We start from the raw sequence: 57671 nt of genomic DNA, 5'->3' as shown, positions 1-57671 counted from the left end.
GCCTCGCCGGCGAGGCCGATCCCCCGGGCGAGGTCGACGCTCACCGCCTCGTCTGCGATCGCGTAGTCCGCGATGTCGAAGCCGGCGCGGCCGTCGAGCAGGTCCGCGCCGATCCGCCCTCGCAGGATGTTGTCGCTCGCGTCGCCGCGGATCGCGTCGTCGTGGAACGAGCCCTGGACGATCTCGATGCCCGAGAACGTGTCGCCCGCCGCGTCGCCGCCGCCTGAGGCGCCGCTCGCCATGTCGACCACGACGCCCTCGAGCGAGAGCCCGTAGTCGGCGATGTCGATGCCGGCCCCGCCGACGATCGTGTCCGCGCCGCGCCCGCCGACGAGCACGTCGTCGCCGCCGCCGCCCTCGAGCCGGTCGTCGCCGCGTCCGCCGACGAGCCGGTTCGCACCGCCGTCGCCGATGAGGGCGTCGTCGAAGTCGGTGCCGATCAGGTTCTCGATCGAGACGAGCGTGTCGCCTTCGGCGTCGCCGCCCGTCGCCGTGCCGGCGGCGAGGTCGATCGCCACCGCGGCCCCGGAGAGGAAGTAGTCCGCCGTGTCGGACCCTTCGTCGCCATCGAGCAGGTCCGCGCCCGCGCCGCCCTCGAGCGTGTCGTCGCCGGCGCCGCCGACGAGCGCGTCGTCGCCATCGCGACCCTCCAGCCGGTCGGCTCCGGCGTGTCCATCGAGCCGGTTCGCGCGGTCGTCGCCACCGAGGATGTCGGCGAAGCCCGTGCCGGAGAGGGCCTCGACGTTCAGGTAGACGTCGCCGTTCGCGGTCCCGCCCTGGCCGACGCGCGAGGCGAGGTCGGCGCGCACGCCGGTGTTCGATTCCGCGAAGTCGACCGTGTCGAAGCCGGCGCCTCCGTCGATCGTGTCGGCGCCCGGGCCGCCGAGGATGAGATCGTCGCCGGCGCCGGCGTCGATCGTGTCGTTGCCCGCGCCGCCCTCGATCGTGTCGTTCCCGTCGCGGGCGCGGATCAGGTCGTCGCCGCCCAGGCCCCGGATCGTCTCGCCGATCAAAGCGCCGACGAGGAGCTCGCCCCGTGCATCGCCGGTGAGCACGCCGGAATAGGCGTTGGCCACCGCGGCCGTGACGAAGCCGGTGTCCTCCACGCCCTCCGCGTCGCGGATGCGGTAGGTGATCGTGAGCTCGCCCGTGAAGCCGAGCGGCGTCTCGAGCGCGACGAAGCGGTCGCCCGCGGTCTCGACGATCTCGAACGTCCCGATGCTGACGGCGTCGATCCCGACGAAGGCGATGCCCGCGCCCGCCGGCCCGACGTCGACGTCGAAGTCGTTGCCGATCAGCTCGGAGACGCGCAGCACGAGCGGCACGTCGAGCGGCGTGGTGCCGCCGTCGTCGCCGACCACCGTCGGCTCGTCGTTGACCGGGATGATGACGATGTCGACGATGCCCTCGGACGTGCCGTCCTGCCCGTCGCTGACGCCGTAGAAGAAGCCGCCGGAGCGCGTCGCGTTCAGGTCCGGCGTGAACAGGAGGTCACCGTCCGGCGTGTACTCGAGCGTGCCGTTGAGCGGCCCGCCTACGAGCAGGCTCTCCAGCCCGCTGGCGTAGCGCGCATAGGCGAAGGTGATCGTGTCGCGGTCGATGTCGGTGTCGTTGGCGAGGAGCGCCGCGATCGGGATGATCGTCGGCACGTCCTCGAACACCTGGATCGTGTCGGTGACGGCCTCGGGAGGCGCGTCCCCGACGTTCTCGAACCAGAGCGTGACCTTGGCGTCGTCGACGCCGCCCTCCGGGTCGGAGACGAGGTAGTCGAAGCTCGCCTCGCCCCAGAAGTCCGGGTCGGGGGTGAAGATGATGGTGCCGCGATCGGTGATCACGACGTCTCCGTTGAGCGCGTTCGACGCGCTCTCGAAAAGGAGCGCCAGCCCCTCGACGTCGGTGTCGTTCTTCAGGAGATCGCTGATCGGGATCTCGAGCGGCGTGTCCTCGATGCCGGAGAGGAAGGTGTAGCCGTCCCGGGTCCAGAGGTCGTCGCGCGCCACCGGCATGTCGTTGACCGGCTGGTAGACGATCGTCGCGCGGGCCGTGCCCGTGCCGCCTTGGCCGTCGTCGACGACGTAGTCGAAGCCCGCATCGCCGTTGAAGTTCGCCCACGGCGTGAACAGCACCGTGGCGTTGTCGAGGAGGCGCGCGCTGCCGCCGAAGGCCCGCAGGACCGCGGTGACGGTCATCGCGTCGCCGTCGCGCTCGATGTCGTTGGCGATCAGCTCGTCCGTGCCCACGACGATCGGCACGTCCTCGCGGATCGGCTCGCCGGCGCGGGTCTCGATGCGGTCGTCCTGCGCCTCGGGCGCGTTGTTCACGGGCGCGACGGTCAGCTCGACGCGACCGATCGACGTGGCGCCGGAGGAGTCGGCGACGACGTACTCGAAGGAGGCGTTCCCGAAGAAATAGTCGCGCGGGTCCACGAGCACGAACCCGTCGGCCGTGAGCGAGACCTGGACGTCGACGCCGGAGGTGACGGACACGACGCGAAGTCGATCGCCGTCGATGTCGGTGTCGTTCGCGACCAGCGTGCGCGCGTCGATTTCGACGGGCGCGTCCTCCAGCGTGGCGAAGCCGCGGTCGATGCGCGCCACCGGTGCGTCGTTCACGGGCGTGACGTCGATGATCACCTGCGCCTCGGCGCGGCCGCCTTCCGGCGTGTTGGCGACGTAGACGAAGCGCGCCGTGCCGTTGAAGTCGGGTGTGGGCGTGAAGGTGATCTCGCCGTTGGAGGCCAGCGACGCTGTGCCGTTCTCGGCACCGAAGACGGAGGCAACGATCATCCGGTCGCCGTCGACGTCGTTGGAAAGCAGCCGCTCGGTTCGGATGCCGAGGACGCCGTCCTCGGCGACCGTGAAGCCGCGGTCCTCGCGCGCCTCGGCCACCGGCCGCACGCGGATGTCGACGGTGCCCTGCGAGATGCCGTTGCGGCCGTCCGAGACGCTGTAGGTGAGGCGGGTCGGGCCGGTGAAGCCGTCCACCGGCGCGAACACCACGTTCCCGTCGGCGTCGAGCTCGGCCGTGCCGTGCGGGCCGCCGTCGACGGCGATGATGCGAAGCCCGTCCTCGTCCGTGTCGAAGTCGTTGCGCAGCAGCGTGGCGGCGAGGATCGTCGCGGTCTCGCCGGTCACGACGGTGAAGTAGCCGTCCTCGCCGGCCACCGGCGCATTGTTGTCGAGGAGCGCAAGGAGAGCCGCCTTGTCCCAGGCGACGCCGTCGCTGAACAAGATCTGCTCGACGCCGCGCCCGTCGGCGGCCAGCGCGTCGACGATGCTGACGCTCGCCGGGCGCCGAGGCAAAGCGCAGCACGATCGAGTCCGAGCCGCGGAACAGGCGCTCGGCATAGACCTCGGAGGAGACGAAGCTGTCGAAGACGAGCGTGTCCTGAGCCGAGCCGGTGTCGTCGTCGTCGACCGTATCGTCGCCGAAGCCGCGGCCGAAGCGGTAGGTGTCCGCGCCGCCGCCGCCGGCCATCAGGTCGTCGCCGGCGCCGGCCACGAGCACGTCGTCTCCTGTGAAGCCGACGATCGTGTCGTCGTTGGGCGTCGAGACGTCCACGAGCGCGCGCTCGCGCATGTCGTCACGGGTCCAGACGGTCCCGTCCGCGAAGGCGATCTCCTCCACGCCCGCGCCCGATCCGAGCACGTTCTCCAGGATCAGGCGATCGCGCGTACCCGAGAAGCGGACCACGAGGTCGAGGCTCTCGGGTCCGCCGCGCAAGGCGTAGAGCACGTCTGCGACGTCGTAGTCGACGAGCTCGACCCGGTCGGTGCCGCTCGAGTCGCCGATCCGGTCGTCGCCGTCCCCGGCGGCGTAGCGGAAGACGTCGTTACCGGACCCGCCCACGATCAGGTCGTTGCCCTGGCCGCCCACGATCGTATCGTCGCCGTCCGTGCCGACGACGAGGTCGTCGGCGGTCGTCGCGAGGCCGAGCACGAGCTGCGCGCGGACGTCGGCGAGCGAAAGGGTGACGCCCGCATCGACGAGGACCACGCTCTCGATCTCGTCGTCGCCGGAGCGCGACAGCCCGCCGATTACGAGGATCTCGTCGCCCGCATCCGCCAGGCGGATGATCAGGTCGCTCGATCCCGAACCACGCCGATCGAAGCTGACCTCGTCGAGCGCGTAGCCGTGGATCTCGATGCGGTCGCCGGATGTGCCGCCCTCGTCGCGAATCGTGTCGGTGCCGTCGCCGCGGCGGTAGACGTAGACGTCGTCGCCGCCGAGGCCGCGGATCGTGTCGTCGCCACCGCCGCCTTCGATCACGTCGCCGGCGCCGGCGCCGATGATGACGTCCGGCCCGTCCGTCTGGCGCGTCGAGACGAGCAGCGCACCGTAGTCCGCCTGGGTCCAGACCGTGCCGTCGTCGAAGGCGATCTCCTCGACGCCACCCTCGCGGACGGCGTCGATCGTGCCCTCGAGCGTGATGCGCCCGCCGTCCCCGGCGCCGGGCGTGCTGTCGGGAACGATGACGACGAGGTCCGAGCCGAGCCCGCGACCGAGGATCACCGCGCTCGGATCGACGCCCTCGAGCCGCAGCCGGTCGTAGTCCTGCCACTGCGCCTCGCGGACCACGTCGTCGCCGTCGCCGTAGCGCCAGACGAAGACGTCGTCGCCGGTCTCGCCGACGAGCAGGTCGTCGCCGGGGCCGCCGGCGATGACATCGCCCCACCAGTCGCTGGCGATCGTGTCCTCGCCCGGGCGGTCGAGGCGCGCGAGATAGGCGGCGCGCAGATCCTGGAATGACCAGGTCGTCCCGTCACCGAAGACGATGGTCTCGATGCCGGCTTCGCGCCCGGACACGAACTGGTCGGCGAGGCGCAGGCGTCCGCCATCGCCGGCGCCCGGCGCGCTCTCGGCGATCACGAGGATCGCGTCGCTTCCGTCGCGCAGGACCGACACGTCCGCGACCGCGACGCCGGTGAACTCGAGGCGATCGCCGGCACCCTGGTTCGAGCGGTCGACGACGGTGTCGTCGCCGTCCCCGCGGCTCCACAGATAGGTGTCGTTGCCGTCCTCGCCCAGCAGCCGGTCGTCGCCGAGCCCGCCCGCCAGCGTGTCGGCCGAGGCCCAGCCGTCGATCGTGTCGTTCCCGTCGCTCGCCTCCGACGCCAGCAGGCTCGTGCGCAGGTCGGGCATCGTCCAGGCCGTGCTGTCGTCGAACCGGATCTCCTCGATGCCGCGCTCGAGATAGGGATCGAGCCCGTTGGCGACGAGCACGCGCCCGCCGTCGCCCGCGTCGGGAGCGCTCTCGGCGATCTCGAGCAGGAGCATGTCGCCGTAGCGCACGAGAGAGACCGCGGCCGGCTCGACGCCGCGCAGCGCCAGCGCATCCTTGCCGTTCCACGTCGAGTTGTCGCTGACGCGCACGTCCGGATCGCCGCGCGTCCACGTGAACACGTCGTCGGCACCGAAGCCGACCAGCGTTTGGCCATCGGTCGCGTTCGCGGCGTCCATCAGGCGCGCGCGCATGTTCGCCGCGGTCCAGACGGCGCCGTCCGCGAAGACGATCTCCTCGATGCCGATCTCGTTCCCGACGTCCGCCTGGTTCTCGATGATCAGGCGCGCGCCGTCCGCCGTGCCGGGCGCGCTCTCCGCGATCGTCACGACGATGTCGGACCCGTCGCGCAGGAGCGTCACCTGCGCCTCGGTCACGCCCTCGAGCACGAGGCGGTCCCGCGCTCCGTGGAACGTCGCCTCGCGGATGCGCGCGTCGCCGTCGCCGTGGCCCCAGGTGTAGATGTCGTCGGCGTCGAAGCCGATCAGCCCCGCCTTGGTCTCGTGGCGCGAGGCGTCGAGGACGGCGGTTCGCAGATCAGAGGGGAGCCAGATCGTCCCGTCGGCGAAGGCGATCTCGTCGACGCCGGCGCCATCGGTGTTCTCGAAGCTGTCGCGCAGGACGATGCGGCCGCCGTCGCCGGCGCCGGGGGCGCTCTCGGCGATGGTGAGCACGACATGGTCGCCCGTGCGCCAGATCGAGACATCCTCGGGCCCGAGGCCCTCGAGCACGAGCCGGTCGCGGCCGTTGAAGGTGGTCTCCCCGACGACGAGGTCGCCGTCCCCGCGCGCCCAGACGTAGGTGTCGTTGCCGGCCCTGCCGTCGACGAGGACGTCGTCCGCCTCGATTGCGAAGGTCTCGGCCGCGCTCGTTCCGACGATCCCCGAGACCGCGTAGGTGACGGCCCACCCCCGCACCTGGCTCCCGGTCCACACGGTCCCGTCGTCGAAGCGGATCTGCTCGATGTCGTTCGCGAGCGTATCGAAGGGGTTGAGGATGGTGATGCGATCGTCCGTCCCTGCGAACCGCAGCTCGACGTCCGACCACTCGTCCGCGGAGCGGAAGATGGAGACCTCGCCCGGCGCGTAGCCGGAGATGCGTAGGACGTCGGTGTCGCCGAAGCCGGCGTCGCTGATGCGGTCCCGCCCGTCGCCGCGGGCGAACAGGTAGGTGTCCGAGCCGTCGCGCCCGTAGAGGATGTCGTCGCCGAGCCCGCCTCGGAGCGTGTCGTTGGCGGGGTAGCCGACGACGCGGTCGTTGCCGTCGGTCACCATCTCCGCGTCGAGGCGCGCGCGCAGGGTCGCCGTCGTCCAGATCGTCCCGTCGTCGAAGACGATCTGCTCGATCTCGGTGGCGCTCGTGTTGTCGAGCGTGATGTGGATCTCGACCTGATCGTCGGTCCCGGCGAAGTCGAGGACGAGGCTCGCGAAATACCAGGGATGCAGGCTCGGCGTGACCTCGTCGGGCGAATACCCGACGATGCGCAGCACGTCGGTGTCCCGGTTGCCGTCGTCGCGGATGAGATCGCTCCCGTCCCCGCGCGTGAAGACGTAGGTGTCGGACCCGTCACCGCCGACGAGGAGGTCGTCGCCCGGCCCGCCGGTCAGCGTATCGCCCGTGACGAGGCCCTCGATCCTGTCCGCCCCGTCGGTCGTCTGAACCTTGAGGAGGCGCCGGCTCATCTCGGCGGCGGTCCAGACGGTGCCGTCCTCGAAGCGGACCTGCTCGATCTCGTTCGTGCTGCTCTGATCGGCGCTGTCGAGCAGGGTGAGGCGGTCGTCGGTCCCGGCGAAGACGAGGTCGATCGCGTCCGGGCCGAAGATGCTGCGTGCCACCGCGACCTCGGCGGGCGCGTAGCCGCGGATCAGGACGACGTCGGTGTCGCGGTTGCCCCCATCCTCGACAACGTCGCGCCCGTCGCCGCGCGCGAAGACATAGGTGTCGGAGCCGTCGCCGCCGCTGAGCCAATCGTCGCCCGGGCCGCCGGCGAGGGTCTCGTCGTACCAGAAGCCGCGCAGCTCATCGCGGCCCGCCGTCGCCTCCTGCGCGAGGAGTCGCGCGCGGACGTCCGCCATCGTCCAGGTGACGCCCTCGTCGGCGAAGCGGATCTGCTCGATCTCGTCGGCGATGCTGCCATCCAGCGTGTTGGCGATCGTGATGCGATCGCTCGATCCCGGGAATAAGATGTCCAGCCATTCCGAGGAGACGGGGCTGCGGGCGATCCGCACCTCGCCCGAGAGCCAGCCGCGGATCTCGACGACGTCCGTGTCCCGGGCGCCGTCGTCGTCGATCGTGTCGTGCCCGTCGCCGCGGGCGAAGACGTAGATGTCCGACCCGTCTCCGCCCTTGAGGAGATCGGCCCCGCGCCCGCCCTGCAGAACCTCGTTGCCGGCGAAGCCGAGGACGACGTCGTCGCCCGACGTCATCTGCTCCAGGAAGACGCGGTTGCGCACCGCCGCCAAGGTCCACAGCGTCCCGTCCTCGAAGCGGAACTCCTCGATCTCGTCGCGGCTGGCGCCGTCGAGGCCGCCGACGATGCGGATCTCGTCGTCGCTCGTGGTGAAGCGGATGAGGAGGTCGCTCGTCTGGTCGACTGGCCGAGAGAGCAGGACCTCCTCGGGGGCGTAGCCGACGAAGCGCAGCACGTCGGTGTCCAGCCAGCCGTTCTCGTCGATGATGTCGACGCCGTCGCCGCGCGTGAAGACATAGGTGTCCGAGCCGTCGAGGCCGCTGAGCACGTCGTCGCCCGCCCCGCCGACCAGCGTGTCCACGCCCGTCGTCCCGGCGAGATTGTCGTCCGCGTCGGTGCCCTCGGTCCGCACGGCGTCGACGAGGAAGGCGCGGTTCCATTCCGTACCGTCACCGAAGACGATGCGCTCGAGGCCGCGCCCGGCGGCGGTCCCGAACTGGTCGAACAGCACGATCTCGTCCTCGGTCCCGGCGAACCGGAGGACGAGCTCGTTGCGGTCGGCGATGGGGCGCACCACGCGCACGTCCTGCGGCAGGTAGCCGAGGAGGCGCAAGGTGTCGGTCCCGCTCGTGTCGACGATGACGTCGCGGCCGTCGCCGCGGGTGAAGACGTAGGTGTCGTTGCCCACGTCGCCGCGCATCTCGTCGTCGCCGCGCCCGCCCTCGAGCGTGTCGGCACCGTCGCTGCCGAGCAGGTAGTCCGCTTCGGCGCCGGCCTGGTCCGAGATCGACCGCGCGACGAGCGTCGCCCGGTCCCAGGTCGTGCCGTCGGAGAAGACGAGCTCCGGGGTCGTCGAGAAGTCGAGCGCGCGCACGAGCAGGAGCTGGTCGCCCGTCTCGGGGAAGGCGACGATCAGGTCGCGGCTGTTCGGCCCCGCCGGGCGCACGACGGCCTCTGACGCGCTGAAGCCGTCGAGAACGATCTGCGCCGTGTTCACCAGGTGGGACGCCGGCAGCACGATCCGGTCGACGCCGCCGCCGCGCTCGATCACGACGGTCGTGTCGCCGCCCATGATCACCGTGTCGAAGCCGATGCCCGGGCGCACGACGAGACTCGGGTCGAGGCCGCGCGCGTCGATCAGGTCCTGCCCGGTGTTCGCAGTCTCGGCGCGGATCTGCGCGAGGACCTCGGCGCGGGTGAGCGTCTCGCCATCGGCGAAGACGTAGGTTTCGACGCTCGCGGCGGTGCTCGTGGAGCCGGCCCCGCCGAGAACCACGAGGCGCTCGCCGGTCTCGGCGAGGGTGATCAGCAGATCGCCGTCGATGTCGCGGAAGCGGACGACGTCGCGCGTGACGCCGACGCCGAACGCGATGCGGTCGACGCCGCCCGTCTCGGTGATGCTGTCGCTGCCGTCGCCGAAGCCGAAGCGGTAGACGTCGTCGCCGGTGCCGCCCTCGAGCGCGTCCGAGCCGCCGCCGCCGGCGAGCACGTCGGCGCGGCCGTCGAAGCCGACGATCCGCTCGTCCCCGCCCGTGCCGATCAGGAGCCGATCGAGCAGCGCCTCGATACCGATGATCGTGCCGTCGGCGAAGTGGAACTCCTCGACGCGCGTCGAAGCGAGGCCGCCCACGATGGTGACGACGTCCGCACCGCTGCCCAGGTCGATCAGCAGGTCGTCGCCGTCCCGGCGCAGGGCGAGCGCATCGAGCGAGACCGTCGCGCCGAAGACGATGCGGTCGATCACGCCCGCCGCGTCGGACCGCTCGACGATGCGGTCGAAGTCGTAGCCGGCGCCGAAGGCATAGGTGTCGCCCGCCGTCCCGCCGATCAGCGTATCGTCCCCCTGGCGGCCGTCCAGCGTCGAGGGCTGGCTCTCCGAGCCCTCGATGACGTTGTCGCCGCGGTTGCCGCCGACGATCTGCAGGATCGCCTCGACGTCGGTGATCGACAGCCAGGTCCCGTCCGCGAACTCGAAGCGCTCGACCCCGTCGGTCGTCTCGCGGAACTGGTTCTTGATCCGCAGCGTGTCGCTGCGCCCGGTCACCGTGACGAGGAGGTCGAGCCCGTCCTTCGAGAAGACGGCGTTGTCGCGGGTGACGTCGTCGCCGAAGACGACGACATCGTCCACCGGCACTACGACGCCGGCGCGGTCCTGCCACGAGGCGCGGCTGCGCGCGTCGATGATCGTGTCCTGGCCGTAGCCGACGTCGAACCTGTAGCGGTCGCCGCCGTCGCCGCCGATCAAAGTGTCGTCGCCGCCGCGCCCATCGATCGTCTCTGCGAAGTCGGAGCCCGTGATCGTCTCCCCGGCGCTGGTGCCGACGAGATCGAGATCTTCCGGGTTCAGGTCGGTGAAGACCAGGCTGCGATCGGCGAAGTCGAGGAACTCGATCGCGTTGATCTGCCCGCGATCGCGGACGTACTGGTTCTCGAGCACGATCCGGTCGCCGGTGTCGTCGACCGTGATGATCAGGTCGAGCGCCGTGCGCGAGAAGGTGACGTCGGTGGTGAGGATGCCTTCCAGCAGGAGCCGCTCGCCGCCGCTCGCGTCGAGGATCGTGTCCGAGCCGTAGCCGCGCGCGAAGACGTAGGTGTCGTTGCCGCCGAGCCCCTCGAGCCGGTCGTCGCCGGCTCCGCCGTCGAGCGTGTCGGAGATGTCGAAGCCGTAGATCACGTCGTCGCCGGCCGTCTTGGCGATGGCGACGTAGTGCTGCAGGAGCTTCAGCCAGGACCAGCTCGTGCCGTCGCCGTACTCGATCGTCTCGATGCGGTTGATATAGCCGATGAAGGGCAGCGACTCGAGGAAGTCGACGAGGATGACCTCGTCCGTCGTGCCGGCAATGCGCAGGCCGAGCGTGTCCGAGGGGCCCTCGCGCAGGAAGTCGATGTCCGTCCAGCGCACGTCGTCGGCGAAGCGCAGCGTGTCCGGATCCTCGCCGAACAGCTTCACCGAGTAGTCTTCGTCCTCGACCACATCGCGCCCGTAGCCGCGCCCGAAGACGTAGGTGTCGCCGCCCTCGCGGCCCGACAGGTAGTCGTCGCCCGCGCCGCCGTCGAGGGTGTTGGCGTTGAGCAGGCCGTAGATCGCGTCGTCGCCGTCCGTGCGTGCGTTCTCCAGAACCCGCTCGACGATCTCCTCGAAGTCGATCGAGGTGCCGTCGGTGAAGATGAAGCGCTCGATCAGGTCGGGGGCGACGTAGTCGACCGCCAGGCTCGGGTCGAAGGCCGCGAAGGCGTTGAGGTTGAGCCGCACGCCGCCGAACTGGCCCTTGATCAGGATCGTGTCGTCGGTCTCCGCACCGGTCTCGTCGAGGAGCACGATCAGCAGGTCGTCGGAGGGGCCGTCGCGGACGAGCTTGAGGTCGTCGGAGGTGATGTCGTCGCCGCGGAACTTCAGGAAGTCGATGCCCGCCTTGATCGGCCCGAAGGAGAAGCCGCCGGTATCGTGGATCACGTCCTGGCCGTCGCCGCGGGCGAAGACGTAGATGTCGCCGCCGACGAGGCCACGCTTGGCGTCGTTGCCCGGCCCGCCCCAGAGCACGTCCGCCTCGCCCGAGCCGATGTAGACGTCGTTCGTCTCGCGCGGGTCGGCGACCTCGAGCGCCATGCGGAAGCGGTCCCAGATCGCTCCGTTCTCGAAGACGATGGCGTCGACGCCGCTCGCGATCCGCTCGCCGCGGGTGGTGAAGGCGTTCATCTCGCCGAGGAACTGGTCGACGAGGCGCACCGAATCCGGGCGCCCGGCGATGGTCAGGATCAAGTCCCGCCCGTCGCGCACCGCGGTCACCCGGTCGGGCGTCACATCGATGAAGCGCAGCTCGTCGTGGCTGCCGCCGACGTCCTTCTCGTCGATCACGTCCGCGCCGGAGACGCTGGAGACGAAGTAGTAGTCCGAGCCGAGGCCGCCCGTGTAGGTCTGGTCGCCCGCGGTCATGTAGAAGAAGTCCGGCCGCGAGGTGCCGGCGACCTCGGTGGCGTCCGCGTCGTGCGCGCGCAGCTTGCCCTCGTCGATGCCGAGCGCGTTCATCACGGCCGCGAGGTCGAGGTCGATCCCCACCGTCTCGAAGGCCGGCAGCATCTGCTGCATGACGAAGGCCTGGTCGATCGGCACCGCATTGCCGAGCGGGTTCATCGACGTGTCGGGGATGTAGTCCGAGTAGACCTGGTTGAGGATCTCGTTCCAGTCCTGCAGCCAGGCATAGGCCGGCTCGAAACCCGCCGGGGCACCGGCGAAGATCGCCTCGAACATGTCCATGAGGCCGCGCTCGCCCGTCGGGCGCCAGGCGTCGGCGGAGATGTCGTAGGCGATCCCTTCCGCATAGCCCGACAGCCCGCCCTGCAGGGCGAGCCGCGCGGCGAAGGCGCGTGAGACGAGGATGTACTGGTCGACGGCGACCTCGAGCAGCTCGATCGCCGCCTTGATGCCGGAGACATAGCCGTCCTGCGACAGGCTCGCCTCGCCGCTCTCGTTGACCGAGTAGGAGATCACCCCGGTCGTCTCGTCGATCGTCGCCGAGAGCATCTCGGGCCGGAAGTCGAGGCCGCCGAGCGAGAGGGCGAAGTGGAACAGCGCCGGGGTCAGCATCTCGACCCGGAAGCTGCTGTCGTCGGTGGAGCCGACCTCGTCGAGCGAGTCGAAATCCACTTCGTAGTTGCGCAGCGCGAATTCCCGCGCCGTGCCGACCTTGTGCTGCAGCTCCAGCGCCCGGTCGAGGTTGCGCGCCCAGACGTAGAACGTCCCGTCGCGGTCCGTCACCTCCACGGTGTAGTCGACGGCGATGCCGTCGATCATGTAGACGCCGACCCGCTCCACGGGGATCGCGGCGTACGGGTTGTAGCCCAGCGCCTCGACCCGCCATTCCCGGCCCGCCGCGGCGACGCCGGCGACGATGTCCTCGCGCGTCGGCGCCGCGATCGCGACGCCGTCCGCGTCGAGCACCGGCGCGCCCGAGGCGAGCCGCCAGGAGCCGTCGGGGTTCTCGATTCCCCAGTCGTGCACCACGACCCGGCCGTCCACCACCTCCGCGAGGTAGGGGGCCGCCTCCCGATGGGCGAGGGGGGCCGCGCGCGTGGCCGGGGACCAGACCTGCTCGAGCCGCCAGCCGGCGCCCGCGTCGGTCGCCTGCGCCAGCACGTCCTGGAGCGTCGGGCGCGCGATCGCGACGCTGTCTGCGTCCACGACCGCGGCGCCCGAGGCGAGCGTCCAGTAGCCGCCGTCGGCGTCCTCCACCCACACTCCGCGGTCGCGCAGCACGACGGCGCCCTCGGCGTCCGTCTCGAGCAGCACGGGCGTGAGCTCGCGCGTCAGGTCGAGCGACCAGCCCCATTCGCCGAGCGCCGTGCCGGCCTGCTCGACGAGGGTCTTCATCTTCGGCGTGGTCATGGCGGCGGCGGTCGCCGCCACCGTCGCGCCGAGCTCGAAGTCGTTCGAGATCGCCACCGACAGGTCGGTGACGCGCCCAAAGCCCTTGGCGTCGATGCCGAGCCCGGCGAGCCAGGGCGCGAGGCCGCTCTCGCCGCGGTAGACGGTGTCGACGTCGTCGGACTCGAAGATCGCCTCGAGCACGTCCCCGGTCGAGCCGTCGTCGCGGGTGAAGCGGCTCTCGGCGAGGAGCTGGACGCCCTGCGGCGTGGTCACGCCGATGTCGACGGCGCTGCCGAAGTCGATCGAGACGATGCCGTGATCGGCGAGATCCGTGATCTCGCCCGCCTCGCTCACCCCGTCGGAATCCCGGTCCTGCCAGACCAGCAGGCGCGCGAATACCGCATCGTTCGCGTCGATCACGCCGTCCGCGTTGTCGTCGTGCTCCGAGAGCGCCGCGAAGCCGCGCTCGCCCACGCCGCCGAACAATTCGGAGATGTCGTCGACGACGCCGTTGCCGTTCAGGTCCAGCGCCAGGAATCCATCGTCGGCGTCGAGCCAGCCGGTGCGCTCGCGGAAGAAATCTGCGTCGTCGTCGAAGTAGACCCGCGTGCCGGCGTCGTCGAAGTCGATCGTCTCGAGGCCGTCGCCGTCGAGGTCGAGCACCAGCGGGTCCTTGCCGGCGGCCCATTGCATCGACTTGGCGATGCGCAGCGTCGCCGCCGCGAGGTTGGTGATCTCGTCGACGAGGCCGAGCACCTTGCCGAGCGCACCGAAGGCGCCCGGAAGCGGCAGGATCTGGAGCAGCGCGAGCGCGGGGTTGGCGTTCTTGAACACCATGCCGAGGTCGCCGAGCGTGCCGCCGCCGGCGCGGATGTCGTTGATCGTCGCGTCGAGGATCGCCACGCCCCAGGCGGAGGCCGCCTCGTCGTAGTCGACGATGCGCATGGCGCCGCGGATGCCGACCTCGGTCGCGTTGCCGTCCTCGTCGACGCCCGCCGCCTTGCCGAACTCGAAGTCGCCGAACAGAGACGCAAGACCGTCGAACATGTTGACGACGTAGAGATCATCCCCCTTCTTGATGTAGTTCATGAAGACGAGGATGTTGTCGAAGTAGAGCGGGCTCTTCGCCAGCGCCAGCCCCGGCGCCGACGACCACAGCGCCCCGCCGAGCGCCGCCGAGACCACGAACGGGATGTTGTTCGTTCCGCCGACCAACGGGAAGCCGAAGAACTTCAGCACGTCGTTGGGCTTGGCGTCCATGATGGTGGTGCTGGGAAACCACCAGAAGTTATCCGAATTCTCTCGACCGTTCAGGTCGGTCCCGTCGGGGCTGCGCCCGTCGATCGTGTCGCCGTAGAGCTCGGCGCCCGGCGTCTTGACGAAGATCCAATCGCGCCCGTTGCCGCCGATGAACGCGCCGCCTTCGCCGTCGCGCGACAGGATCCAGTCGTCTCCGGCCCCGCCGTCGGCGACGATGTCCACAGTGCCGGACAGAAGCAGCTGGTCGTCGCCATCCCCGCCGCGGACCTCCCCGTAGCCGTTGTGATGGATCTCGTCGTCGCCGCCGCGGCCGTCGATGATGGCGCCGTTGCGCCCGAAGAAGATCTCGCCGTCGTCCGTGCCTTCGATCGCGTCGGGGAAGCGGTCGTCCTCGTCGTCGATGACGTAGACGAAGTCGTGCGGGCCGATGGTGATCGGCGGCTCCTTGCCGACGCCGTAGCGCGCCAGGATGCCGTCGGCGATCGCCGCGAACAAGTTCGTCGCGGCCTCGCCGGCCGGGAGGAGGCCTTGACCGGCAATGATCGGCGCAAGGTCCGCGGTAATCTTGCCGGTGAGTTCGGAGCCGTTGGCGAAGGCGTCGGCCACTCCGTAGGCTGCCCAACCGGCCGACACGATCCGACCGAGAACGGGGTGAATGGCGTAAGCGGCCGCGGTCGTCACTGTGATCATGATGGCGCTGAAGACGACGCCGATCCCGAATTGACCAACTGTGGTCCAGAGAGGGGTCCAATCGCCGTCGCGGAAGCCGGTCTTGATGTCGTCGTAGGCGACATTGAGGAATTCGGCGACGTCGCCGGCCGTACCGCCGGCGACGCCGACGGTAAGCTGGATGTGCGAACGCTTCGAGTCGTCGATAACGCCGTTGGGTAGGCCGAGGTACTGAAGGCTGGCATCGATACGATTCGACCAGCTGTCGAAGAGCGTGCGCGCATCCGACAAGATGTTGGCCAGACCGTACTGATCACCCAGGACTGTGTGCATTCCAGCCGAAAAGCGCTCGATGACGGCTTCGATCCTGTTGTCGGGCGCACCGACTCCATTCTGCATGTCGTAGATCAGCGCTGCCGCGGCAGAGGACGTGAAGCTGCGGAACTCCGACGAGCCGCCGTCACCGGCCTTGGCGAGCTTTTCCTGGATGTTCGCGTACTGGTCCGCGGTGATGTACCCGCGGGCGAAGGCAGTTTCCGCAAGGGACTTCACAAGGCGTTACGAGCTTCGTAGTTGTTGCCCGATTCTACATCACTGAGCGTCGTATCGAGCCGACTCGCATACGTTTCGATGGCGCTCACCTGAGCGGCGCTCGGATTGGCGTAGTCAATTTGGCGGCTGTTGAAGGCCTGCAGCAAGGCCGCCTCGCTGCTGTAGACGTCAACTCCACTAGAAAGAGAGGCGCTGCCATTCGAAACTTCGGTCGCGAAGCGGTGAAGGTCCAATATTGCGAGGCGTTTGGCCTCGTCGGAATAGTTCGATCTGAGAACCAGGTCGATTCGGTCTCCGATAAACTTGTTGTACTCCGCGTGAAAGCCCCCGTGACGAGCGAAGCCCCACCCCGCATCGTGAAGGGCGTTTCGAGCGTTCTGGTCGGCGTCCCTGAAATTCGTCGCGACCGCCGCGTCCTCGACCAACGCGACCTTGTTCCCGTTCATGTCCTCGGCAATGCCGAGCGCCTCCAGCTGCGTCAGTCTCTCCGGGGTGAAAATCTCACGCGGGAAGATGTGATGGACCTGGAAGCGCAGGACAGCGTAAGACATCACGAAGGCCTTCCTAGATTGAGACTATGCGGCAACGCTTGAGCTTCAACCGCGCGGCGAGCTTCTGCCTCTTCAGCGCCGTCGCGAGGCGATCGCTGAAAAAGAGACACTTGAATAGGCCGGGGTCAGTCCAGAGATCGGCACCGAGAAGCGCATCTTCCGTCACCGCGATGTCGTCGTCATGGTGATCGGCTGGCACTGCCGGCGGAACGCCGGCTCCGAGAATTTGTAACCTGGAACGGGCTTCTGATATGCAGCGCTTCTGAGATCCCAGGTCCAGGCCGAAGTAACTCCCTTCGACGGGGGTCTCCCTGTCGTACTGCTGCAGGCGGACCGGGTAGAGCCCCCCGCCTCCGAGATCGAAATCGCGCAGAACGTCGGCGAAACGAGAGCTGACGCACCAGAAGCTGCCGGCGGCAAAGAAGTCTGGCTGCCGTCCCATTTTCTTGTCGCGGTACTTGCAGACGAAAGTTTTCGGAAAATCGTTCGAGCCCAGCGTCTCGCCACGGGTGTGGCGGATCGCGAGATCGGTGACTGCGCCTTTGTCACGGGCGAAGTTTTCAGGATTGAACGGCTTCACGAGTGACGTGTCGCTGTAGGCGTTGCTGACCCAGACGGCTTCGCTCATGGCTTCTCTCCTGGTCGCGGGGGTGGACCAAGCATCTTTGCCATCTGAGAGGAGCTTACAAGCACTGAACGCGCGGCGAAGCGGCGGCATGACATCCGCAACGGCCTTGCCGCCTTTCGCGCGCCCCCCGCCATCGCCCAACTCCGAACAACCAACCCGTATTCACCACTACCAAGCCCATGGTTGTGCAGCCAAGCGACAAATTCGTAATTCTACGCAATTTTTAGGCTTGACAGCGGCACCACCCCACGTCCCACGAACCGCCGGCTCAGGCGCAGCGCGCGAGCAAGGACAGGTTGTCGTTGGCCGCCCGCGCGGCCGCCGCCAGGAAGCCGTCGTCTGCGTCGAGCCAGCCGGTGCGCTCGCGGAAGAAGTCGCCGTCGTCGTCGAAGTAGACGCGGGTGTCGGCGTCGTCGAAATCGATGGTCTCGATGCCGTCGCCGTCGAGGTCGAGCACCAGCGGGTCCTTGCCCGCGGCCCAGGCCATGGACTTGGCGATGCGCAGCAGCGCCGCCTGGAGGTTGGTGATCTCGTCGACGAGGCCCAGCACCTTGCCGAGCGCGCCCAGCCCGCCGGGCAGCGGCAGGATCTGGAGGATGGCGAGGAACGGGTTGGCGTTCTTGAACACCATGCCGAGATCGCCGAGCGTGCCGCCCTTCTGCGCGATGTCGTTGATCGTCGCGTTGAGGATGGCCACGCCCCAGGCGGAGGCCGCCTCGTCGTAGTCGACGATGCGCATGGCGCCGCGGATGCCGACCTCGGTCGCGTTGCCGTCCTCGTCGACGCCCGCCGCGGTGCCGAACTCGAAATTGCCGAACAGCGACGCCAGGCCGTCGAACATGTTGACGACGTAGAGATCGTCGCCCTTCTTGATGTAGTTGATGAAGACGAGGATGTTGTCGAAGTAGAGCGGGCTCTTCGCCAGCGCCAGCCCCGGCGCCGACGACCACAGCGCCCCGCCCACCGCCGCGGAGACGAGGAAGGGGATGTTGTTCGTGCCGCCGACGAGCGTGAAGCCGAAGAACTTCAGCACGTCGTTGGGCTTGGCGTCCATGATGGTGGTGCTCGGCCACCACCAGAAATTGTCGGAATTCTCCTTCTCGGTCAGGCTCGTGCCGTCCGGGCTGCGCCCGTCGATCGTGTCGCCGTAGAGGATGCCGCCCTTCGACGTGTTGAAGATCCAGTCGCGGCCGTTGCCGCCGATGGTGACGGCTTTTTCGCCGCCGATGGTGACGATGAAGTCGTTGCCGGCTCCACCGTCGAGCGTGAGTACGTACTCTCGTTCCGCGATGGCGCTGTTCGGGTTCTGAGGATCGAAGGGTTCTCCCGCCTCCACGGCCTCCGGCGCGAAACCGACCAGGAAGTCGTCCCCACCATTCCCAGCGCGATCGCCCCACTTCTGCCCGACGAGCCAATCCTCCCCTTCGCTGCCCTCGACACGCGTGAGATCGAAGCCGAGCGCGGAGAAGACCGCATTGGCATAGGCTTCGGACGGGGATTCCCCGGCAGCTGCTCTGGCCTCGATCTCGTCGTAGACGCGCTCGAAGAAGGGGTCGAAAAGCTCCTTGTACGTCTTGTAGGCGGCCTCGCCGAGCTCGGCGCCGACCTTCGACCCGAACAGTCCGCCGACGACGGCGCCGAGGATCGGCGCGAGCGGCCCGCCGACGCCCTTGGTGAACGCCTGCACCGCGCCGAGGCCGAGCGCGCCTCCGATGAAGCCGCCGATCGTCTCGAAAACGTACTTGACCCAAGTCTCGTTGGCGGCGTCCTCGTCGCCCTGCTCGCGAAGGTCGGCCGCGTACGCGGCGGTGATCCCGAACGAGAGGACGTCCCCGACGATGCCGAGCTTGTCGGCGATGACCGCCGCGACACCGACGAAGCCGCCCTTCAGGACGATCGGATCGTCGATCAGCCCGGTGACCTTCTGCCAGAGGCTCGGCTGATACAGCGTCTTGATCTTGGCATCGTCGATCAGCTGCGAGCGGAAGTCGCTTTTTGCGTTCGTGCTGTAGGAGCTGAGGCGATCAGGGTCTGCCTCGATGTTCTGTCGGATCAGAATGTAATCGTCAGCCGAGAGGTGACCGTTGGCCACACGCTCGTTCAGGAACTCGAAGGTGCCCTTGTAGGGCTCGGTATGCATCCCGAGCCGATCGAGCGCGCCCGGCTTGAACGCTCCGTCGGCGAGAAGGCGGCGATAGAAGGCGCCGTCGTCGGTCAGCAGCCGGAACTTCGCACCCTGGCCGTTGGTGATCGCGTCGAGAGCTGCTTGCGCCTCCGGCATGGAGCCGGCCATGAAGCGCTTGATCGCCTCGTCGCCGCGGTCGGTGCTGGGAACTGACGAATCGAGCGTCGAAAGATCAAAGTCCGGCTTAACGACTCTCGGGCTGCTCTCGATCAGCGCTTCGACGGCTAAAAGCGTGCGTCGTCTTTCCGGCCGATCTCGGCCAAAACATCTGGTAGAATTACAACCCGACTACCTTCGCGGGTCAATTGCGCCAAGCCTTGTATTCCACCGCCCTTAAACAGGTTGATGAGGGATCCCGCATCGACAATGATCATCTTCTCAGACATTGCTTGGACCCCCGAAGCGAACCCACTGCATAACCCTAGAATCCGCACGCTGTTTCAAAAATACGTACAGAACAGGATCATCAAAATCAGCATACTTGCCATTCAATAGCCCCTGACATACGGCAAGGGATGTGCTGAAATTGCTCCGATACAAGAAGCCATGCTTCTTGCACAGCTGTTGGACGAAATCGCCCCAGCGATTGATGTCTTTTCCTTTAGGAAATTCAGTGGCTGTGATGCGTCGAACGACCGAATTCATATACCGGTCGTCGAGCATCGCTTTCGTCACGAAGAGCAGTTCCCTCACGTGCGGCGCGGGTGCTCTGCCCATCGTCGAGCGAATGATGTTGAAATCCACGAACGCCCGCACCGCGGCGGCGTCGTTCGGGTCGATCCACCCGTCGGCCATCCGGCGAAGCAACGCCGGCGGCACCGCCAGCGTAAAGGGGTGCGCCGGCGAAAGATTGCGCTCGTCGGCGAGCCCGGCGAGATAGGCGTCGATCGCCTTCTCGTCCGCCGCGGAAATGTCGCCGTGGACACCCGCTTGCGCGAGCATCGGCCCGAAGGTCGGGTGGGCTCGCACCTGCTCCGTGAACCAGAGCGTATCGTCGACGCTCGGGAATTTCCAAGCGGTGTAGGTCGTTTCCGATTGCATCGTACTCACTCCTGCCCGCCTGCATTTACGTGGCGCACCCCTCCCGACAGGATCGAGCGACGTTGGCTTCGGGGCAAGCATCGGGCGTGCAGCCCCGAGCGATCGATCGGACGCCTCACCCACTGACCGCAACTTCTCGCCAGTCTAAGCTCCCCACTGCTACCAAGCCGGCGGTTATGCCGCCAAGCAATTAATTCGTGCTTTTACCGACATTTCACGCTTGAAAGCTGCACTACCTTCGGTAGGTGCTTTCGTCGGATCACCCAGCTGCCGCGCGCAACGCGAAATCGTCGTTGGCCGCGTCCGGGAGTGGCAGCGGCGTGGCGGAGAGGGTCGGGGAGCGGCGGGTCGTCGGGTCCACCGGGGGTGCGCGGCCGTTGCCGTTCAGGTCCAGCGCCAGGAAGCCGTCGTCCGCGTCGAGCCAGCCGGTGCGCTCGCGGAAGAAATCTGCGTCGTCGTCGAAGTAGACCCGCGTGCCGGCGTCGTCGAAGTCGATCGTCTCGAGGCCGTCGCCGCGAGGTCCGGCAGCCCGACGGCGAGGGCCGCGTTATCCAGGCGACGTTGTTGTGGGACGTGCTCGACCAGATGCCACAGGCGGGCGTCTGGCCGCTCGCGCCGCCGCTCGGCAGCCCGGAGGCGTGGCCGGCGCCAGTCACCGCCGAGGGCATGCGGCTCGAGCCTGCCGACCCGGAGATCTCCTGGCGCGGCTGCGCGAGATGCTGCGCCGCGGCCGAGCGTGATCAGTCCCCCTCGGCCACGCCCGCCTTGCGCAGCCGGGCGCGGCGGGCGCGCCAGCTCGGCAGGACGATCAGGACGGCTGCGAAGACCAACAGCCCGAGCGTCATCGGCCGCTCCAGGATGAAGCTCGGCCCGCCGTAGAGCTGCATCGCCCGCGCGAAGTTGTTCTCGAGCATCGGCCCGAGGATGAAGCCGATGAGCAGCGGCGCGAGCGGGTAGTCGGCGAAGCGCAGGATCGTCGCCATGACGCCGAGCCCCACGAGCAGCAGCAGCTCGGTGGTGTTGTTCTGGCCGATATAGGCGCCCATCAGGGTGAAGAACAGGATGAACGGGATGAGGTAGGTGCGCGGCACCGCGAGCAGCTTGGCGATGTAGGGGATCAGCGGCAGGTTGAGCACGAGCAGCACGACGTTGCCGATGTACATCGACATGATCACGCCCCAGAAGATGTCCGGCTGGTCGGTCATCAGCCGCGGGCCGGGCGTGACGTTGAGCGCGATCAGCGCGCCGAGCAGGATCGCCGTCGTGCCCGATCCGGGGATGCCGAGCGTCAGCAGCGGCACGAAGGAGCCCGTGCAGGCGGCGTTGTTCGCCGCCTCCGGCGCGGCGAGGCCCTTGAGCGAGCCGTTGCCGAACTCGGCCTGGTCCGCGCCCTTGGCGATGTTGCGCTCGACCGCGTAGCCGAGGAAGGAGGCGATCGTCGCGCCAGCGCCGGGCAGGACCCCGATGAGGAATCCCTGGATCGACTGGCGCCCGATCACCGGCGCGATCTGCCGCGCCTCCGCGCGGGTGATGCGCAGGCCCTTGATCTCGCTCGAGCCGCCGCCCTCGCCACGCTTCGAGCGCTTGGGATCGAGCACGAGGTAGAGCGCCTCGGGCAGCGCGAACATGGCCATCGCCAGGGTGATGAAGCCGATGCCGGATTGCAGCTCGAGGATGCCGCCGGTGAAGCGCGTCGAGTTGAACAACGCGCCCTGGCCGACGGTGGCGATCATCAGGCCGAGCACCGTCATCGTCAGCGCCTTGGCGACCTGGCCCGTGCCGGCGAAGGCGGCGATCGCCGAGAGGCCGACCACCATCATCGCGAAATATTCCGCGGAGTGGAACAAGAGCGCCACCGAGGCCAGCATCGGCGCGAAGATCATCAGGAGCACGGCGCCGACCGTGCCGCCGACGAAGGAGGCGATCGCGGCCACCGTGAGCGCCTTGCCCGCCTCGCCGCGGCGCGCCAGCGGGAAGCCGTCGAAGCTCGTCGCGACCGTGGAGGCGACGCCCGGCGCGTTGATCAGGATGGACGAGGTCGAGCCGCCGAAGATCGCGCCGTAATAGACCGCGGCGAGCAGGATCAGCGCCGCCGACGGGTCGCCGATCGAGATCGCGATCGGGATCATGATGGCGATGATCGACATCGGCCCCAGGCCGGGGAGCATGCCGATCAGCGTGCCGATGACGCAGCCGCCCACGACCATCAGGAGGATGCGCGGCTGGAGGACGATCTGCAGGGCGTCGAGCATCGGGTCGAGCATGGCGCGCGCCTTCAGAGGAAGCCGGGGAAGGGCCGCAGGTAGATGCCGAGCACCTCCTGCACGAGGTACCAGATCACCACCGTCGCGACGAGGGCGACCGGGAGGAGCACGTGCCAGCGCCGCTCGCCGAGCAGCGCCCCGCCGACCGCCAGGAACAGGACCGTCGCGGCCACGAAGCCGACCTCGTGCAGCCCGAAGGCGTAGAGCACCATCAGCCCGACGAGCGCCAGCGCCCGCCCGAGCTCGTACTCGCCGAGCCGGCGATAGTCGATCTCGCCCTCCTTCGGCGCGCTCTCCTTCGACGTGACGAGAACGACGAGCGCGAGCGCGGCGCCGGCGACGGCGAGGATCTTCGGGAAGGAGCTCGGCCAGACGGGGTTGCGCTGCATGAACGGCGGAACCGCCTGATCCATGAGGAAGAAGGCCGTGTAGCCGTAGGCGCAGCAGATCGTCAGGAAGACGACGGCCACCCAGCGGTCGAGCGCCATGACGGTGGCTCCCGGAAGCGACGAGGACGGGGGAGGGCGGCCCGCCACCCGGCGGGCCGCCCTCGGCGGTCGGGTGCGATCAGAGGAAGCCCATGCGCTTCATCAGGTCGCCCATCTCCTTCTCCTGCGCCTCGAGGAAGGCGGTGAACTCGTCGCCGCGGTTGAAGATGTTCACCCAGCCGTTGCGGGCGCGAACCTCCTCCCACTCGGGCGTGTCGTACATCGCCTCGAGCACGTCCTGGTAGGCGGTGAGCTGCTCCTCCGGCAGGCCCGGCGCCGCGAAGAAGCCGCGCCAGTTGATGAAGGTCGAATCGATCCCCTGCTCGCGCAGCGTCGGCACGTCGGGCGCCGCCGGCACCCGCTCGGGCGCGGTCACGGCGAGAATCTTGATCTCGCCGGCCTCGGCGAGCGGCACGGCCTCCGAGAAGCCGGTGGAGAGCGCCTGGATCTCGCCCGACAGGAGCGCCGCCATCGCTTCGCCGCCCGCATCGTAGGGGATGTAGTTGACCGTCAGCGGGTCGATGCCCGCCGCCTGCATGGCGATCGCCGCGACGAGGTGGTCCATCCCTCCGGGCACCGAGCCGCCGCCGAAGGAGACGGACGCCGGGTTCGCCTCGAAGGCCTCGAGCAGCTCCGTCATGTCGTCGAGCTCGCTGTCGGCGCGCACGACGAAGGCCGCGTAGTCGCCGATCGTGCCGGCGACGGGGGTGAGATCACGGAAGGTGGTGTCGATCTCGCCGTTGAGGCCGCGGATGATCAGCGGCGTCGAGTTGACGAGGAGCGTGCCGTAGTTCGATTCGGCGTTCTCGATCAGGTAGTTCATCGCCACGCCGCTGCCGCCGCCGGACATGTTCTCGTAGGTCGCGGTGCCGACGAGGCCGGCGTTGGTCAGCGCCTCGCCGGTGCCGCGGGCCGTGCCGTCCCAGCCGCCGCCGGCGCCGCCGGGAACGATGAAGTGGATCTTGTCGATCTGCGGCGCGCTCTCCTGCGCGCTCGCACCGAGCGCGAGCGCCGCGAGCGAGACGCCGAGCGCGGCGGACAGCGCGGTGCGGCGGGTGAGAGTGATGGATGCCATGGTCGTTCTCCCGTCTTCATGTCGATTATCGTTGGCGCGGCGCGCCTTCGGCGGCCGCAGCGAAGGGGCAGGCTCGCATTCCTACCGCCGTCTTGTCCATCAATCCTGCGGTGCACCTCCTTCCCGGGGGCCCGTGTAGGTCCAGCGATAGCCCGGCGGCGTCGGGCCTTTGTTGCGCCCGCCCTGCTCCATCTGCTCCCAGGCGTGGGCGAGGCAGCCCACCGCGCGCGAGAGGCAGAACAGCCCCCGTGCCAGCGGCGGCGGGAAGCCGAGCTCGCAGAAGATCACCGCCGTCGCACCGTCGATGTTCATCGGCACCGGCTTTCCGGCGCCGCGCGCGAGATGCGCCTCGACCGCGCGGGCGATCGCCGCGAAGGCGCCCTCCACCACGCCTGCCGCGGCGGCCTCGTCGACGAGGGCGAGGAGGCGCGGCGCGCGCGGGTCGACGGGCTTGTGGAAGCGGTGGCCGAAGCCGGGCACGTAGCGGCTCGTCTCGGCGCGGAAGTGATCGACGACGGCCGGCGCGGCGTCGGGTCCGCCCGCTGCGCGGATCGCGCCGTAGAGCGCCGCCGCCTGCTCGCCGGCGCCGCCGTGGACGTCGTCGAGCATGTTCACCGCCGAGGCCAGCGCGCCGTTGAGGCCGAGGCCGCAGGTCACGGCCATGCGTGCCGTGGCGATCGAGGGCGCCTGCGGGCCGTGGTCGACGGCCGCCACGAGGGCCGCCTCGAGCAGCCGCGCCTGCGCCTCGCTCGGGAGGTCGCCCCGCAGCATCAGCCAGATCATCTGGGGGAAGGTGGCGGCCCCGATCAGGCCCTCGATCGGCCGGCCGCGGATGGCGATGCGGCCGGGCTCCATGTCGATGATGGCGGTCGACCACCAGTCGGCGACGTCGTTGCGCACTTCGCTCATGCCGCACCCTCCCGCGCCAGCCGCTCGATCTCGTCGGGTCCGTAGCCCAGCTCGCCGAGGATCGCCTCCCTGTGCTCGCCGAGCCGCGGTGGCGGCGCCTCGACCGACGGCGTCTCCCCGTCGATCCGCACCGCCGTGCGCATCAGCCGGATGTCGCGCCCGACGCCCGGCGGGTCGGCGAAGCTGCCGAGCAGCCCGCGCGCCGCCACCAGCGGATGGGCGAGGATCTCCGGCACGGTGAACACCGCCCCCGCGGGCACGCCGAGCCCGTTCAGCTCGCGTGCCCAGTCCCGCGCCGGGCGCGTCGCGAGGACGCGCTCGAGCTCGTCCTTGAGCGCGGCGCGGTTGGCCTTGCGGTCCTCGCGGGTGCGGAAGCGCGGGTCGTCGAGCAGGTCCTCGCGGCCGAGATGGCGGGCCAGCGCGCGCCACTGCGCGTCCTTGTTCGCGGCGATGTTGAGCGGCGCGTCCGCGGCCTGGAACGTCCCGGACGGCGCCGAGGTGACGTTCTCGTTGCCGACCGGCGCCGGCGCGACACCCGCGACGAGCCAGTTCGAGACGACCCAGCCCATGGAGGCGAGGACGCTCTCCACCATGGAGACGTCGAGGAAGGCGCCGCGCGGCTTCGCCTGGAGCGCGGCGGCGACCGCGAAGGCCGCCGTGAGCCCGCCGATCGTGTCCGCCACGGGGAAGCCGACGCGCAAGGGGGCGCTCTCGGCATCGCCCGTGATCGACATCACGCCGGCGACGCCCTGGACGATCTGGTCGTAGGCCGGCCGGTCGGTCCACGGCCCGTCCTGGCCGAAGCCGGAGATGGCGCAGTAGACGAGGTGCGGGTTCACCGCCTTCAGGGCCTCGTAGCCGACGCCGAGCCGGTCCATCACGCCCGGGCGGAAGTTCTCGACGAGCACGTCCGCGCCCGCCACCAGCCGGCGCAGCACCTCGCGGCCGGCCTCCTGCTTGAGGTCGACCGCGATCGAGCGCTTGCCGGCGTTCTGCGCCAGGAAGGACACCCCCATCAGCGCGGCGTTGAGCGTCGGGTCGGCCCCGAGCTGGCGCGCGAGGTCGCCGGTGCCCGGCGCCTCGACCTTGATCACGTCGGCGCCGAGATGGGCGAGCTGATGGCAGCAGAACGGCCCGGCCAGCACGTTGGTCAGGTCGAGAACGCGGATGCCTGCGAGCGGCTTCATGCCGTCTTCCTCCCTGCCTCCACGCTAGACGCGGCGCCCGCGATGCCACAAGACGTCACGGCCGGCATTCCGCCAGGCGGAACGGAGGGCGCGATGCGCGAGGAGCGGGTGGAAAGCGTCGAGCGGGCGCTGTCGATCCTCGAGGCCTTCGGCTCGGAGCGCCGGGCGATGAGCCTCGCGCGGCTCGCCGAGGAGACCGGCCTGCCCAAGCCGACGATCCTGCGCCTGTCCGCTTCGCTGATCCGCTTCGGCCACCTGCGCCGGGACGGCGACGGCACGTTCCGGCTCGGTCCGTCGCTGTGGCGGCTCGGCACGCTCTACCGGCGCACCTTCGGCATGGGGGACGCCGTGCGCCCCGTGCTGCGCGCCCTCGTCGCCGAGACGGGGGAGAGCGCGTCCTACTACGTGCGCGAGGGCGACGAGCGCATCTGCCTCTATCGCGAGCTCTCCCCGCGCGGCGGCGGGCAGCGGCTCGACGAGGGCCAGCGGCTGACGCTCGGCCCGGGCGCCTCGTCCTGGGTTCTGCTGAGCTGGGCCGAGCCGCACGCGCGCCACGGGCTCGACCGCGTGCGGGTCTCCCGCGGCGAGCGCAATCCGGGCCTCGTCGCAGTGGCGACGCCGGTGCTCGCGGAGGATGGCCGGCTGCTGGGTGCGCTCACGCTGTCGGGCCCGCGGGAGCGGATGGACGAGACGGCGCAGGCCCGCGCGGCGGCGCTGCTGCCGGAGGCGGCGGCGCGGATCCGGATGGGATAGGGGAGACGGCGGCGCGTGCGGCCCGCCAGGCGCTGGGGCTCGCGCCGGTGACGCGCAGGAACTCGCGGTTGAAGTTCGACTTCGTGCCGAAGCCGCTCTCCAGCATCGCCCGGGTGACGTCCGCGCCGTCCGTGAGCAGCGCGCAGGCGCGCGCGACGCGATGGCCGTTGACGAAGCGCGAGACGTTCTCGCCGCGCACCCGGTTGACGGCGCCCGACAGCGCCTTCGCCGGCACGCCGAGCCGGCGGGCGAGGCGTGCGAGCGTGAGGTCCGGGTCGAGATGCGGCGCGTCGCGCGCCATCAGCGCCTCGAGCCGCGCGACGAGGGCGGCGTCCTGCTCCTCCTCCCGCGGACCGCGCGACGGGGGAGGGGCCTCGCGCGCCGCCGGCTCCGCTTCGCCCGGGGCCGGGCGCAGGTCGCGCGACAGGGCGAGCCCGCCGATGGCGACGAGCGCCAGCGCCGTGAAGACACTGATGATCGGGTCGCGCCAGGCGCCGGCGAGCAGCACCTGGTCCGCCGCGATCAGCGCGTCGCTCGCCGCCGAGCCGAGAAGCAGGACGCCGATCGTGCGCCAGGTGAGCCGTGGGACCTCGCCGCTCTCGAGCCGTGTGCCCGGGAGCGCGGCGCCGGGGCGCGCGGCGCGGAGGAGGGCGAGCCCGTAGCCGGCGAAGGTCGCCACGACCACGACGTCGACGGCCGCCGGCGCCAGCACCACGCTCGCCGCGGCGAGCAGCGGAACCGCGCCGTGCGCCGCGTCCCGCGGGCCGAGCGGGCGCAGCGCGGCGGCGACGAAGGCGAGCCAGGCGAGGGGCGGCAGGAGGGTCGCCGTCATCGGCTGGAGCGGGCGCAGGGAGGCGGCGCCGTAGTGCTGGACGAGGGCGACGAGCGTGCCCTGCGCCGCGCCGGCGGCGATGAGCGCGAGGAGGAGCGGCGTGCCCTCGCCGCGCGCGAGCGCCCGCACCAGCAGGAAGAGAAGCACCAGCGAGGCGACGAGGGGGACGGGCAGGACGAGCATCGGGGCGGCGGAACTCCGGACGGACGCGCCACCCTAGACCGAGAACCGGTTCGCGGACGACCTCGAACCGGTTCTCGGACGCGCCCGTCCGCGCTCCGCGGCATGCCGGAAGGGTCACGAACACACCTTCGGAGCTTCGCCCCATGCCCCTTCCCACTATGCCCCTTCCCACCATGCGCCTCGCCGCCGCCGTCGCGCTCCTCGCCCTCGGCACCACCGCCGCCGCCCAGCCCGTCGGAACCTCGCCCTTCACCGCCCCCGCCGCCCACCACGGCGCGCCGCTCGTCGGCGACGTGTTCTATCCGGCGGGCGCCGGTGGCAGGCGCGCCCGCGTCGCCGAGAACGCCGTCTTCGTCGGCCTCGATGCGCGCGTGGGCGGCGCGCCGGCGGACGGCCGGCACCCCGTGATCCTGCTCTCCCACGGGATCGGCGGGCACGTGCGCTCGCTCGCCTGGCTCGCGGCGGGGCTGGCCGAGCGCGGCGCCATCGTCGTGGGCGTGAACCATCCGGGCAGCACCTTCGGCGACTTCGAGCACGCGCGCGCCCTCGATCATTGGACCCGCGCTCAGGACCTCTCCGCCACGCTCGACGCGCTCCTGGCGCACCCGACCTTCGGGCCGCATGCCGATCCCGCCCGGATCTATGCGGCGGGCTTCTCGTTCGGCGGCTTCACCGCGCTGTCCATCGGCGGGCTGCGCGGCGACCTCGGCGCCTACACCGCCTTCTGCGGGAGCGCCGCGCCACACGTCGCCCATTGCCGCGAGCTGCGCGCCGCCGGCGTCGACCTCTCCGCCCGCGAGGCGGCGCTGTGGGACGCGTCGTACCGGGACCCGCGCGTCGTCGGCGTCGCCGCCATCGATCCGGGCCTCCACGCCGGGCTCGGCCCAGCGCACGCGGCGGACCTCGTCGAGACGATGGTGCTGGTCGGGCTGGGGGAGGCGGGCGACCGGCTGATCGCGACCGATTTCACCGCCGGAGGCTCGGGTTTCGCCGGCGCCGTGCCGCAGGCCGACGTCGTGGTGCTCGCGCCGGCGAACCATTTCACGGCGCTCCCGGTCTGCACGCCGGAGGGCGCCGCGCTCCTCGCCGAGGAGGGCGACGACGCGGTCTGCACCGACCCGCCCGGCACCGACCGCGCCGCCGTCCACGACGCCATCGTCGCGGCGATCGCGGACGGCTTCGGCCTCGTGCCGGAGGGCCGTGTCATGCCGTGAGCGGGTCCCTCCCGCCGCACCCCTGCGGCGGGAGCCCTGGACGAAGCGGCGCCGCTCCTCCATGTGAGGCGACGAGACGCATCCCCCGAACCTCCCCCGGGAGACCCCATGAGACCCGCCGCGCATGCCCACCCGGCGCCGCCGCCCTTCGGCGCGGACGACGCCGTCATCCGTGTCGAGGGGCTGGAGAAGACCTACGCCTCCGGCTTCACGGCGCTGAGGAACGTCGACCTCGCCATCCGCCGCGGCGAGATCTTCGCGCTCCTGGGCGAGAACGGCGCCGGCAAGTCGACGCTCATCGGGGCGATCTGCGGCCTCGTGCGCCCGAGCGCGGGTCGCATCCTCGTCGACGGCCACGACGCAGTGGCCGACTACCGGGTCGCCCGCACCAAGATCGGCCTCGTGCCGCAGGAGCTCCACGTCGATTCGTTCGAGCGGGTGATGGATACGGTCGCCTTCTCCCGCGGACTGTTCGGCAAGCCGCGCGACGCCGCCTTCGTCGAGGGTGTCCTGCGCGACCTCTCGCTCTGGGACAAGCGCGACGCGAAGATCATCGCGCTCTCGGGCGGCATGAAGCGGCGCCTGCTCATCGCCAAGGCGCTCGCCCACGAGCCCGACATCCTGTTCCTCGACGAGCCGACGGCCGGCGTGGACGTGGAGCTGCGCCGGGACATGTGGCGGATGGTGCACCGCCTGCGCGAGCGCGGCGTCACCATCATCCTGACGACGCACTACATCGAGGAGGCCGAGGAGATGGCCGACCGCGTGGGCGTCATCCACAAGGGCGAGATCCTGCTCGTCGAGGAGAAGACCGCGCTGATGCGCAAGCTCGGCCGTCGCGAGCTCGTGCTGCACCTGCGCGAGCCGATCGCGGCGATTCCCGAGGCCGTCGCCCGGCCGGCGCTCTCCCTCGACGGGGAGGGCCGCACGCTCACCTACGTGTTCGACAGCCAGAGCGAGGACACCGGCATCGCCGACCTGCTGCGCCGCCTGGCCGAGGCCGGCATCGAGGTGCGCGACCTCGCCACCTCCGAGAGCTCGCTCGAGGAGATCTTCGTCTCGCTCGTGAAGGGGCGCCCGTCATGAACCTCAACGGCATCCGCGCCATCTACATGTTCGAGATGAACCGCTTCCGGCGCACGATCATGCAGAGCGTCGCCGCGCCCGTGCTCTCGACCTCGCTCTACTTCATCGTCTTCGGCTCGGCCATCGGCTCGCGCATCGACACGGTGGAGGGCATCGCCTACGGCGCCTTCATCGTGCCGGGGCTGATCATGCTCACCGTGATCACCGAGAGCCTGACGAACGCGTCCTTCGGCATCTACCTGCCGAAGTTCCAGGGCACGATCTACGAGCTCCTGTCCGCGCCCGTCTCGGCGGTCGAGACCGTGATCGGCTACGTCGGCGCGGCGGCGACGAAGTCCGTGCTGATCGGCTGCCTGATCCTGGCGACCGCGCGCATCTTCGTCGACTACACGATCCTCCACCCGCTCTGGACGGCGGCCTTCCTGGTGCTGACCTGCACGGCCTTCAGCCTGTTCGGCTTCATCATCGGGATCTGGGCGGACTCGTTCCAGCGCCTGCAGCTGATCCCGCTGATGGTGGTGACCCCGCTCGCCTTCCTGGGCGGCACGTTCTACTCGATCACGATGCTCCCCGAGCCCTGGGACACGGTCGCGCTGTTCAATCCGGTGCTGTATCTCGTCAGCGGCTTCCGCTGGAGCTTCTACGGCGTCGCCGACGTGGCGCCCGCGGTGAGCCTCGCCATGACCTTCGTGTTCATGCTCGTCTGCCTCGCCGTCGTGGCCTGGATCTTCAGGACGGGATGGCGGCTGAAGAGCTGAGCGGCCGCCGGCGGGAGAGCGCGGCCGCCGCTCTCCCCGCGGCGTACCCCCACCCGACCGCCGTGAGAAGCCCGTTTCCCGAGAGGTAGCCGGACGCCTTCGAGCCGGAAATGCCGCAGGCGGCCCCGCCGGCGGCGTGGAGATTGGGCAGGGGCGTGCCGGCGGGGTCGAGCACGCGGGCGTTCGCATCGACCACGAGCCCGCCCTGGGTGTGGAAGAGCGCGCCCGTCACGCGCACCGCACGGTACGGCGGAACGAGCGGCGGGACGCCCGCGAAATCGCGGCCGAAGGCGTCGGCGGCGCCCTGCGCCTTCAGGCGCTCCACCTCGGACAGCGTCCCGGCGAGCGCGTCGGCGGGGAGGCCGAGGCGCGCGGCGAGCGTCGCCGCATCGGGCGCCTCGATCACGGCGCCCTGCGCCTCGGCCTGCCGGAAGTCCTCGAACTGGCGGGCGATCCCGGCGATCCGGGCGTCGAAGATCGAGTAGGCGATGCCGCCGGGCTGCGCGATCACGCCGGCCGCCGCCTCGGAATAGCCGTGGCTCTCGTCGGCGAAGCGGCGGCCCTCGGCGTTGACCTGGACACCCCCCTCCATGAGGCACGCCCAGGTGATCAGGATGCCGTGCGGATGCGCCACCGAGCCGTGGCCCTGGTGGCCGGAAAGGTGGCGCGTCGCGGCGCCGAGCGCCTCGCCCCAGAGCACGGCGTCGCCCTGGTTGCCGGGATGGCCGAAATAGAGGGCGTCGCGCATCTGCGGGATGTGCCTGCCGACGAGCTCCCGGTTGCCGCCGTAGCCGTTGCAGGCCAGCACGAGCGCCCCGCAGCCGATGCGCTCGCACGACCCGTCGGGCCGGGCGATCTCGACGCCCGTGACCCGGCGATCGCCTGTCGCGAAGAGGGTCGTGGCGTGCGCGCCGGTGAGGATCGCGACGTCGGCCGCCTCGGCGGCCTCCCGCAGCCGATCGACCAGCTCCTCGCCGGAGCGGCTCGGCAGGCCGTGCATGCGCAAGGCGGAATGGCCGGGATAGCGGAAGTCGTCGACGAGGGAGACATCGAGCCCATGCGCATCCGCGAGCCATTCCAGCACGGGCGCGGAGAGGGACGCGAGCCGCGCGACGTCCGCGGGATCGGGCTCGTGCTCCGCCTTGGCGAGAATGTCGCGCGCGAAGCGCTCCGGGTCGTCCTCGACGCCCGCCGCTGCCTGCCAGCGGGTGCCGGCGGCGGGGATGAGCCCGGCCGAGAGCGCGGTCGAGCCGCGCGGCAGCGGGTCGCGCTCGAGCACCACGACGTCGGCGCCGTCACCCCGTGCGGCGAGCGCCGCGACGAGCCCCGCGGCGCCGGCACCGACCACGAGGACGGGGGCCTCGGCGTCGTAGTCCGGGGTCTCGAAGCGGACGGTGCTCATCGCGCGATCTCCGCCAGCGCGTCCGCGATCGTGGCGAGGCGCGCCACCGGGGCGAGGGCGGCGAGCGCCGTATCGTGCACCTCCTGCGAGAAGGCCGCGCAGCCGTCGGTCAGCACCGTCGCGTCGATGTCGCGCACGTGGGCGTCGCGCACGGTCGACGCCACGCCGCCATTGGTGACGATGCCGCAGACCAGCAGCCGGTCGATGTCGAGCTTGCGCAGCACCCAGTCGAGGCGGGTCATGTAGAAGGCGGAATAGGCCACCTTCTCGATCACCACGTCGGCCGGCTGGAGGGTGTCGACCAGCGTGTGGCCCCAGGAGCCGGGGAGGAAGTCCCCGCGCCGCAGGAACGGCCGCATGGCCATGAGATGCGGCGACACGATCGGCTCGCCCCCGCGGCCGGGCTGGAGCGTGAACTGCGCCGAGATCACGAGCCCGCCCGCCGCGCGCATCGCCTCGGCCAGCGGCTTCACGCGATCGGGGAGGGCGGCGATCGCCGCCGAGGTCTGCCCGCCGCGGGCATAGGCGCCGTCGGGGTGGAGGAAGTCGTTCTGGAGGTCGACGATCAGGAGGGCGGTGCGGGTGGGATCGATCGGCGTCATTGCGCCCTCTCCACGATCAGGTTGCCGAAGTCGTCGACCCGCGCCACGAGACCGGGATCGACGACGGTGGTGGCGTCGGGCTGCTCGAGGATGGCGGGCCCGGGGATCACCGCGCCGACGGGAAGGTCGAGGCGGGCATAGATCGCGGTCTCGTGGAACGCGCCCTCGAAGAAGACCGGGCGCGTGCCGCGGGCTGCGGTGTCGAGGCGCGCGTCCGCCGCGGGGGCGAGCGCCTTCAGGTCGAAGGCCGGGCGCCTGCCGATGGCGGCCGTGCGCATGGAGACGATCTTCACCGGAATGCCCGGCAGCAGCCGGCTGAACGCAGCGCCGTAGGCCGCCTCGAAGGCCGCGCGCACGATGTCCGCCGTCACCGGTCGGCCGTCGAGGCCGGTGCCGGCCGGGAGCCGCGCGGCGACCGTGTGGGTCTGCCCGAGATAGTGCATGTCGAATTCCGTGACGATCTCGATCCCCTCGGTGGCGAGACCCGCGCGGGCGACGACGGCGCGGGCCTCTCGCGCGGCCGCGGCGAGGCGCTCCTGCAGGGCGGCCTCGTCGAGACCGTCGAGCATCAGGTTGAGGGTGAGCACCTGATCGTGGCGGATGTCGGCGATGATGCAGCCCAGAGCCGAGGTGACGCCCGGATACCGCGGCACGAGCGCCGATTTCAGCCCGACGTCGCGGATCAGCGCCCCGGCATGAAGCGCGCCGCCGCCGCCGAAGGGCACCGCCGCGAAGGTCGCCGGGTCGTGCCCGCGCTCGATCGAGACGAGCCGGATGGCGCCCGCCATCTTGGCGTTGGCGACCTTCACGATCGCCTCCGCCGCGTCCATGGGCGAGAGCCCGAGCGGCGCGCCGATGGTGCGGGCGATGGCCGCCGTCGCGGCCTCGACGTCGAGGCGTGCGAGCTTGCCGCCGATCGGGCGCTCGGCATTGATGCGGCCGAGCACGATGTTGGCGTCCGTGAGGGTGGGGCGCTCGTTGCCCTGGCCGTAGGCGACCGGCCCCGGGCGCGAGCCCGCGCTCTCCGGCCCGACCGTGATCAGCCCGCCGGCGTCGACCGAGGCGATGGAGCCGCCGCCGGCGCCGATCGTGGCGATCTCGATCATCGGCGTGCGGATGACGAGGCCGAAGTCGATCGTGGTCTGCGCCGCGAGCGCGGCCTCGCCGCCGGCGACCAGCGACACGTCGAACGAGGTGCCCCCGAGATCCGCCGTGATGACGTTCTCGTAGCCGGCCGCCCGGGCGATGGCGGCGGCGGCGATGACGCCGGCGGCGGGGCCAGACAGCGCGGTGCGCACGGGCAGGCGCCGGGCGGTCCCCGTCGACATCACCCCGCCGTTGGACTGGACGATGTGGAACGAGCCGGGGAAGGCGGCCGAGCCCAGCGCCTCCTCCAGCTTGGCGAGATAGGAGGCGACGACCGGCATCAGGTAGGCGTTGAGCGCCGTCGTCGAGGAGCGCTCGAACTCGCGGATCTCGGGCAGGATCTCCGACGAGGCGCAGACGTGCGGGTTCGGCCACACGGCGCGGGCGGCCTCGAGCGCCGCGCGCTCGTTCGCGGGGTTGGCGTAGGCGTTGACGAAGACGATGGCGAGCGCCTGTGCGCCCTCCGCCAGCAGCGCGCGGGCCGCAGCCGCCACCTCGGCCGGGTCGATCGCCTGCCGGACCGTGCCGTCGGCCAGCGTCCGCTCGGCGACCTCCAGCCGCATGCGCCGCTCGGCGATGGGCTCGAAGTCGCCCCACAGGCCCCAGGTGTGCTGGCGATCGCGCCGGCGCATCTCCAGCACGTCGCGGAAGCCGGCGGTGGTGATCACGCCGATCGTCGCGCCCTTGCGCTCGAGCAGCGCATTCGTGCCGACCGTGGTGCCGTGGACGATGGCGCCGAGGTCGGCGACGTCGCCGAACGCGGACAGTCCGTCCAGGAAGCCCGACGCTTCGTCGCCGCGGTTCGAGGGCACCTTCGCGGTGCGGAACGTGCCGGTCGCCTCGTCGAAACAGGCGAGATCGGTGAAGGTCCCGCCGACGTCGACGCCGACCAGGGTGCGGGAGGCGGTCATGTGCGTGTTCCTCGAACAGGTGGTGCGCCCGTCATCGTCCGACCTCCCGCAGCCGAGCGGTCTCCGCCGCATCCACCACGCCGTCGACGTCCACCGCCACGCCGTACGCCGCCCGCGCGGCCTCCCGGCCGACGAGCCCGTTGGCGACGTCGCGCGCCACTGCGGACGGCGCACGCCGGAACGGGTCGCCCCAGCCGCCGCCGCCGGGGCTCTCGAGACGGACGCGTCCGCCCGGCTCGATGCGCACGCCGGTCACCTTGGAGACGAAGGGCGGCTCGCGCGGGCCGTCCGCCGTGTCCCAGGTGAACCGGTTGGTAGCGGCCGGCGCGCCGCCGGCGACGCCCGCGGGCGGGTACTTGCCGCGCTCGCCGAGCAGCGACACCTCCGCGCCGTCCTCGGCCAGGGCCTCGACCTCGTAGACCGCACCGACGCCGCCGCGATGCTCGCCCGGCCCTGCCGAGTCGGGCCGCAGCGCCCATTGCGTGAACATCACCGGATAGGACGCCTCCAGGATCTCGGCGGGGGGCATCGTCGCCGTCGAGATCGGGTTGTTGGCGTGGTTGAGCCCGTCGCTCTGCGGGTTGCCGCCGAGGCCGCCGCCGAAGAAGGTGAACATCACCCAGCGCTTTCCGTCCGGGCGGTGGCCCGAGAGCGAGAGCGCGTTGATGGTCCCGAACGGCCCCGCCGTCGCCCGCGCCGGATCGGCCTCGGCGAGCGCGCCGAAGACGACGCCGATCATGCGCAGGATCGTCTCCGTGTAGCCGGCGACGGGGCGGGGCGCCGAGACGCCGAGGAAGGTCGTCTCGGGGATGTCGAAGGCGATCGGCCGCAGGCAGCCGGCATTGGCCGGCACCTCGGTGAAGACGTGCTTCAGGGCGACGTAGCAGGCGGCGACGGCGGTCGAGCGGGCGATGTTCACCGGGCCCCGGCAGGGTGGCGACGAACGGGAGAAGTCGAGCCGCATCTCGTCGCCGGCGATGGTCACCGCGAGCGCGATGGTCAGCCGCTCGTCCGTGATGCCGTCGTTGTCGAGGTAGTCCTCGTAGGCGTAGGTCCCGTCCGGCAGCGAGCGGATCGCCTCGCGCATCAGCGCTTCCGCGCGTGCCGAGAAGGCCTCGAAGGCCGCCTCGATCGTCGCCTCGCCGTATTCGTCGACGAGCGCGTGGAGGCGCCGCTCGCCGAGGTCGAGGGCGTTGAGCTGGCCGTTGAGGTCGCCCCAGTTCGAGTCCGGCACGCGGGAGTTGGCGCGCAGGATGGCGACGATGTCGTCCTGCAGCACGCCCGCCCGGAACAGCCGCACCGGCGGGATCAGCACGCCCTCCTGGAAGCACTCGACCGCGCGCGGATTGTAGCCGCCGGGCACGTTGCCGCCGATGTCGAGCCAGTGGCCCACGGAGGCGAGCCAGCAGAACAGCGCGCCGTCGCGGAAGATGGGCCGCACCAGCCGGAAGTCGTTGAGATGCGTGCCGCCGGCGTACGGATCGTTGAACAGGAAGACGTCGCCGGGGGCGAGGTCGCGCGAGCGCGCGACGTGGTCGATCACGGCGCGCACGGCGAAGGCCATGGCGCCGACGAAGATGGGCAGGCCCTTCGCCCCCTGCACCAGCGTGTCCCCGGTGTCGCGGTGGTAGAGCCCGTGGCAGGCGTCGCGCGCCTCGGCGATGATCGGGTTGAAGGCCGAGCGGTAGAGCGTCGCGTCCATCTCGTCGGCGATCTGCGACAGCCGCCCCTCGAGCACGGCGAAGGTGACGGGGTCGAGGCTGCTCACGCGTCGCCCCCCGAGCCCGTCCCGCCGGCCTCGTAGCGCGCCCCGCGGGCCAGCATCTCCGGCGTCCCGATGAGCGCGTTGAGCTCGTCGAAGCTGAACATGCGGTCGGCGAACGGAGACGAGGCGCCGTGGGCGGCGAGGGTCCGGTAGAACTCCTGCGCCGTGCGGGCGAGCACGCGCACGATCGCGCCGGGGAAGATCACGAGCTTGAACCCGAGCCGCTGCAGCGCGTCCGCCTCGGTGAGCGGCGTATGGCCGCCCTCGACCATGTTCGCCATGAGGGGCGCGACGCCGCCGAGCGCCGAGACGATGCCGGCGAGCTGGGCCTCGCTGCGCGGCGCCTCCACGAAGAGCACGTCCGCGCCCGCCTCGGCGTACAGATGCGCCCGCTCGATCGCGGGCTCGAAGCCCTCGACCGCGACCGCGTCCGTGCGGGCGATGATCAGCGTGTCCTCGCTGGCGCGGGCGTCCACGGCGGCCTTGATCTTGCCCGCCATCTCGGTCGCCGAGATCACGCCCTTGTCGGCGAGGTGCCCGCAGCGCTTGGGGAAGGTCTGGTCCTCGAGCTGGAGAGCGCTCGCCCCCGCCCGCTCGAAGACGCGCACGGTCCGCTGCACGTTGAGCGCGTTGCCGTAGCCGGTGTCGGCATCGACCACGAGGCTGGCGTCGACCCGGTCACGGATGAGCGCGAGCTGGTCGGCGACCTCGCTCATCGAGACGAGGCCGATGTCGGGGCGGCCCAGGCGCGTGTAGGCCTGCGCCGCGCCGGAGAGGTAGAGGGCCGAGAAGCCGGCCTCGACCGCGATGAGCGCCGTCAGCGCGTCGTAGACCCCGGGCGCGACGGTGATGGCGTCCGCGTTCAGGCGGTCCTTGAGCGTCGTGGGATTTCCCATTCTCTTCTCCGTCAACGCGCGATCAGCGCGTAGATGTCGTTCAGGCCCGTCGCTGCTTCCAGCCGGCCCAGCGTGGCGAGGAGCAAGCCTGCCGATCGCGCGCCCCAGACGGGCGTCGCGAGCTCCAGGAATTTCTCGGCGATCTCGCCCTCGTCGTAGGGATCCTCGGTGTCGCCGCGGTTCGTGAAGGTCGTCTCCTCGACGGTGCGGCCGCCGGAGAGGTCGATCCGGACGCGTGCCGCACGCTCCGCCGGCAGCCGGGCCGTCAGCGCCTCGTCCTCGCGCACGACGACGCGCCGCGCGAGCGCGAGGACCCGCTCGTCCGCCCGTGCGGCGTCGCGGAAGGCGTCGACCGTGGCCGCGCCGTGGACGAGCGTCGTGGCGATCGAGAAGGGCAGCGAGAACTTCGCCGCGAGCATGTTGTGCGGCTGCGGGCTCGCGAGCTGCGCGGCCCAGACGTAGGTGTCCACCTCGATCCGCTCGATCGCGTCGGGCGCGACGCGCTCGCGGGCGGTGATCCGGGCCAGCGCGTCGAGGGCGGCGTGATTGTAGCGGCAGCAGGCGTGGCGCTTGAAGTAGTTGCGCGCGATCTCCCAGCGTGTGCCGAGCTCGGCCGTCATCTCCTGCGGCCGCCAGTCGTCCGCGGCCACGGTGCCGTAGACGGTGCCCACCCCGTCCGCCTCACCGGTGAACCCGGCGCAGACCAGGTCCCAGACGGTGAGCCCGATCTGGTTGGAGAAGCCGGCGAAGCTGTTGCGCACCGTGCCGCCCTCGAGCATCGTGCGCCGGCTCGTGGTCAGCCCCAGCGAGGAGGCGACGCTCATCGCCTCGACGATCTGGGCCGCGGACGCGCCGTGGAGCTTCGCCACGGCGACGGCCGCCCCCACCGTGCCCCAGGTGCCGTGGGGGTGCATGCTGACCCGCAGCTTCGAGGCGATGCCGATGCGGGCGCCCACCTCGTAGCCGAGCGCGATCGCCGTGATGAGGTCGCGGCCCGTCGCGCCCGCTCGCTGCGCGGCGATCAGCGCGGCCGGCACGACGTGGATGCCCGGATGGCCGCGGGCGTACTGGTTGCCCTCGTCGAGCTCGAGCGTCGTCCCCGCCGTGCCGTTGAACAGGGCCGCGGCCGCCGCCGACCCGCGCAGCCGCGCGCCGATGAGCGGGTGCGGGCCGACGCCGACGGTGGCCAGGAGGCGCTCGGCGAGCGCCTTCGTCTCGGGCTCCTGCGCGCCCGCCGCGATCGCGGCGATGCAGTCCGCCACGACGAGGCGCGTGCGCGAGACCACCTCGCCCGGCAGGTCCTCCCAGGCCAGGCTCTCCGCGAAACGGCCCCAGTCCAGCGCCCAGCCGGGCGTCGCGGGGCGGGCCGGCACGGGTTCGGCGACGATGCGCATCGGGAACTCCATCCTCACATGCCCAGGTAGGTTTTTTCGAGCGCGGGATCGGCCGCGAGGTCGCGCGCCGCGCCGGCCATGGTGACGGCCCCGTTCTCGAGCACGTAGGCCCTGTCGGCCAGCTCGAGGGACTGCACCACGTTCTGCTCGACGAGCATGACCGCGAGCCCCCCTTTCGCGATCGTCGCGACGAGGCGGAACAGCTCGTCGACGAGGAGCGGCGAGAGGCCGAGGGACGGCTCGTCGAGGATGAGGAGCTTCGGCTCGCCCATCAGGCCGCGGCCGATGGCGAGCATCTGCTGCTCGCCGCCCGACAGCGTGCCCGCGGATTGCGCCGCGCGCTCGCGCAGCCGCGGGAACGTCTCGAAGACCCGCTCGAGGTTCTTCGCGCGGGACGAGCGGGCCCGGGCATAGCTGCCGAGCTCCAGGTTCTCGCGGACCGAGAGGTTGGGGAAGATCCGGCGGCCCTCGGGGACGTGGATCAGCCCGCGCCGGACGATCTGGGGCGCCGCGAGGCCGTCGATCCGCTCGCCGTCGAACGCGATCGTGCCGGCGGTCGCGCGCACGAGGCCCGAGATCGTGGCGTTGAGCGTGGTCTTGCCGACCCCGTTGGCGCCGAGCACGGCCACCACCTCGCCGGGACCGACGTCGAGCGAGATGCCGCGCAGGACGGAGATGCCGCCGTAGCCGGAGACGAGATCACGCACGCTGAGCATGGCCGTCCTCCGTCTCGTCCGCGGGCGTCACGGGCGTCGATTTCCCCTGGAGGCGCTGCGCCGCGCCGTGCCCGAGATAGGCCTCGACCACGTGCGGGTCGCGGGCGATCCGGGCCGGCGGGCCCTGCGCGATCATGCGTCCCTGCGCGAGCACGTAGATGTCGTCGCACAGGCTCATCACCGCCTGCATCACGTGCTCGACGATGAGGATGGTGACGCCCCGCTCGCGGATGGCGCGGATCACCGGGATCATGTCGCGGATCTCGGACGGGTTGAGGCCGGCGAGCACCTCGTCGAGGAGGAGGAGCCGCGGGCCCGTGGCGAGCGCGCGGGCGAGCTCGAGGCGCTTGCGGCCGGCGACCGTCAGCGCACGGGCCGGCTGGTCGAGCATGCCGCCGAGCCCCACCTGGTCGGCGACGCGCCGGGCCAGCGCCAGCGCGTCGGCGCGCGCGGCGTGGCGCAGGAAGGCGCCGACCGCGATGTTCTCGACGACGGAGAGCGTGGCGAAGGGCTGGACGATCTGGAACGTGCGCGCGATGCCGATCCGCGCCCGCTCGTGGGCGGGCAGGGCGGTGACGTCGCGGTCGTCGTAGACGATCCGGCCGGTCGTCGCCGGCTCGAAGCCGGAGATCACGGTGAAGAGCGTCGTCTTGCCGGCGCCGTTGGGGCCGATCAGGCCGGTGATGGATCCCGGCGCCACGGCGAGCGAGGCGTCGTCCACGGCGACGAGGCCGCCGAAGCGCTTGGTGACGTGCTCGACGCGCAGGAGGCTCGTCGGGAGGCCTGTCGGGTGGCTCGTCTGGAGGCTCATGCCGCGGGCTCCTCGCGTGCCGGGAGCGGGGCGGCGTTCGCCGTCGATTTCGCCGTCGATCCGGCGAGGCGCCGTCGCAGCCGGCCGAGCACGCCCATGATCCCGTCCGGCGTGAAGGCGACGACCAGGATGAGCACGACGCCGAAGACGACGAGGTCGATGCCGGGGATCTCGCCGGTGAACATCTTCGAGCCTTCGGAGAGCCCGTGCAGCGCGAGCGCCCCCACGAGCGGGCCGAACACGGTGCCGAGCCCGCCCACGATGGGTGCGAGCAGCGCCTCGATGGAGATCCACGGCCCGTAGGCGATCAGGGCGTCGAGATAGAGGAAGTACTGCGCGTAGAGCCCGCCCGCGGCCGCCGTGATCGCGCCCGAGATCGCGATGGCCTTCAGCTTCACCGCGAGCGCGTCGACGCCGAGGGCGCGGGCGGCCGCCTCGTTCTCGCGCACGGCGACGAGCTGCGCGCCGAAGCGGGCGCGCTCGATGGCGCGCACGAGCACGAGCACGGCCCCCACGAGCGCGAGCGCGACCCAGTAGTAGGCGGCGCGGCTCTCGAACTGGAAGTTCCAGGCGGAGACCTCGAGCGGGATCAGGATCCCCGCCGCGCCGCCGGTGAAGCCCGCGGAATTGGCGAGGATGCGCAGCACTTCCGCGAAGGCGAGCGTCACGAGGGCGAAATACGAGCCCCTCAGTCCCGAGCGGAAGGAGAGATAGCCGATGACGAAGCCGACGAGCGCACCGAGCCCGATGCCGACGAGGAAGGCGACATAGGCGTTGAGCCCGAGGTTCACCTGGAGGATCGCCGCCGCGTAGGCGCCCGTGCCGAAGAAGGCGGCGTGCCCGAAGGAGAACTGGCCTCCGTAGCCCGCCAGCAGATTCCAGCCCTGCGCCGCGAGCGCGATGATCAGGGTGAAGACGAGGAAGTTGAGCACCGTGTTCGAGGACACGAACAGCGGCACGAGCGCGAGCAGCGCGACGACGAGGAGGATCGGGGCGAAGCCCGTGGCGAGGTCGCGCGCGTTCATGCCTTGGCTCCGAACAGGCCGGTCGGGCGGAACAGGAGCACGAGGATGAAGATCAGGAAGATGCCGATCTGGCCCAGGCTCTCGCCGAGATAGAGGCCCGACAGGCTCTCCACGACGCCGATGAACAGGCCGCCGAGGAGCGCGCCGGGAATCGAGCCCATGCCGCCGAGCACCACGATGGTGAAGGCCACGAGCACGAAGGCGCCGCCGACCCGCGGGTTGACGTAGAAGGTCGGCATCAGCAGGCAGGCCGCGATGGCGACGCAGGCCGCCCCGAGCCCGAAAGTGACCGCGTAGACGTGGCGCACGTCGATGCCGACCAGCGCCGCGCCGGTCTTTTCCTTGGCGACCGCACGGATCGCTTTGCCGGTGTCGGTGCGCGCCAGCGCGAGCCAGAGCAGGCCCGCCACGGCGATCGAGCCGAAGAAGGCGATCACGCGGGGCGTCGACAGGAACAGGTCGCCCACCTCGATCACGGAGAACCCGTAGGGCGTGTCGACGCTGCGCGTGTCGGAGCGGAAGATGCCCAAGAGCGCGTTCTCGATGATGATCGCGAGCCCCAGCGTGACGAGCAGGATGTTGACGTCCTCCCCATGGCTCGCCGGCCCGATGACGAGGCGCTGGACCGCATAGCCGACGGCGAAGAACAGCGGCGTCAGCACCAGGATCGCGAGGTAGGGATCGAGCCCCAGCGCCTGGTGCAGCACGAGGACGCCGAACATCGCCGCCGTCAGCGTGGCGCCGTGCGCGAAGTTGATGATGTGCAGGACGCCGTAGACGAGCGTCAGCCCGAGCGCGATCAGCGCGTAGACCGCGCCGGTCATCAGGCCGTTGATCGTGGCGGTGAGGACGATGTCGGGCGAGAACATGCGGGAATGCGGCCTCGTTCACGAGACGGCGGTCCTCGCCCCGGGCCGAAGGAAGCCCGGGGCGAGCGCGGGATCAGGTCGCTCGTGCGATTACGTCACCGGGAACACCGGCTCGGCGTCCGCGAAGTCCTCGGGGAAGATCACCTTGATGTCGCCGCCCTGCACCTGCGTGTTCACCGGCGCGGCGCCCTGGTTCTGGCCGTCGACGAACACCGTCGGGCCGTAGGGCATCACGTGGCCTTCGTAGGTGGAGGCCGCGAGCGCGTCGCGGATCGCGGTGCGCTCCGTGGAGCCGGCCCGCGCGATGGCGTCGGCGAGGAGCTTCACGTTCGAGTAGTTGAGCGGGATGTTGTAGGTCCACACGTTCCCGTCGGAGCGGACCCGCTCGAGCAGCGCCTGGGACTCCTGCTTGCGCGGATCGTGCCAGTGATTGCAGTCCATCACGTTCTCGGCGGCGTCGGGGAATTCCTGCACGAAGCGGAAGTTCGAGGCCGCGCCGTTGAGGACGGCGTAGATGCCCTTCGGGCGGATGCGCTGCTGCTGCATGGTGCGGGCGAGCAGCACGAACTCGCCGTAATAGCTCGACGGGATGACGATGTCGGGGTTCGCCGCGCGGATCTGGAGCGCGATGTTCGACATGTCGCGCGCGGGCGTCGGATGGGCGAGCGTCTGCAGCACCTCGAAGCCGCGCTTCGGCAGCTCGTTCTGCAGGAGCTGGGCGAGGCCGGAGCCGAACAGCCCGTCCTCGTGGACGAGAACGACGGTCTTGGCCGGGTTGCCGGCGGCCTCGTTGATCTTGACGAGGTTCTCCAGCGCCTGCTGCGTCACCTTGCCGAAGCCGGGGCCGAAGCGGAACGTGTTGGTGAGCCCGCGCGAGACGATCTGGTCGGAGACCCCGACGTCGACGAGGTAGGGCAGGTCGTAGCGGGAGGCCGCCTGGGAGGAGGCGAGGCAGATCGGCGAGGCGAAGCCGCCGACGATCGCGACGACGCCCTCGGCCTGCATCTTCTCGACTTCCGCCGTGCCGCCTTCGGGCGTCGAGCGGGCGTCGCCGAAGACCGGCTCGATCGGCTGCCCGTTCACGCCGCCGGCGGCGTTGATCATCTCGATGGCGAGCTCGGCGCCGATGCGGCCCTGCTGGCCGTCGAAGGCGAGGGCGCCGGTCATCGGCTGGAGGATGCCGACCTTGATCGGCGCGGACTGGGCGCGCAGGTAGGCCGGCGCGCCGATCAGGGCGGCGGTCGCCGCCGCGCCCTGGAGCAGCGTGCGACGGGTGATCGATGGATTGGTGTGGCTCACGGCTGAAGTCTCCTCGATGCGGGGCTCAACGGTCCGTTCCCGAGCCGTCTTCTGGGGACGGCTTCGTCGTGGTGGCGATCGGGCTCCAGCGGCGTGCGCCGTCCCGGCCGGTGCGCGTCATCTCCATCTGGAACGCGTAGCGATCCGGCCGATAGAGGGCGTGCAGGTGCTCCACCCCCCGCCCGTCCTCGTCGAAGACCGTGCGGGTGAGGGAGAGGAGTGCCGAGCCGACCTCGACGTCCAGCGCCTGCGCCGTCTCCGGACCCGCGAGGGCCGCGGCGATGGTCTGGCTGGCGCGGGCGCAGACGACGCCGGAGCGCTCGAGCAGCGCGAGCAGGGGCGTCGTGGCGAGATCGGCCTCGGAATAGGTGACGCCGATCCGCTCGGGGACCCACGTCGTGAGGTACGAGAACGGTGCGCCGTCGATCAGGCGGATGCGCAGGGAGCGCTGGGCGCGCTCGTCGGCGTCGAGCCGCAGCGCGTCCGCGATCGGCGCCGCCGGCGTCTCGTAGGCGAAGGAGATCAGGCGCACCGAGGTGGCGCGGCCCATCTCGACGAGGTGCGCCAGCATGTTGGAGAAGTCCGCGACGATCGCGGGCCCGCCGCCGCGGCCGGTGACGAACGTCCCGGCGCCCGGCTGGCGGCGGATCAGCCCGTCGCGCTCAAGGCCGTCGAGCGCCCGGCGCACGGTGACGCGCGACACGCCGTGCACGTGCGAGAGCTCGGGCTCGCTCGGCAGCCGGGAGCCGGCGGGCACGGCGCCGCCGACGATGCGATCGCGCAGGACGAGGTACAGCCGCTGCGTCTTCGACGGCTCCACCCGTGCCCGTGTCTCCGCCCCCGCCTCCATCGCGATCCACCTTCCGGAGCGCTCGCGGCTTTCTTCGCGACGCGCTTTGCGCTATGTATCAGACAGCTTGCTGGTGAGACTATAAGACAAGAGTAGCGCGTCAAGCGCCATCTTCGAGGAACCGCCCGATGCCGTATCCGCGCTCCGCCCCGCGCACGCTGTTCGAGAAGGTGTGGGACCAGCACGTCGTCGCGTCCCGCGACGACGGGCCCGACCTGCTGTTCATCGACCGCCATCTGGTCCACGAGGGCTCCCACCACGCCTTCGCCAAGCTGCGCGAGAAGGGTCTTCCCGTGGCGCGGCCGGACCTCACCTTCGGCGTCGCGGATCACTACGTGCCCACCCGCAACCGATCCGGCGGGCTCGCGGACGCGGGCGTGCGGCGCATGGTGGACCAGCTCTCCGAGAACGCCCGTGCGCACGGCATCCGCCTCTTCGGTCTCGACGACCCGCGCCAGGGCATCGTCCACGTGGTCGGGCCCGAGCAGGGGCTCACCCTGCCGGGCCTCACCATCGTGTGCGGGGACAGCCACACCTCCACCCACGGCGCGTTCGGCGCGATGGCCTTCGGCATCGGCGCCTCCGACGTCGCCCACGTGCTCGCGACCCAGACGCTCTGGCAGAAGCGGCCCCGGCGCATGCGCATCGCCTTCGAGGGCGAGCTGATGCCCGGCGTCGGGGCGAAGGACATGGCGCTTTCCTGGATCGCGCGGCTCGGGGCCGACGGCGCGCGCGGGCATGCGATCGAGTATGCCGGCTCGGCCGTGCGCGCGCTCTCGATGGAAGGCCGGCTCACGCTGTGCAACCTCTCCATCGAGGGCGGCGGGCGGCTGGGCATGATCGCGCCCGACGAGACCACGATCCGCTACCTGGAGGGCCGGCCCTTCGCGCCGACGGGCGACCTCTTCGCCCGCGCGGCGGAAGACTGGCTCGCGCTGGCGAGCGACGGGTCCGCGGCCTTCGACCGCGAGATCGTGCTCGCGGCGGGCGAGATCGCGCCCGTCGTCACCTGGGGCACGAGCCCCGAGGACGCGCTCCCGATCACCGGGGAGACCCCGGACCCCGGCCGGATGGCCGACGAGGGCCGTGCCGCGCACGCCCGCGAGGCGCTCGCCTACATGGGCCTCGTGCCGGGGCGGCCGCTCACCGAGATCGCGGTCGATCGCGTGTTCATCGGCTCGTGCACCAACAGCCGCATCGAGGACCTGCGGGCCGCCGCCGCCGTCCTCGCCGGCCGCAAGGCTCGTGTGCCGGGGCTGGTGTCGCCCGGCTCCTCCCTCGTCAAGCGCCAGGCGGAGGAGGAGGGGCTCGACCGGATCTTCGTCGAGGCCGGGCTCGAATGGGTCGAATCGGGCTGCTCGATGTGCGTGGGCATGAACGGCGACATCGTCGCGCCCGGCGAGCGCTGCGCCTCGACCACGAACCGCAACTTCAAGGGCCGCCAGGGGCCCGGGGCCCGCACGCACCTGATGTCGCCGGCGATGGTGGCCGCGGCGGCGATCGAGGGCCGGCTCGCCGACGCGCGGCCCTATCTCGAGGGGAGGATCTGAGGATGGAGCCGTTCCGCCGTCTCGAGGCGATCGCCTGCCCGTTGCCGCTCGCCTCGGTCGACACCGACCAGATCATCCCGGCGCGGTTCATGAAGACGCCGCGATCCGAGGGCTACGGTCGCTTCCTCCTCCACGACCTGCGCCACGACGCCGAGGGACGCCCGACCGGTGCGCTCTCCCTCGACGACCCGACGCGGGCGGGTGCGCGCATCCTGGTCGCGCGGCGCAACTTCGGCGCCGGCTCCTCGCGCGAGGCGGCGGTGTACGCGCTGGTGGACTACGGCATCCGCTGCGTGATCGCGCCGAGCTTCGGCGACATCTTCGCGGCGAACGCGGCCAACAACGGCCTGCTTCCCGCCGCCGTCGCCGAGGAGGACGCGGAACGGCTGCTCCTGGCGCTCGAAAGCGGGCTCGCCGGGCTCGTGGTGGATCTCGAGGCCGAGCGGATCGAGGGAGCGGGCGAGGCGATCGCCTTCTCGGTCGACCCGGTGGTGCGCACGAAGCTCCTCAACGGCTGGGACGATCTCGACCTGACGCTCAGCCGGGCGGACGCGATCGCGGCCTTCACCGCGGCCGACGCCGAGCGTCGGCCCTGGGCGCGCCCGCGCGGGTGAGGCGCGCCGTCAGCCGGTGGGCAGCCTGTCGCGCATGTCCTCGGGCAGCGCGGCGCGGATGGCGTCGAGGAAGGGGCCGAGCCGGCCCGGCTCGATCGGCCCGATGTGCTTGTAGCGAACGATGCCTTCGCGATCGACGACGAAGGTCTCCGGCACGCCGTAGACGCCCCAGTCGATGGCCGATCGGCCGCTCGCGTCGACGCCCACGCGGTCGTAGGGGTTGCCGAGCGCGCCGAGGAAGCGCCGGGCGTTCTCGGGCGCGTCCTTGTAGTTGATGCCGACGATCGTGAGGTAGGGCAGCTCCGAAAGCTCCATCAGCACCGGGTGCTCGATCCGGCACGGGCCGCACCAGGAGGCCCAGACGTTGACGATCGTCACCGGCCGCTCCGGCGTGCCGGCGAGATCGGCGGTCGAGAAGCCGGGTATCGGGGCCCCGGCCTCCGAGAGGCCCTCCAGCGGCGGCAGGCTCACCTGCGGCGCCGGACGGCCGATCAGGACCGACGGCACGCGCGAGGGGTCGCCGAAGAGCCCGACCAGGAACACCAGCGCGAGCCCGGCGAAGATCAGGACCGGCAGCAGGAACAGGACGCGGATCCGGGTCCGCGGGGCGGGGTCGCTCGTCGGGTCGCCGGGCTCGAAGTGCGGGCGCTCGTCCATGCTCATGCGCTCTCGGTGGCGGCGGGGCGGGGCCGGTCGGCGGGCGCTCCCGACGATCCCGCGGCGCGCTCGCCGCCGCGGCGGCGGCCGCGGGCGACGCCGCGCGCCTCGAGCTCGGCGAGCGCCCGCTTCTGGGCGCGCTGGTCGAGGACCATGCGCACGATCAGCCCGCCGACGACGAGGACCGTCGCGAGGTAGCTCGCGAGGATGAAGGGGGTGTGCGGATCGCCCATCGCCGACTCCTCAGGCCGCCAGCCGGCGCTCGTCGAGGCGCTCGGCCTCGAGGATCGAGAGCGTGCGCACGCGCCGGCGGTAGACCTCCGTGCGCATGGCGTACATGTGCATGGTGAGCGCGAGGAAGGTGACGCCGAGCGCCATGACGAGGAGCGGGTAGAGCATCGTCGGGTAGATCGTCGGCCCGTCCATGCGGAAGACGCTCGCCGGCTGATGGAGCGTATTCCACCAGTCGACGGAGAACTTCACGATCGGCAGGTTGAGCGCCCCGACCAGCGTGAGGATCGCCACCGCCCGCGCGGCGCGGGAGGGGTCCTCGATGGTGCGCCAGAGCGCGATGATGCCGGCATAGACCAGGAAGAGCACCAGCACGGAGGTCAGCCGCGCGTCCCACACCCAGTAGGTGCCCCACATCGGCTTGCCCCAGAGCGCCCCCGTGATCAGGCACACGAGCGTGAAGGCGGCCCCGATCGGAGCCGCCGCCTTCTGCGACACGTCCGCCAGCGGATGGCGCCAGACCAGCGTGCCGATCGCGGAGGCGCTCATCATCGCGTAGAGGAAGAGCGCCAGCCACGCGGCCGGGACGTGGATGTACATGATCCGGATGGTCTCGCCCTGCTGGTAGTCCGCCGGCGCGACGAACCAGGCCATCCACAGGCCGATGCCGAGCGTCGCGACGGTGAGCCCGGCGAGCCAGGGCAGCAGGGCTCCTGACCAGCGCAGGAACGTGCTCGGATTGGCGAGTTTCGTCAGCATGCGGCTCCCTCGGCACCAGCTCGATGTAGCGAGCCCGCCTTTCCCTCGCAACGGCGCCGTGGTCGCACCTCGGAACGGTTCCGGTCCGGCCGACCATGCCGCGGGGATGCGGCGGGAGCAATGCGCGCAAGAACGGACCCGTGCCGGGAGGGTTCGGGAGGGCTGGCGCTCAGAGCGGCTCGATCGTGCAGGACACGCCCTCGACGAGCGCGCGCGCGAGCCCCGCCTCGCTCGGGAAGGCGGCGAGCGTGCGCACCAGCACGAATCCCTGGCGGCCGGGCGCCACCACCCGCAGGTCGCCGAAACCGTCCGCCGGCGCGTCCGCGACCTCCTCCCGGGCGGCCTCGCGGGCGAGGAGGGCATCGAGCTGCTCGCGCGTGGCGACGACGAGCTCGAGCCGCCCGCGCACGGCGGCGCGGTCGGTCACCGCGTAGTAGGCGCCGGCGCCCCGGGCGTGCAGCGAGATCGTCTGGAACAGCCGCCCGTCGGGCGCGCTCACGCGCAGCGGCCCCTCGGCGAGATCGTAGGCGCAGGCGCCTACCGCCGTCGCCGGGTCGTGGAGCGGCAGCCAGGTCTCGGGCGGGCTCGCGTCGACGGCGCCGAAGCCCGCGTCGCGCGGCGCGGCGACGAGCACCGCCGCCTCCGACGTCGTCGTCGGCGCGAGCCGCGCGTGGGCGTCCTGGCGGGCGAGCCAGGGCAGCATCAGGATGGCGGCGATGTGCGTCATCGCCGCGAGCACGAGGCCGATCGTGGTCGCGAGCGCGAGCTTGCCCGCGTTGCGGCCGAGGCTGTCGAGGACGGCGCGGGCGCGGGGCGTCACGACAGCGCCTCCCCGGGGCACGACATCCGCACGATGCGCGGCATGGCGCCGTCGTCGAGCCAGCCGAGCGCGCCGGAGACGGGGCTGTCGTAGAGGCGCAGCACCGCCTGGAAGCGCCCGGTGCCGGGGAGCTGGAGCCAGTTCCCGGGGCGCGGGCGCGGCGCGAGGGCGATCGTCACGCCGCCGGCCTCGTCGCGCAGCATCTGCGCGGAGGCGAGCCCGGCGCGGCGCTGCGGCGTCTCCAGCAGCCGGCCGTCGAGGTCGTAGAGCGTGAAGGTCCAGGCGCGCGCCACCGGCGTCTCGCCGGCGACGACATAGCTGCAGGCGGCGTCGAGCGGCCGGCCGAGCTCGTCGGCGTCGGCGTGGAAGGCGATGCCCTCGCCCTGCGCGAGCGGCACGTCGGCCGAGCGCGCCATGATGGCGCGGGCGTACGGGTCGGAGGCCGGCGAGCCGACGCTCGGCCAGGCGACCCAGGCCTGCACGCGGCGCTCGCCGAACGGATACTCGCCCTCCAGCACGTACAGGGCGGAGCCGAGCCCGATCCCGGCACCGAGCGCCGCCGCCCAGGCGAGGAGGAGGAGGTGGTAGGCGTTCCGGGCCGCCCGGCGCAGGGCTTCGAACATGACCGCGTTCCCAAAGAGCCCCGGCGCTCAGCGCGTCACGGACTGGAAGCCGCCCGCGCCCGTCGGCTGGACGGCGAGCGCGGCCGGGCCCGGCGCGCGGCCTTCGCGGAAGCCGCGCGGCGTGCGGGCCTCCTCGAACAGCGAGCCGATGCCGGTGACGACCTCGAAGGAGCGGCGCGAGAGCGTGTTGCGCTGGAGCGCCGCGACCTGCGGGTCGATGCTCGCCGTCGTCGCCGGGCCGCCGGCAACGGCGGGGCCGTCGCCCTCCAGCCCCGGGATCGGGCGCGGCTCGACGCCGCCGTGGGCGAAGGTCATGATCTCCTTGAAGGTCATGGCCGGGAGCGAGCCGCCGGTCATGTTGTTCGTGGAGGTGAAGTCGTCGTTGCCGAACCACACGGCGGCGACGAAATTGCCGGTGTAGCCGGCGTACCAGGCGTCTCGGTAGGCGTTGGTCGTGCCGGTCTTGCCTGCCGAGCGGATGCCGTCGAGCGCGGCGCGCCGGCCCGTGCCGCGCTCCGGCACGGCGGCGAGCATGGTGTTCATGTCAGCTACGACGCCCGTGGAGAGCACGCGCTCGCGCGGCGCGTCGCGGTCGTGCGAGTAGAGCACCCGGCCGTCCGGCGTCGTCACCTCGACGGCGGGGTGGGGCCGCGCGCGCTCTCCGCCGTTGGCGAAGACGGCATAGCCCGCCGCCATGTCGAGCACCGTCATCTCGGAGGCGCCGATCGGCAGCGAGGACGTGTCCGCGAGCGGCGTCTCGACGCCCATGCGCCGGGTCGTCTCGATGATGCGCGCACGCCCGCGCTTGGCGTTGCCTTCGCCGATCTCGACCGAGAGCCGCACGGGGATCGTGTTGATCGAGCGCGCCAGCGCCGTGATCAACGGCATCGCGCCGGCGAACGAGCGATTGTAGTTGTTCGGGCACCAATTGCCGAGGCAGATCGGCCGGTCGACGACCGTCGAGTCCGGGCGATAGGGCAGGTAGGACAGGGCGGTGGCGTAGACGAAGGGCTTGAAGGACGAGCCCGGCTGGCGGCGCGCGTGCGCCGCGCGGTTGAACTGGCTCTGCCCGTAGTCGCGCCCGCCGACGATGGCGCGCACCGCCCCGTCCGGCTCCATGAGCACCGCGGCCGCCTGCCCGACGCGGTAGCGCTCCCCGTGCTGGCGCAGCGTGTCCTCGACGGCGAGCTCGGCGCGGCGCTGCATGGCCTGGTCGAGCGGCGTCTTCACCACGAGCACCCGCTGACCGTCGAAATAGCCGTCCCGGGCCATGTCGCGGACCTGCTCGAACGCCCAGTCGAGGTAGTAGTCCGGCGTCGTCTCGCGGCCGCGGTCGATCGCGCTCGCCGGGCGGCGCCGGGCGATCTGGACCTGGCCCTCCGACATGAAGCCGGCATCGACCATCGCCGTGAGGACGTCGTTGGCGCGGGCGCGCGCCGCGGGCAGGTTGACGTGGGGCGAGAAGCGCGAGGGGGCCTTGAACAGGCCCGCCAGCATCGCCGCCTCGGCGAGCGTCACCTCGCCGATCGGCTTGCCGAAGTAGAAGTCGGCGGCCGCGACGACGCCGAAATTGCCGCCGCCCATGTAGGCGCGGTCGAGGTAGAGCTTCAGGATCTCGTTCTTGGAAAGCTGGAACTCGAGCCAGAGCGCGAGGAAGGCCTCCTTGATCTTGCGATCGAGGGTGCGCTCGTTCGACAGGAACAGGTTCTTGGCGAGCTGCTGGGTGATGGTCGAGCCGCCCTGGACGACGCCGCCTTCGCGGGAGTTCGCCACCAGCGCCCGCGCGGTGCCGATCGGGTCGATGCCCCAATGCGAGAAGAAGCGCCGATCCTCGGTGGCGAGCGCCGCCTTGATGACGACCTCGGGGATCTCGTCGATGGCGACGGAATCGTCGTGGCGGATGCCGCGCCGGCCGACTTCCTGGCCGTAGCGGTCGAGGAAGGTGACGGCGAGCTCGTCGGTGCGGCGCCAATCCTCCTGCGTCTCGTAGAAGGCGGGAATGGCGAGCGCGAGCATCACGGTGGCGCCGGCGAGCCCGAGCGTCACGCCCTCCGAGGCGAGGTCGAGCACGACGCGCGCCGCGCCGCGGGCGCGGAACAGGTCCGTGAAGGCGGTGTAGCGGCGCCACAGCGTCTCCAGGTCGCGGCGCGAGTCGAACGCGGAGGCCGAAAGCCAGGCGTCGAGCGCGAGCGCAGCCCGCTTGACACGTGTCCAGACGCTGATCTTTCGATCGAAACGCACCCGCTTCCCCCGCTGCCCGCCCGGAGCGCTTAACCGAAGGTTAATCGCCCAGCTTCCTACCAGAACTCCGAGCCGGCGGCGATTCGAATCCGCCTCGAATCCGCCGCGCTCCGCAGCTTCTAACGGTTCGGCACGGTCCGGGTTCGCCCTGAATCGGCCGTCCCGCCGCCTTCCTTCCGCCCGGGGCGCGGCGCACCGGTCGCCGGTGCCCGCTTCCCGTCGCGGATGGACCCGCAAGGCCCGTGCCGGTCGCATTCGCCGCGAAACGGGCCTGCTCCGTTCGGAATTCGTTGAGGTTGACGGGCGGTGAACGCCCGCCGAGGATCGCCCCATGTCCCGCCGCGAGACGCCCACCGCCGCCGATGCACCGTTCTGGCGCACGAAGTCCCTTTCCGAGATGTCGGAGGCGGAATGGGAGAGCCTGTGCGACGGCTGCGGGCGCTGCTGCCTCGTCAAGCTCGAGGACGAGGACACCGAGGAGATCGCCTACACCGACGTCGCCTGCCGGCTGTTCGACGACGGCTCGTGCCGCTGTCGCGACTATGCGAACCGCCAGGCGGAGGTCTCCGACTGCGTCCGCCTGACGCCGGAGGCGGTCGAGGGGCTCTCCTGGCTGCCGGGCACCTGCGCCTATCGCCGCGTGGCGGAGGGCAGGGGGCTCGCCTGGTGGCACCCTCTGGTGTCCGGGGACCCGGAGACGGTTCACGCGGCCGGCGTGTCCGTGCGCGGGCGGGTGTCGGGCACGGAGGAGGAAGTGGGGCTGGCCGAGCTGGTGGAGCGGGTGGTGGGGTGGCCTTGGGGGGAGTGAGCGCCTCGGGCGCTGCGATCACCCGGGGGGCCTCCCGCTATCCTCCGCATCCTCCTCCACCGTCTCACGCGTCCCGTTCTCCTCCCCGTCCTCGTCCTCGTCCTCCCCGCTGTCCTCCCCGGGCACGCTCGTCTCCTCGCCCAGCGTCTCGCGCATCCACAGCATCTTGACGAGGACCATGATCGTCACCGCCATCGGCACGGCGAGGAAGACGCCGAGGAAGCCCCAGATCAGGCCGAAGCCGACGATGGCGAAGAGGGCGAAGGCGGGGGCGAGGCGCACCGCCGCGCGCTGGATCAGCGGCAGGAAGACGTTGCCCTCGAGCTGCTGCACCACGGTGACGACGGCGATCGTCCAGAGCACCGCGTCCATCCCCTCGTTGAAGGCGAAGACCACCGCCGGCGCCGAGCCGATGAAGGGACCGAGGAAGGGGATGAAGTTGGTCACCCCCGCGATCAGCCCGAGCGCCGCGGGGGCCGGGAGGCCGACCCACCAGAAGCCGAGCCCGGTCAGGACGCCGACGAGCGCCATCGACACGAGCTGGCCGAAGAACCACAGACGCAGCGCGTTCCCGGTCGTCAGGAGAGCGGTGTCGATGCGCTCCTGGTGCTCGTGCGGGAACAGCCGCACGAGCCCGCGCCGGTAGAGACCCGGGTCGTAGGCGAGGTAGATCGCCGCGACGACGACGATGAGCGCGTCGACGATCCCGCCCAGCACGGTGAAGCCGATGTTGGCGGCGCGGCTCATCAGCGACGAGCCGTCGCCCGCCGCCGAGGTGAAGCGTTCCTCCAGCCGCTCGACGGGATCGGGAATGTCGAAGCGCTCGCCGAGCGTGCGGATCGCCTCGGGCAGCTGCTCGACGACGTCGCGCACCTGGCCCTGCATCGTCACCCAGAAGAAGTAGCCGAAGCCGCCGATGACGGCGATGAGCAGGACGAGCCCGACGTAGAAGGCCGCATCGCCCGAGAGACCCGGGATGCGCGCCACCTGGTCGACGAAGGCGCGGATGATCACGCCGAGCAGGAGCGCGCCGAAGGCGAGCACCAGGACGTAGGCGAACTGGTAGGTCGCGAACGCGAGCGCCGCGACCAGGAGCACGATCAGGACCTTGCGCACGAACGGCGTCTCGGCCCCGGCGAAGCCGCGCGGCTGCGCGGGCCGCGCCCCCGGGCCGAAGCGTCGTGCCGGCTGCGTGCGCGTCGTGTCCTCGGCCATGGTCCCGCTCCTCCCGCGCTCGCCAACGGGAGGTGCGACGCGGTGGTTCCGGGCCGGTGCGCCGGTCAGCCGCGGCGCAGCAAGTCCTTCGCCAGCATGCAATGGACGCCCTTGTTGCCGTTGACGACCTGCGTGATCCGCAGGTCCGCGGCGAGGCTCGCGAGCATGTAGGCGTCCTCCCGCGAGATGCCGGCGCGGTCGACGACGAGGTCGATCATCTGGCGCAGCGCGATCACGACGCAATCGTCGAGATCCGGGTCGAAGGCCATGGTGATCCAGTGCGTCGGCGTCTCGGCGAGCGGCCAAGCGAGCCGCATGTCGTTGCGGGCGTGGAGCTCGAACGTGCCCACGAGCCCCGTCTCGATCGCCGTGATGCAGACCTCGCCGTCGCCCTGGGCCCCGTGCCCGTCGCCGACGGAGAAGCTGCCGCCGTCGACGAAGACGGGGAGGTAGAGCGTGGTTCCGGCGACGAGCTCCTTGTTGTCGAGGTTGCCGCCGTTGCGCCGGGGCGGCAGCGTCGACAGGGGGCCCCATTCCCGCGGCGGCGCGACGCCCATGACCCCGAAGAACGGGGCGAGCGGCAGCTCCAGCCCCCAGGAGAGGCGTGCGACGTTCCGCTCGCGGTCGAGCGGGATGTGCACGCAGCGGTGCGTCGCGAAGTCCTCGGGCAGGGCGCCGCGCTGGGGACCGAGCGCGTTGTAGCCCCAGTCGTAATGGAGGTCGATCGCCTCGATGCGCACCTCGAGCGCGCCGCCGGCCTTCAATCCGCGCACGGCGACGGGGCCGGTGCAGATGTGGCCGGGCAGCTTCGGGGAGAGCGCCGCGTGGATGGCGGAGAGCGCCGGCGGCACCTCGAACGGCGCGGGCGGCATCATCTCCGGGGCGCCCGAGACGGTGGAGATCGTCACCCGGTCGCCGCTGTCGACCACGAGGCGCGGCGGGAGGGCGCCGTCGAAATAGCCCCAGTGGACGGTCTCGGGGGCGGCGTCGAGGCGATGGTCCGTCATGGGATCGGTCTCCGAGGGCGTATCCGGTGTTCGCGGTCATCCATAGCCGCCCGGGTGCGCCGCGTCACCACGCGGGGATGCTCACAGCCACCCCTTGCGTTTGAACCAGTAGAACGAGCCCACCGCGGAGAGGACCATGGTCGCGAGCGCCGCCGGGTAGCCGAAGGCCCAGTCGAGCTCCGGCATGTGCGCGAAGTTCATGCCGTAGATCGTGCCGACGAGCGTCGGGGGCAGGAAGAGCACCGCGGCGATGGAGAAGACCTTGATGACCCTGTTCTGGGCGAGGTTGATGAGCCCGAGCGTCGCCTCCTGGAGGTAGACGATCTCCGCCGTGAGCTGGCCCTCGTAGGCCGACAGCGAGCGCAGGTCGCGCTCGAGCTGCTTGAGGCGGTGAGGCGCCTCCTTCGACAGCCAGGCCTCGCCGCCCTGGCGCACGTAGGGAACGAGGCGGGTGAGCGAGAGGAGGCTCTCGCGCAGGACCGAGATCATCATGTTGCGCCGCCCGAGGCGCATGAGGATCTCCTGCAGGTCGGTCTCGACCTGCTTGCCCTTTCGTGGCCCGCTTTCGACGAAGAGATGGGTGGAGACCGCGTTCAGGTCGGCGGCGACCGTCTCCATCACGTCGGCCGCGCGCTCGACGATCGAATCGACCAGCGCGACGAAGACGAGGTCGCTCGTCGGGTGCGCCTCGGGCTGACGGGCCCACTTGGCCTCGAACGTGCGAAAGGGCAGGGGGTCTCCGTACCGGATCGAGACCAGGTACCTCTGCGACACGACGAACGTCACCTGCGTCCGTCCGGGGCGGCCCTCGCCGAAGCCCTCGATCATCGTGGCGGTCACGACCAGCGCGCCGTCCTCGCGATAGAGGCGCGAGCTCTCCTCGATCTCCGCCATCTCCTGGCGGGTGGGCACCTCGACGCCGATCATCCGCTCGACGGCCTCCTCCTCCCCGGGGCTCGGCTCGCACAGGTCGATCCAGACGGCGTCGGGGTGCGGCTCGGTCTCGGGCAGGCGCACGAGCGTGCCGTCGCGGGCGCCGTAGAGGGTGATCATGCGGGGGCCTCCTGCGCGGCTCGGTCGCGCGCATCGCTCGTAGCGCCGCGGGCGGGAAAGGGGAAGCCGCACGGCGGTGTCGCCTTGCGGTAACGCGGAGCCGATCGTCACGATCTCCGGAACAGCTTGCGTTCGTGCCATCAAAGGATTGCGGTCCGCGCCCTCGCCGAACCGCTCCGCCTCGGCCATGATGCGAGCCGGACCCACGCGTCCACGCGAGGAGAGCGGCCATGAGCACCGAGCACGCGGACGATCCGGTTCCCGGCGATCCCCATTCCTGTGACGCGATCGAGACCGTGATCGTTCCCCGCGCCCGCGACATCGGCTCCTTCGAGGTGCGCCGTGCGCTGCCCTCGGCGAGGAAGCAGATGGTCGGCCCCTTCATCTTCTTCGACCAGATGGGTCCCGCCGAGTTCCTGCTCGGGGCCGGCATGGACGTGCGCCCGCATCCGCACATCGGGCTCGCCACCGTCACCTACCTGTTCGACGGCGAGATCGTGCATCGCGACAGCCTCGGCACGGAGCTGCCGATCCGGCCCGGCGCGCTCAACCTGATGACGGCGGGGCGTGGCATCACGCATTCGGAGCGCACCTCGGCCGATCTGCGAACGACCGGCTCCAAGCTGTTCGGCATCCAGAGCTGGGTGGCCTTGGCCGAGCGCGACGAGGAGGGCGATCCGGGCTTCGTGCACTACGGTGCCGACGCGCTCCCGATCGTCGAGGGCGAGGGAAAGAGCGTGCGCCTCGTCGCGGGCGCCGCGCTGGGGGCGCGCTCGCCCGTCCGGACCTCGACGGAGACGATCTACGCCGACGCCGCGCTCGAGGCCGGAGCGGTCGTCCCTTTCGACACGGACTGGGAGGAGCGGGCGATCTACACCGTCTCCGGCGAGGTCGAGATCGCGGGCGACCGGTTCGGCCCCGGCCGGCTCCTCGTCTTCCGTCCCGGCGACCGGATCGCCATCCGCGCGGCGACACCCGCGCGGTTCATGATGCTCGGCGGCGAGCCGATGGACGGCCCCCGCTACATCTGGTGGAACTTCGTCTCGTCCCGGCGGGAGCGCATCGAGGAGGCGAAGAACGACTGGCGCGCGGGCCGCTTCGCCATGGTGCCCGGAGAGACGGAGTTCATCCCGCTGCCCGGGCGCTGACGCGGGAGCGAACCCGTCGTCGCCGTCGGCGTTGGCTCGAGGTCACGAAAGGAGCGAGCCATGGCCGATCGCGAGCGCACCTCCCACGGACCGCCCGAGACGACGACGCCGCTCTCGCCCGGCGACGAGGCGGCGCCGGGCACCGCCGGCGTCGGCGAGAACGTCTGCCCGGATTGCCGCGGCACCGGCCGCCTCGAGAGCCGGCCCTGCCCGACCTGCGGCGGCACCGGCGTCGTGGAGGAGGGGATCGGCGGGGCGTGAGCGGCACGAGTGGCGCGCGAGGCGGTTCCGGGCTAGGCTCAGGACTCATAACCAAAACATGACTGTTGCGGCGAGAGCGATGGCCGAGAGGAAGACTTCGGGGCAGCGGTCATATCTGGTGGCGACCCGCCGCCAATCCTTCAGACGCCCGAACATGATTTCGATACGATTGCGGCGCTTGTAGCGGCGCTTGTCGTATTTGATGGGCTTCTTTCGTGCCTTCCGGCCCGGGATGCAGGGCCTGATCCCCTTATCTTGCAGGGCTTCGCGGAACCAGTCGGCGTCATAGCCGCGGTCCCCCAGAAGC

At 71.0% G+C, this 57671-nt stretch carries 42 protein-coding genes and 2 pseudogenes (1 of these 44 running past the window's edge); 9 read left to right on the top strand and 35 right to left on the bottom strand.

Annotated features, from left to right (window positions below):
* The 12 genes and pseudogenes from G407_RS32555 to G407_RS0112785 all read right to left on the bottom strand — a co-directional run.
* Positions 1-2321, bottom strand: the 5' end (the start) of a protein-coding gene (locus tag G407_RS32555; RefSeq protein ID WP_169728784.1) for a tandem-95 repeat protein. The gene continues 7885 nt to the left of window position 1, outside the view; the window shows 2321 of its 10206 coding nt (coding positions 1-2321); the start codon lies at positions 2319-2321; its stop codon lies off the left edge, out of view.
* A 27-nt stretch (positions 2322-2348) separates the two neighbouring features.
* Positions 2349-3347, bottom strand: a pseudogene (locus G407_RS32875) (Ig-like domain-containing protein); the annotation flags it as partial.
* Between the two features lie 115 nt (positions 3348-3462).
* Positions 3463-11625 (bottom strand): annotated as a pseudogene (locus G407_RS32550) (calcium-binding protein); the annotation flags it as partial.
* 3908 nt (positions 11626-15533) lie between these two features.
* Positions 15534-16088, bottom strand: coding sequence for an AHH domain-containing protein (locus G407_RS0112825; RefSeq protein WP_029031117.1), 555 nt, complete (start codon positions 16086-16088; stop codon positions 15534-15536).
* A gap of 13 nt (positions 16089-16101) precedes the next feature.
* On the bottom strand, positions 16102-16716 hold the full coding sequence (locus G407_RS0112820; RefSeq protein WP_029031116.1) for an imm11 family protein: 615 nt from the start codon (positions 16714-16716) through the stop codon (positions 16102-16104).
* Between the two features lie 268 nt (positions 16717-16984).
* Positions 16985-19009, bottom strand: coding sequence for a hypothetical protein (locus G407_RS0112815; protein WP_029031115.1), 2025 nt, complete (start codon positions 19007-19009; stop codon positions 16985-16987).
* A gap of 270 nt (positions 19010-19279) precedes the next feature.
* Positions 19280-19942 (bottom strand): hypothetical protein, encoded by a 663-nt coding sequence (locus G407_RS0112810; RefSeq protein ID WP_029031114.1) that lies wholly within the window; start codon positions 19940-19942, stop codon positions 19280-19282.
* Between the two features lie 740 nt (positions 19943-20682).
* A complete protein-coding gene (locus G407_RS0112805) occupies positions 20683-22206 on the bottom strand; it encodes a tripartite tricarboxylate transporter permease (RefSeq protein WP_029031113.1) in 1524 nt (507 codons plus the stop codon).
* A gap of 11 nt (positions 22207-22217) precedes the next feature.
* Positions 22218-22694, bottom strand: coding sequence for a tripartite tricarboxylate transporter TctB family protein (locus G407_RS0112800; protein ID WP_029031112.1), 477 nt, complete (start codon positions 22692-22694; stop codon positions 22218-22220).
* 79 nt (positions 22695-22773) lie between these two features.
* On the bottom strand, positions 22774-23769 hold the full coding sequence (locus G407_RS0112795) for a tripartite tricarboxylate transporter substrate binding protein (protein ID WP_029031111.1): 996 nt from the start codon (positions 23767-23769) through the stop codon (positions 22774-22776).
* A 99-nt stretch (positions 23770-23868) separates the two neighbouring features.
* On the bottom strand, positions 23869-24678 hold the full coding sequence (locus G407_RS0112790) for a citryl-CoA lyase (RefSeq protein WP_029031110.1): 810 nt from the start codon (positions 24676-24678) through the stop codon (positions 23869-23871).
* A complete protein-coding gene (locus tag G407_RS0112785) occupies positions 24675-25865 on the bottom strand; it encodes a CaiB/BaiF CoA transferase family protein (protein ID WP_029031109.1) in 1191 nt (396 codons plus the stop codon). The genes G407_RS0112790 and G407_RS0112785 overlap by 4 nt, the downstream gene beginning before the upstream one ends.
* Before the next feature lie 93 nt (positions 25866-25958).
* Here G407_RS0112785 and G407_RS0112780 point away from each other — a divergent pair, with 93 nt between their 5' ends.
* Positions 25959-26618 carry an IclR family transcriptional regulator gene (locus tag G407_RS0112780; RefSeq protein WP_029031108.1) on the top strand — a complete coding sequence of 220 codons (660 nt, stop codon included), beginning with the start codon at positions 25959-25961 and terminating at the stop codon, positions 26616-26618.
* On the opposite strand, the gene G407_RS27520 is transcribed toward G407_RS0112780, so the two are convergent.
* Complete coding sequence (locus tag G407_RS27520; protein ID WP_084327504.1) at positions 26521-27633, bottom strand: helix-turn-helix domain-containing protein; 1113 nt, start codon at positions 27631-27633, stop codon at positions 26521-26523. The genes G407_RS0112780 and G407_RS27520 overlap by 98 nt on opposite strands.
* A gap of 143 nt (positions 27634-27776) precedes the next feature.
* Between G407_RS27520 and G407_RS0112770 the strand changes: the two genes are divergently transcribed.
* The 3 genes from G407_RS0112770 (at position 27777) to G407_RS0112760 (ending at position 30691) form a co-directional block, all read left to right on the top strand.
* Positions 27777-28847, top strand: a complete 1071-nt coding sequence (locus G407_RS0112770) for an alpha/beta hydrolase family protein (RefSeq protein ID WP_156917574.1) — start codon at positions 27777-27779, stop codon at positions 28845-28847.
* Positions 28848-28955: 108 nt separating this feature from the next.
* Positions 28956-29933, top strand: coding sequence for an ABC transporter ATP-binding protein (locus G407_RS0112765; protein ID WP_052341317.1), 978 nt, complete (start codon positions 28956-28958; stop codon positions 29931-29933).
* A complete protein-coding gene (locus tag G407_RS0112760; protein ID WP_029031105.1) occupies positions 29930-30691 on the top strand; it encodes an ABC transporter permease in 762 nt (253 codons plus the stop codon). The genes G407_RS0112765 and G407_RS0112760 overlap by 4 nt, the downstream gene beginning before the upstream one ends.
* On the opposite strand, the gene G407_RS0112755 is transcribed toward G407_RS0112760, so the two are convergent.
* The 12 genes from G407_RS0112755 to G407_RS27505 all read right to left on the bottom strand — a co-directional run bounded on the left by G407_RS0112755 (position 30663) and on the right by G407_RS27505 (position 44347).
* A complete protein-coding gene (locus tag G407_RS0112755) occupies positions 30663-32093 on the bottom strand; it encodes an FAD-dependent oxidoreductase (RefSeq protein ID WP_029031104.1) in 1431 nt (476 codons plus the stop codon). The genes G407_RS0112760 and G407_RS0112755 overlap by 29 nt on opposite strands.
* Complete coding sequence (locus G407_RS0112750; RefSeq protein WP_029031103.1) at positions 32090-32695, bottom strand: cysteine hydrolase family protein; 606 nt, start codon at positions 32693-32695, stop codon at positions 32090-32092. The genes G407_RS0112755 and G407_RS0112750 overlap by 4 nt, the downstream gene beginning before the upstream one ends.
* Complete coding sequence (locus G407_RS0112745; RefSeq protein WP_029031102.1) at positions 32692-34752, bottom strand: hydantoinase/oxoprolinase family protein; 2061 nt, start codon at positions 34750-34752, stop codon at positions 32692-32694. The genes G407_RS0112750 and G407_RS0112745 overlap by 4 nt, the downstream gene beginning before the upstream one ends.
* A 31-nt stretch (positions 34753-34783) precedes the next feature.
* Positions 34784-36520, bottom strand: coding sequence for a hydantoinase B/oxoprolinase family protein (locus G407_RS0112740; protein ID WP_029031101.1), 1737 nt, complete (start codon positions 36518-36520; stop codon positions 34784-34786).
* Entirely contained in the window at positions 36517-37413 is an 897-nt protein-coding gene (locus G407_RS0112735; protein ID WP_029031100.1) for an isocitrate lyase/PEP mutase family protein, read from the bottom strand. The genes G407_RS0112740 and G407_RS0112735 overlap by 4 nt, the downstream gene beginning before the upstream one ends.
* An 11-nt stretch (positions 37414-37424) precedes the next feature.
* Positions 37425-38807: an MmgE/PrpD family protein gene (locus tag G407_RS0112730; RefSeq protein WP_029031099.1), complete on the bottom strand. Its 1383-nt coding sequence runs from the start codon at positions 38805-38807 to the stop codon at positions 37425-37427.
* A gap of 14 nt (positions 38808-38821) precedes the next feature.
* Entirely contained in the window at positions 38822-39523 is a 702-nt protein-coding gene (locus G407_RS0112725; RefSeq protein ID WP_029031098.1) for an ABC transporter ATP-binding protein, read from the bottom strand.
* Positions 39507-40334, bottom strand: coding sequence for an ABC transporter ATP-binding protein (locus tag G407_RS27515; RefSeq protein WP_052341316.1), 828 nt, complete (start codon positions 40332-40334; stop codon positions 39507-39509). Before G407_RS27515 ends, G407_RS0112725 begins: the two co-directional genes overlap by 17 nt.
* On the bottom strand, positions 40331-41359 hold the full coding sequence (locus G407_RS27510) for a branched-chain amino acid ABC transporter permease (RefSeq protein WP_043539716.1): 1029 nt from the start codon (positions 41357-41359) through the stop codon (positions 40331-40333). The genes G407_RS27515 and G407_RS27510 overlap by 4 nt, the downstream gene beginning before the upstream one ends.
* Positions 41356-42228, bottom strand: coding sequence for a branched-chain amino acid ABC transporter permease (locus G407_RS0112710; protein WP_029031097.1), 873 nt, complete (start codon positions 42226-42228; stop codon positions 41356-41358). Before G407_RS0112710 ends, G407_RS27510 begins: the two co-directional genes overlap by 4 nt.
* Positions 42229-42318: 90 nt before the next feature.
* Positions 42319-43527 (bottom strand): ABC transporter substrate-binding protein, encoded by a 1209-nt coding sequence (locus G407_RS0112705; protein ID WP_029031192.1) that lies wholly within the window; start codon positions 43525-43527, stop codon positions 42319-42321.
* A 25-nt stretch (positions 43528-43552) separates the two neighbouring features.
* The gene (locus tag G407_RS27505; RefSeq protein WP_245259082.1) at positions 43553-44347 is read right to left on the bottom strand and encodes a GntR family transcriptional regulator; all 795 of its coding nucleotides are present in this window, start codon (positions 44345-44347) and stop codon (positions 43553-43555) included.
* A gap of 158 nt (positions 44348-44505) precedes the next feature.
* On the opposite strand from G407_RS27505, the gene leuC reads away from it, so the two are divergent.
* Both leuC and leuD read left to right on the top strand, forming a co-directional pair.
* Positions 44506-45927 carry a 3-isopropylmalate dehydratase large subunit gene (leuC, locus tag G407_RS0112695; RefSeq protein ID WP_029031096.1) on the top strand — a complete coding sequence of 474 codons (1422 nt, stop codon included), beginning with the start codon at positions 44506-44508 and terminating at the stop codon, positions 45925-45927.
* 2 nt (positions 45928-45929) lie between these two features.
* On the top strand, positions 45930-46541 hold the full coding sequence (gene leuD, locus G407_RS0112690) for a 3-isopropylmalate dehydratase small subunit (protein ID WP_029031095.1): 612 nt from the start codon (positions 45930-45932) through the stop codon (positions 46539-46541).
* A gap of 9 nt (positions 46542-46550) precedes the next feature.
* Here leuD and G407_RS0112685 read toward each other — a convergent pair whose 3' ends face one another.
* From G407_RS0112685 to G407_RS27490, 6 genes are all read right to left on the bottom strand, one after another.
* Complete coding sequence (locus tag G407_RS0112685) at positions 46551-47198, bottom strand: DsbE family thiol:disulfide interchange protein (protein ID WP_029031094.1); 648 nt, start codon at positions 47196-47198, stop codon at positions 46551-46553.
* 2 nt (positions 47199-47200) lie between these two features.
* Positions 47201-47431: a heme exporter protein CcmD gene (ccmD, locus tag G407_RS27500; protein ID WP_052341314.1), complete on the bottom strand. Its 231-nt coding sequence runs from the start codon at positions 47429-47431 to the stop codon at positions 47201-47203.
* Positions 47432-47441: 10 nt separating this feature from the next.
* Positions 47442-48188, bottom strand: a complete 747-nt coding sequence (locus G407_RS0112675; RefSeq protein ID WP_029031093.1) for a heme ABC transporter permease — start codon at positions 48186-48188, stop codon at positions 47442-47444.
* A 169-nt stretch (positions 48189-48357) separates the two neighbouring features.
* Entirely contained in the window at positions 48358-49008 is a 651-nt protein-coding gene (locus tag G407_RS0112670; protein ID WP_084327503.1) for a DUF1254 domain-containing protein, read from the bottom strand.
* On the bottom strand, positions 49005-49631 hold the full coding sequence (locus G407_RS27495; protein WP_052341313.1) for a DUF1214 domain-containing protein: 627 nt from the start codon (positions 49629-49631) through the stop codon (positions 49005-49007). The genes G407_RS0112670 and G407_RS27495 overlap by 4 nt, the downstream gene beginning before the upstream one ends.
* A 27-nt stretch (positions 49632-49658) precedes the next feature.
* Positions 49659-51872, bottom strand: coding sequence for a transglycosylase domain-containing protein (locus G407_RS27490; protein WP_052341312.1), 2214 nt, complete (start codon positions 51870-51872; stop codon positions 49659-49661).
* 331 nt (positions 51873-52203) lie between these two features.
* Between G407_RS27490 and G407_RS0112655 the strand changes: the two genes are divergently transcribed.
* The gene (locus tag G407_RS0112655; RefSeq protein WP_029031091.1) at positions 52204-52680 is read left to right on the top strand and encodes a YcgN family cysteine cluster protein; all 477 of its coding nucleotides are present in this window, start codon (positions 52204-52206) and stop codon (positions 52678-52680) included.
* Positions 52681-52698: 18 nt separating this feature from the next.
* Here G407_RS0112655 and G407_RS27485 read toward each other — a convergent pair whose 3' ends face one another.
* The 3 genes from G407_RS27485 to G407_RS0112640 all read right to left on the bottom strand — a co-directional run bounded on the left by G407_RS27485 (position 52699) and on the right by G407_RS0112640 (position 55955).
* Positions 52699-53895: an AI-2E family transporter gene (locus tag G407_RS27485; RefSeq protein WP_052341311.1), complete on the bottom strand. Its 1197-nt coding sequence runs from the start codon at positions 53893-53895 to the stop codon at positions 52699-52701.
* Between the two features lie 65 nt (positions 53896-53960).
* Positions 53961-54902, bottom strand: coding sequence for an acetamidase/formamidase family protein (locus G407_RS0112645; RefSeq protein ID WP_029031090.1), 942 nt, complete (start codon positions 54900-54902; stop codon positions 53961-53963).
* A gap of 81 nt (positions 54903-54983) precedes the next feature.
* Positions 54984-55955, bottom strand: coding sequence for a magnesium transporter CorA family protein (locus tag G407_RS0112640; protein WP_029031089.1), 972 nt, complete (start codon positions 55953-55955; stop codon positions 54984-54986).
* Between the two features lie 230 nt (positions 55956-56185).
* Between G407_RS0112640 and G407_RS0112635 the strand changes: the two genes are divergently transcribed.
* Positions 56186-57103: a pirin family protein gene (locus G407_RS0112635; protein ID WP_029031088.1), complete on the top strand. Its 918-nt coding sequence runs from the start codon at positions 56186-56188 to the stop codon at positions 57101-57103.
* A gap of 60 nt (positions 57104-57163) precedes the next feature.
* Complete coding sequence (locus tag G407_RS0112630; RefSeq protein WP_029031087.1) at positions 57164-57364, top strand: hypothetical protein; 201 nt, start codon at positions 57164-57166, stop codon at positions 57362-57364.
* A gap of 45 nt (positions 57365-57409) precedes the next feature.
* Here the strand turns inward: G407_RS0112630 and G407_RS0112625 are convergent.
* Positions 57410-57671 (bottom strand): IS5/IS1182 family transposase (locus tag G407_RS0112625; RefSeq protein ID WP_029031086.1); only part of this gene is annotated, 262 nt, incomplete at its 5' end.

The organism is Salinarimonas rosea DSM 21201 (assembly GCF_000429045.1).
GTDB lineage: Bacteria > Pseudomonadota > Alphaproteobacteria > Rhizobiales > Beijerinckiaceae > Salinarimonas > Salinarimonas rosea.
The sequence above is the reverse complement of the archived record's forward strand: the minus strand, read 5'-3'. Positions and strand labels throughout refer to the sequence as shown.

Excerpts from the sequence above, each read along its gene's own strand:
- G407_RS0112825 (WP_029031117.1), bottom strand. The coding sequence starts at position 16,088 with ATGTCTTACGCTGTCCTGCGCTTCCAGGTCCATCACATCTTCCCGCGT.
- G407_RS0112820 (WP_029031116.1), bottom strand. The coding sequence starts at position 16,716 with ATGAGCGAAGCCGTCTGGGTCAGCAACGCCTACAGCGACACGTCACTC.
- G407_RS0112815 (WP_029031115.1), bottom strand. The coding sequence starts at position 19,009 with ATGGCCGGCTCCATGCCGGAGGCGCAAGCAGCTCTCGACGCGATCACC.
- G407_RS0112810 (WP_029031114.1), bottom strand. The coding sequence starts at position 19,942 with ATGCAATCGGAAACGACCTACACCGCTTGGAAATTCCCGAGCGTCGAC.
- G407_RS0112805 (WP_029031113.1), bottom strand. The coding sequence starts at position 22,206 with ATGCTCGACCCGATGCTCGACGCCCTGCAGATCGTCCTCCAGCCGCGC.
- G407_RS0112800 (WP_029031112.1), bottom strand. The coding sequence starts at position 22,694 with ATGGCGCTCGACCGCTGGGTGGCCGTCGTCTTCCTGACGATCTGCTGC.
- G407_RS0112795 (WP_029031111.1), bottom strand. The coding sequence starts at position 23,769 with ATGGCATCCATCACTCTCACCCGCCGCACCGCGCTGTCCGCCGCGCTC.
- G407_RS0112790 (WP_029031110.1), bottom strand. The coding sequence starts at position 24,678 with ATGAGCGAAGTGCGCAACGACGTCGCCGACTGGTGGTCGACCGCCATC.
- G407_RS0112785 (WP_029031109.1), bottom strand. The coding sequence starts at position 25,865 with ATGAAGCCGCTCGCAGGCATCCGCGTTCTCGACCTGACCAACGTGCTG.
- G407_RS0112780 (WP_029031108.1), top strand. The coding sequence starts at position 25,959 with ATGCGCGAGGAGCGGGTGGAAAGCGTCGAGCGGGCGCTGTCGATCCTC.
- G407_RS27520 (WP_084327504.1), bottom strand. The coding sequence starts at position 27,633 with ATGCTCGTCCTGCCCGTCCCCCTCGTCGCCTCGCTGGTGCTTCTCTTC.
- G407_RS0112770 (WP_156917574.1), top strand. The coding sequence starts at position 27,777 with ATGCCCCTTCCCACTATGCCCCTTCCCACCATGCGCCTCGCCGCCGCC.
- G407_RS0112765 (WP_052341317.1), top strand. The coding sequence starts at position 28,956 with ATGAGACCCGCCGCGCATGCCCACCCGGCGCCGCCGCCCTTCGGCGCG.
- G407_RS0112760 (WP_029031105.1), top strand. The coding sequence starts at position 29,930 with ATGAACCTCAACGGCATCCGCGCCATCTACATGTTCGAGATGAACCGC.
- G407_RS0112755 (WP_029031104.1), bottom strand. The coding sequence starts at position 32,093 with ATGAGCACCGTCCGCTTCGAGACCCCGGACTACGACGCCGAGGCCCCC.
- G407_RS0112750 (WP_029031103.1), bottom strand. The coding sequence starts at position 32,695 with ATGACGCCGATCGATCCCACCCGCACCGCCCTCCTGATCGTCGACCTC.
- G407_RS0112745 (WP_029031102.1), bottom strand. The coding sequence starts at position 34,752 with ATGACCGCCTCCCGCACCCTGGTCGGCGTCGACGTCGGCGGGACCTTC.
- G407_RS0112735 (WP_029031100.1), bottom strand. The coding sequence starts at position 37,413 with ATGGGAAATCCCACGACGCTCAAGGACCGCCTGAACGCGGACGCCATC.
- G407_RS0112730 (WP_029031099.1), bottom strand. The coding sequence starts at position 38,807 with ATGCGCATCGTCGCCGAACCCGTGCCGGCCCGCCCCGCGACGCCCGGC.
- G407_RS0112725 (WP_029031098.1), bottom strand. The coding sequence starts at position 39,523 with ATGCTCAGCGTGCGTGATCTCGTCTCCGGCTACGGCGGCATCTCCGTC.
- G407_RS27515 (WP_052341316.1), bottom strand. The coding sequence starts at position 40,334 with ATGAGCCTCCAGACGAGCCACCCGACAGGCCTCCCGACGAGCCTCCTG.
- G407_RS27510 (WP_043539716.1), bottom strand. The coding sequence starts at position 41,359 with ATGAACGCGCGCGACCTCGCCACGGGCTTCGCCCCGATCCTCCTCGTC.
- G407_RS0112710 (WP_029031097.1), bottom strand. The coding sequence starts at position 42,228 with ATGTTCTCGCCCGACATCGTCCTCACCGCCACGATCAACGGCCTGATG.
- leuC (WP_029031096.1), top strand. The coding sequence starts at position 44,506 with ATGCCGTATCCGCGCTCCGCCCCGCGCACGCTGTTCGAGAAGGTGTGG.
- leuD (WP_029031095.1), top strand. The coding sequence starts at position 45,930 with ATGGAGCCGTTCCGCCGTCTCGAGGCGATCGCCTGCCCGTTGCCGCTC.
- G407_RS0112685 (WP_029031094.1), bottom strand. The coding sequence starts at position 47,198 with ATGGACGAGCGCCCGCACTTCGAGCCCGGCGACCCGACGAGCGACCCC.
- ccmD (WP_052341314.1), bottom strand. The coding sequence starts at position 47,431 with ATGGGCGATCCGCACACCCCCTTCATCCTCGCGAGCTACCTCGCGACG.
- G407_RS0112675 (WP_029031093.1), bottom strand. The coding sequence starts at position 48,188 with ATGCTGACGAAACTCGCCAATCCGAGCACGTTCCTGCGCTGGTCAGGA.
- G407_RS27495 (WP_052341313.1), bottom strand. The coding sequence starts at position 49,631 with ATGTTCGAAGCCCTGCGCCGGGCGGCCCGGAACGCCTACCACCTCCTC.
- G407_RS0112655 (WP_029031091.1), top strand. The coding sequence starts at position 52,204 with ATGTCCCGCCGCGAGACGCCCACCGCCGCCGATGCACCGTTCTGGCGC.
- G407_RS27485 (WP_052341311.1), bottom strand. The coding sequence starts at position 53,895 with ATGGCCGAGGACACGACGCGCACGCAGCCGGCACGACGCTTCGGCCCG.
- G407_RS0112645 (WP_029031090.1), bottom strand. The coding sequence starts at position 54,902 with ATGACGGACCATCGCCTCGACGCCGCCCCCGAGACCGTCCACTGGGGC.
- G407_RS0112640 (WP_029031089.1), bottom strand. The coding sequence starts at position 55,955 with ATGATCACCCTCTACGGCGCCCGCGACGGCACGCTCGTGCGCCTGCCC.
- G407_RS0112635 (WP_029031088.1), top strand. The coding sequence starts at position 56,186 with ATGAGCACCGAGCACGCGGACGATCCGGTTCCCGGCGATCCCCATTCC.
- G407_RS0112630 (WP_029031087.1), top strand. The coding sequence starts at position 57,164 with ATGGCCGATCGCGAGCGCACCTCCCACGGACCGCCCGAGACGACGACG.